Genomic DNA, 53,141 nt, shown 5'->3' with positions numbered 1-53,141 from the left:
GGGCGGGCCCTCGGCGATCCGGCGGCCGAAGTCCAGGCAGACGACCCGGTCGCAGGTCCCCATCACGAACCCCATGTGGTGCTCCACGACGACCACGGTCAGCGACAGCTCCTCGCGGAGGGCGCGCAGCGTGTCGGCGAACGCGTCGACCTCGCCGTGGCTGAGGCCGTTGACCGGCTCGTCCAGCAGCAGCAGGCGGGGACGTCCGGCCAGGGCGCGGGCCAGCTCGACGCGTTTCAGCGTGCCGAACGGCAGCCCCGCCGCCGGGTGGTCGGCGACGGCGGCCAGGTCCAGGCGGGCCAGGACCGCGTCGGCCTCCTCGCGCAACCGGGCCTCCTCGCGGCGCACCCGCGGCAGCCGCAGCGCGGCGGTGAGGAACCCGGCGCGGCCGTGGTGGTGCGCGCCGACCATGACGTTCTCGCGCACCGACATGCGCGGGAACAGGCCGAGGTTCTGGAAGGTGCGGCCGATGCCGAGCCCGGCGATCGCGTGCGGCGGCTCGGCGAGCAGGTCGCGGTCCTCGTAGCGGACCTCGCCGCCGTCGGCGCGGTGGCGGCGGGTCAGGCAGTTGAACAGCGTGGTCTTGCCCGCGCCGTTGGGGCCGATCAGCCCGACCATCGCGCCGCGCGCCACGGTGAAGCCGACCCCGTCCAGGGCCGTGATGCCGCCGAACCGGACGGTGAGCTCGTGGACCTCCAGCATCCGGCCTCCTGCGCGGGGTGGTGGCGGTGGTGCGCCAGCGTAGAATCCGCCTCCGGGCCGCACATTGGGCGCTGTCACCCAAGATGGGAACGGCGAGTTGTCCGCCGAGCACAGCACCGGTCCCGAAGTTGTCACGACACGTTGACGGTCCTCCGGGCGCCATGGATGATCCGCACATGTCCGGTGGTGACGGCACGGGAACGTTCACCGGGACGGACGCTGTCCGGACCGAGCGCACGCGTATCCTCTCCGAACTGCTCGGCCGCGTGGACGAACTGGCCGACCGCGCGGTCGCGGCCATCCGCGCGGAGATCCCCGCCTACGACGCGCAGGGCCCCGCGTTCCACGCCGACGTGCGCGAACAGGTGCTGCGCCACTACCGCAACAAGCTGGCGGCGTTCCTGGAGGAGCGCGAGGTCACCGTCGACGACATCGCCTTCACCCGGCGCGCGTCGATGCGCCGCGCGCGGGCCGGGTTCGCGCTGGCCGACTACATCAACGCCTACCGGGTCGGCCAGCAGGTGTTCTGGGACGCGATCGTCGAGCACGCGGGCGGCACCGACGTCGGCAACGTGGCCGCGCTGTCGCTGGCGTCGGCGCTGATGCGCTACATCGACTTCGTCAGCACGCACGCGGCCAACACCTACGTGGAGTACCAGCGGCAGGCCGCCGCCGAGGTGGCGCGGGAGAGCCGCGACCTGCTGGAGACGCTGCTGGCGGGCGCGCTCCCGGCGGGCGGCCCGCAGCTGGCCACCGCGCACGCGCACGGGCTGGGGCCCGACCCCCGCACCCCGCTGGTGGTGGTGGCGGCCGTGCTGGTCGGCCCCGACGCCGGGCCCGGCCGGGACGCCGCGACCGGCGCGGACTCCTGGCACGAGGCGGCCACGGCGATCGGGCACCTGGTGGTGAACGGGCGGCGCCCCCTGACGGTGCTGCGCGACTCGGAGATCGTCGCGGTGGCCGCGCTGGGGCCCGGCGGCGACCCCGGGCGGTTGTGCGACCGGATCCAGGAGGCGCGCGAGAGGCTGCTCGGCGAGGGCGTCGCGCTGGCGGTGGGCGTCAGCACCGTCGTGCCGGGGATGGCGGACGTCCCCCGCGCGCACCGGGAGGCGCGGACCGCGCTGGAGTTCCTGCCCGAGGAGGGCGGGGTGGCGGCGCTGCCGCGGATGCGGCCGTTCGAGTACCTGGCGCTGCGGGCCGACGGCACCGCGCGGCGGCTGGTCGACCCGTCGGTGGCGGGGCTGCTGGCCGAGGACCGGGCGCGCGGCGGGGTGCTGACCGCGACGATCCGCGCGTTCGCCGCCGCCGACCTGAACCTGCGGGCGGCGGCCGAACGGCTCCAGATCCACCACAACACCGCCCAGTACCGGCTGCGCCGCGTCCAGGAGCGGACCGGCCGGAACCCGCGGCACATCGCCGACCTGGTGGACCTGCTGGTCGCGATCGCGCTCCAGGACGCCGCGCCGCGGCGCACCAATCCGGCGCGGAAAGACTGGTCTCCGTGACCAATGAGAACGGTGGGACCTCCGCCGTAGCGTCGGGTCATGAACCTGGCTGACCGGCTGCGGACCGCCGCCGAACGGCTCGGCGGGCGGACGGTCCTCACCCTGGACCGCACCGACCTCGCCTACCGGGCGCTGGACGTCTGGAGCGCCCGGGTCGCGGCGCTGCTGCGGCGGCGCGGGATCGGGCCCGGCGACCGGGTCGCGGTCATGCTGCCGAACGTCCCCGAGTTCGCGGTCGTGTACTACGGGGCGCTGCGGGCCGGGGCGATCGTCGTCCCGCTGGACCCGCTGCTGAAGCGGCGGGAGATCGCGGCGTTCCTCGGCGACTGCGCGGCCCGGCTGGTGGTCGCCTGGCACGCGTGCGCCGAGGCCGTGGAGTCGGGCACGGCCGGGACCCGCACCGACTACCTGTTCGTGGTGCCCGGGGAGTTCCACCGGCTGCTGCGCGAGGAGCGGCCCGACCGCGCCGTCGCCCCGGCGGCGGCCGGGGACACCGCCGTGATCCTCTACAGCGCGGGAACGACCGGGCGGCCCCGGGGCATCGAGCTGACCCACGGCAACCTGGGGTCCAACGCCGCGGCGGTGGCGCGGGTGCAGGCGCTCGGCGTGGACGACGTGCTGCTGGGGGCGTTGCCGCTGTACCACGCGTTCGGGCTGACCTGCACGCTGAACGCCGCCGTCCACGCCGGGGCCCGGCTGACCCTGATGCCGCGGTTCGAGCCCGAACGCGCCCTGGAGGTGATCCGGCGGGACGGGGTGACGGTGTTCCCGGGCGTCCCGTCGATGTACATCGCGCTGCTGGACCTGCCGGGCGCGGCCGACCTGTCGCTGCTGCGGGTCTGCGTGAGCGGCGGCGCGCCGCTGCCGCTGGACGTGCTGCGCGCCTACCGGACGCGGTTCGGCTGCGTGATCTTCGAGGGGTACGGGCTGAGCGAGACCTCGCCGGTGGCGGCGTCCAACCGGGGCGGCGCGGGGCACCGGCCCGGCTCGATCGGGCGGCCCGTGCCCGGCGTGGCGATGCGGGTGGTGGACGAGCGGGGGCGGGAGGCGCCGCCCGGCGAGATCGGCGAGATCGTCGTGCGCGGGCCCAACGTGATGAAGGGCTACTGGAACGACCCGGAGGGCACCGCCGAGGCGGTCCGCGACGGCTGGTTCCACACCGGCGACCTGGGCCGGGTCGACGCCGACGGCTTCTTCTTCCTCGTCGGCCGCCGCCGCGAAGTGATCATCCGAGGCGGGTACACGGTGTACCCGCGCGAGGTGGAGGAGGTCCTGTACGAGCATCCGGCGGTGCGCCAGGCCGCCGTCGTGGGCGTTCCGCACCCCGAACTGGGCGAGGAGGTCGCCGCCGTGGTGGCGGTGCGCGCGCGGGTCCCGCCGGAGGAGCTGCGGGACTTCGTCCGCGAGCGCGTGGCCGCCTACAAGTTCCCCCGGCTGGTCCGGCTCGTGGACGAGCTGCCGACCGGCCCCACCGGAAAGATCATCAAACGCGCGTTGCGGCTGCCGCCCGCTCCGGCCGCCGCTCCCCCCACCCCGAGGAGGTGACGGCCGTGCGCCGTCGACGACCGGTGACCCTGACCGTCCTGACCGCCCTGTGCGCGGCGGTCCTGACCGCTCCGGCCGAGGCCGCGCGGGTCCCCGACGACCAGCCGCTGCCCGGCTACACGATCAGCAACCCGCCGCTGCCCCCGGCCCTGGTGGACGGGCGCCCCACCCGCGTCCACCAGGGCGTCCGGGGGCACGCCGCCTACATCATCGAGGTGCCGCCGAACTGGAACGGGCGGCTCATGATGTGGGCGCACGGCTACCGCGGCGACACCCGCGTGCTGACGGTGGACCCCCCGGCGTACGGGCTGCGGCAGAAGGTGCTCGACCAGGGGTACGCCTGGGCCGCCTCGTCCTACTACGCCAACGACTACGACGTGCGCGCCGGGGTGCTCAGCACCCGCACGCTGGCACGGCACTTCGCGCGCCAGGTCGGGGAGCCGCGCCGGACGTTCCTGGCCGGGGTGTCGATGGGCGGGCACATCGCGGCGCGGTCGATCGAGGAGTTCCCCGGCTTCTACGACGGGGCGATGCCGATGTGCGGATCGGTCGGCGACCACGCGCTGTTCGACTTCTTCCTGGACTTCCACGTCGTCGCGCAGGACCTGGCGGACCTGCCCGCCTACCCGCCGCCGCCCGACTACCAGACCGCGGTCGTCCCCCGGATCAAGCAGAGGCTCGGCCTCACCGCCCTGACGCCGGGCGGGCCGGACACCACCACCAAGCTCGGCGACCAGTTCCGCTCCATCGTGATCAACCGCAGCGGCGGGCCGCGCCCGGCGGACCGGGCGGCGTTCGCGTACTGGCAGAACTACCTGTTCGGCCTGGCCGCTCCCCCGACCGACGGGTCCCTGGCGCAGAACCCCGACCGCGTCGCGACGAACGTCCGCACGTTCTACACCCCGACCACGCCGGTCGACGTCAACCGGACAGTCCAGCGCGTCCGCCCCGCCGACCCGGCCAGCCGTCACACCCGCCGCCTCACGCAGGTCCCGTCCGTCTCGGGCCGCCTGACGGCGCCCGTCCTGTCCCTGCACAACATCGGGGACGTGTTCGTGCCGTTCTCGATGGAGCAGCGCTACCGCGCCGACGCCGACCGCCACCACCGGGGCCACCTGCTGGTGCAACGGGCGATCCGCGCCCTCGGCCACTGCGAGTTCAGCCCGGCCGAGGCGGGCCGGGCCTGGGACGACCTGGTCCGCTGGGAACGCGGCGGCCCCCGCCCCGAAGGCGACGACGTACGAAACCCGAAGAAGGTCGCCGCCCCCACCTACGGCTGCCGCTTCACCGACCCGACGGCCCACACCACAGGAACCCGCCGCTTCTACACCCCCTGCCCCACCGGCTGACCGTCCCGCGGCCCGCGCCGTCCTAGCGGCGGACGGCGCGGAGGAGGACGAATTTCGGGTTTGAGGCCACTGTGGTGCAGTTGCCGAAGATCCGGCGGAGTTTCACGTGGTAGCCGAGGTGGCGGTTGCCGATCACCCAGAGTTCGCCGCCCCGGTCCAGGGTGCGGCGGGCTCCGGTGAACATCTGCCAGGCCGTCGCGTCGGTGGTGGCCTGGTGGGAGTGGAACGGGGGGTTGTTCAGCACGAGGTCGGCCGAGCGGGGTTCCGCGTCGGTCAGGGCGTTGGCGGCGCGGAACTCCGCCCGGTTGGTCGCGTTGGCGCGGAAGGTCTCCTCGGCGGAGGCGACGGCCTGGTAGGACTCGTCGACGAAGAGGAGTTCGGCGTCGGGGTGCAGGAGGGCCGCCGCCATGCCGACCACGCCGTTGCCGCAGCCCAGGTCGATGACGCGGCCGAAGTCGCCCCGCGGGAGGTGCCGGAGGAGGAAGCGGGTGCCGATGTCCAGGTGGTCGGCGGAGAAGATGCCCGCGTGGTTGACGACGGGGCGGCCCGCGGCGGCGCCGGCGTCGGGGGGCAGGTCGTAGCGCAGCGGCCACGGGCTGGGGACGCGGGGCAGCGACGGGTCGGGCTCGCAGAGGATCAGCCGGGCCTTGCGCACGGCCAGCGAGGTGCGGGTCGGGCCGAGGATCGTCTCGAAGAGGTTCAGGGTCGAGGTGTGGATCTCCTTGACCATGCCGGTGCCGACGATCACCGTGCCCGCGTGCACGGCGGGCGCGAGGCGGCGGAGCTGGTCCTCCAGCAGCGACAGGCTCTTGGGGACGCGGACCAGCAGCGTGTCGATCCGGCCCGGCGGGGTGTCGCGCGTGGTCAGGAGCGTGACGGGCGGGCGGCCGTTGCGTTCCAGGTTCTCGGCGGTGGCGGTGCGGCCCAGGAACGAGTCGGTGATCTGGACGGGGCCGTGCCCGGCCAGGGCCGTGGTCAGCGCGCCCCACCGGTCGCCGAGCACGACCAGCGTGCCCGCGGGGTCCCAGCCGGTCTCGGCCAGGTGGCGCAGCAGGTACTCGTCGGCGGCGTCCCAGGCCCGCAGCCCGGAACGCTCGTCGTGCGGGTGGCGGACGAGCTCGAACTCACCCCACGGCGTCCCCAGATGTTCCATGGTCCGCCCAGGCTACCGGCCCGTTCCCGGCTGTCAGGGTCCAGCCGGCCGCCCGCGGTGTCTTGCCGGGAGATCGGAAAGCGCTTACGTTCGTCTCGTCCGGGGACTCGGAGGCGGTGGGTTGGGCGAGTTCGGTCTGGACGTGCGCGTCCTTGGTGATCTGACCGTCCGCGCGGGCGGGCGACCGGTCCGGCTGCCCGGTCCCGGGGCGCGGGCGCTGTTCGGGGCGCTGCTGCTCACGCCCGGCGAGGTCGTCGGCGAGGAACGGCTGCTGGACCTGGCCTGGGACGAGGAGCGGGGCACCCGCCGGGCGCTCCAGTGCGCCGTGCACCGGCTGCGCACCTGGTTGCAGGGGTTCGCCGGAACGCAGTGCGGTCTGGAGCACAGCGGTTCGGGCTACCGGCTGACGGTGGTGGGCGACGCCGTCGATCTGGTGCGGTTCCGGGAGGGGCTGCGGGCGGGCCTGGCCGCCGACGATCCCGAGGAACGGATGCGGCTGCTGGCGGGGGCGCTCGGCGAGTGGCAGGGACCGGTCCTGGGCGGGCGCCCCGGGTCGTTGGCGGCCGATCCGGCGGTGCGGGCCCTGGAGCACGAACGGGTCCTCTGCGCGGCGGCCCTCGCCGACGTGGCGCTGAACCTCGGGCGCGCCTCCGAGGCGGTGCCGCCGGTGAGCGCGGCGTCGCTGGCCGCGCCCTACGACGAGCCGTTGCAGGCGCGGCTGGTGCGGCTGCTGGCGGCGTGCGGGCGGCACGCCGAGGCGGTGCTCCAGGTGGAGCGGGTGCGGCAGCGGCTGGCCGACGACCTGGGGATCGCGCCGTCGCCGGAGCTGCGGGCCGCGCACGCCGCGGCGCTTCCGGGGGAACGGTCCGCGCCGCCCCGGCAGGTGCCGCCGGACGTGTGCGACTTCACCGGGCGGGACGCGGAGGTCGCGGCGATCGGCGGGCCGCTGCTGGCCGAGCACGACCGGCGGGGGCCGCTGGTGTTCGGGATCGCGGGGGCGCCCGGGGTCGGCAAGTCGGCGCTGGCGGTGCACGTGGCGCACCGGATGGCGGCGCTGTTCCCCGACGGGCAGCTCTACGCGGAGCTGCGGGCGGACGGCGCGCCGGTGGATCCGGCCGAGGTGCTGCGGCGGTTCCTGCGCGACCTGGGGGAGGTCGGGCTTCCGGCGACCCTGGAGGAGCGGGCCGCGCTGTTCCGGTCGCGGACGGCCGGGCGCCGGGTGCTGGTGGTGCTGGACGGCGCGGTGACGGCCGGGCAGGTGCGGCCGCTGGTGCCGGGGGCCGCGGGCTGTGCCGTGCTGGTCACCGGGCGGGCATGCCTGGCGGGGCTGACGGGGGTGCGGCTGGTGCGGCTGGGGCCGTTGGCCGAGGACGACGGGGTCCGGTTGCTGGGGCTGGTCGGGGGTGTCCCGCCGGGGCCGGAGGCCGTCGAGGTCGTGCGGCTGTGCGGGGGGCTGCCGCTGGCGTTGCGGGCCGCCGGGATGCGGCTGGCGTTGCGGCCGGGGCTGGGGGCGGCGGGGCTCGCGGCGGCGCTGCGCGATCCGCGACGGCGGCTCGGCGGCCTGGCCGTGCCCGGTCTGGCGGTGCGCAACGCGCTGGCCGCCGCCTACCACGAGCTGCCCGAACGCGAACGGTCGCTGTTCCTCTCCCTGGCGGTGCTGCCGGACGCGTTCACCGCCGGCGAGGCCGCCGTGGCGGTGGGCGGCGCCCCCGACGCCGTGGTGGAGGGGCTGGAGTCCCTGGTGGACGCGTGCCTGCTGGAGGTTCCGGGCGAGGACGGCGTCTACCGGGCCGCCGCGCTGGTCCGGCTGTACGCCGCCGAGGCCGCCCGGATTTTCTGAGAGCGGTTCGCGAGCGGGCCGAAAGCGGGGCTCGGTCAAGATGCAGCAGTGATCGCAGACAGCGGCCCCGGGCCGCGCCCGGAGGGCACCGTGGCGTCGGTGTTCCTCCGCTTCGATCCGCCGGAGCCACACGAGGGCGTGCTCGTCGTCCGGGCGGTGCCCACGGGCCCGCGCGAGCGCCGCCGTCCCGCCGCCGTCTCCCCGCTCGGCCACCTGGACGAGCGGGTGCCGCCGGGTGAGCCGGAACGCGACCTGGCGTTCGACGCGGGACGGTACGGCCAGGACGCCCTGGTGTGGGACTTCTCCGGAGAGGTGACCGGAATCGCCGGTATCACCGAGCCGTCGTCGCCGGAGACCCCGGCGGGCAAGGAGGAACAGCCGTGTCCGACGTCCTCACCCGAGACCCCCTGCTGACCACCCTGTCGATGGTCGACGGGCACCACGTCGAGCCGCAGCCGCCGGCCGACGAGCGGCTCCAGCCGCTCGCCTACCTCTACTCCGAGTGGGACGGCTCGCTGGCCGCCCCGCAGCCGGGCGACTACGACGAGCAGTCGCAGACCTGGTCGTTCCCCGACGGCATGCCGACCGCCGGGATCGCCACCTACACCAACACCAGTTGCTACATGGGGTCGGACCGCTGCCGCGACGACACGTGCGCCTGAGGACGGGAGCGCGGTGACCGACCCCACCGTCCTGGTCGTCACCCAGGACTTCGATCCGACCGTCGATCCGGTCATCCAGGCCCTCGGAGAGCGGGGCGCGCAGGTCGTGCGGGTGGACCTGAGCTACTTCCCGCGCCGGATGTCGTTCACGACCTCCGACTTCCGGGGGGAGCGGCGGCAGCTGCGGCACCGCGACCGCGTCGTCGACCTCGACGCGCTGTCGGCGGTGTGGTACCGCCGCCCGACCGGGTTCGACTTCGGTCCGGAGATGGGCGAGCCGGAACGACAGTTCGCCCGCAAGGAGGCCATGCAGGCGATCGGTGGCATCATGCGCGCCACCGGCTGCCTGTGGGTCAACCGGCCCGACGTCGACGCGATCGGCGATCTGAAGCCCTACCAGCTCCAGCTGGCCAAGCGCCTGGGGTTCCGGGTCCCGAGGACGCTGCTCACCAACGACCCGGCGGAGGTGCGGGAGCTGCTGGAGGCCGAGGACGAGCCGATCGTCTACAAGTCGCAGACCGGCGGGGTGATCCACTATCCGGGGGCGTTCCCGGGCGGGCTGCTCACCACGGTGGTCGGTGACGAGATCCACGAGCACCTCGACCGCGTGGGCCACACGATGTGCATGTTCCAGGAGTACGTCGAGAAGGCCTACGAGGTCCGGCTGACCGTCATCGGGAACACCTACTTCCCGGTGGTGATCAACTCGCAGGAGATGGACACGACGAAGGTCGACTGGCGGGGCGAGGCGGGCGAGCACTCCGTCCTGCCCTACGGCGACTACCGGCCGCTGCCCGACGACGTGGTCAAGAAGACCCAGGCCCTGCTGTCGGAGCTGAACGCCGTGTACGCCGCGGTCGACTTCATCGTCACCCCCGAGGGCGAGCACATCTTCCTGGAGGTGAACCCGGCCGGGCAGTTCATGTGGATGAAGTACGACCTGGACCTCCCCCTGCACGAGCACATGGCCGACCTGCTGGTGCGGGGCGGGCCGTTCGCGCGGGGCGAGGTGACCCAGGTCGGCTACTGAGATGCCGGCACTCCTGATCGGGTGTCAGGCGGCCGTCGCGGTCGCCTTCGCGGGCTCGGCGCTCGCGAAGGTGGCCGGGCGCGCCGCCTACGCCGACTTCCGGCGCTGGCTCGCGCGGACCGTCCGGGTCCCCGCGTGGGCCGCGCCCCTGGCGGTGGCCGCGGAGGCGGGCACGGCGGTGGCCGTGCTGGTCCCCGCGACCGCCGCGTTCGGGTTCGGGGCGGCGCTGGCGCTGCTGGCGGTGTTCACCGCGGCGCTGGCGTCGATGATCCGGCGGCGGGTGCGGGTGCCGTGCCGGTGCTTCGGCGCGGGCCGGCGTCCGCCGGGGCCGGTGCAGGTCGCCCGGAACGGCGCGCTGGCGCTGGTGGCGGCCGTCGGCGGCGTGTCGGCGGCGGCCGGGGCGGAGATCGTGTGGACGGCGGCGGTGGCGCCGCCGGTGGCGGCCGGGGCGGCGCTGGGCCTGCTGCTGGCCGAGCTGGAGGAGATCGTGGAGCTGGCGCGATGACCGTGCTGCTGAGCGTGGTGTGCCTGGTCAACACCCTGTTGCTGCTGGCGGTGATCCGGCGGCTGAACGAGCAGAACCGGATGCTGCGCGAGGGCGTCCCGGCCGGGGAGCGGCCGCCGCAGGGCTGGCCGCCGCCGATGGCGGTGGAGGCCGGGCAGAGGATCGGGGCGTTCCGCGTGGCCTCGCTGGACGGGGAGGTCGTCGCCAGCGACGAGCTGGAGGGCGAGGTGCTGGTCGGGTTCCTGGCCCCGGGGTGCCAGGCGTGCGACGCCAGCCTGCCGGGGTTCGTGGAGCGCGCCAAGGCGACGCCGGGCGGGCGCGACCGGGTGCTGGCGGTCGTGATGGGCGACGGGGCCGCGGCGGCCGAGGTCCACGAGCGGCTCGCGCCCGTCGCGCGGGTGCTGGCCGAGAACGAGGAGGAGGGGCCGCTCGCGACGGCGTTCGGGGTGGGCGCGCTGCCCGCGTTCGCCGTGCTGTCGGGCTCCACGCTGGTCGCCTCGCACTCGCTGATCGACCGGCTGGAGGCCCCGGCGACATGATCGCCGCGCTGGAGCTGGCGTGGGCGTCGGGCCGGGCACGGCTGCTGCTGCGGATGGTCCTGGCGGTGCTGGGCAGCGCCGTTCCGGTGGCGGCGGCCTGGCTGACCAAGGACGTGCTGGACCGGGTCGCGGCGGACCGCCCGGTGCTGGCGTCGGCGCTGCTGCTGGCGGTGGCGGGCGGGGCGGCGGCGCTGGTCCCCCAGGTGATCCAGTACGTCGAGGCGGAGGCGCAGCGCGCGGTGGACCTGACCGCGCGGGAACGCCTGTACGGGGCGCTGGCGCGGATGCCGGGGCTGCGCCGCCTGGAGGACCCGAGGTTCCACGACCGGTTGTCGCTGGCGGCCGAGACAGGGCCGACCGGGCCGTCGGAGGTGGTCGGCGGCGCGCTGGGGGCGGCGCAGGGGGTGCTGATGCTGGGCGGTTTCCTGGGGACGCTGGTGGTCCTGAACGCCTGGATGCTCGTCCCGGTGCTGCTGGCCGGGGCGGTGGCGCTGCACGGGCAGTTCCGGCTGGGCCGGTTCCGGGCGCGGCTGCACGGCGGCCTCGGGCACGCGCTGCGCCGCGAGTTCTTCTACGCGCAGCTTCTGACCAGCCTCAGCGCGGCCAAGGAGGTCCGGCTGTTCGGGCTGGGCGGGCTGTTCGGGGCGCGGATGCTGACGGAGCTGCGGTGGAGCAACGCCCAGCGCCGCCGCATGGACCGCCGGGAGCTGCTGGTGCAGGCCGGGCACGGGCTGCTGGGCGCGGTGGTGGCCGGGGCGGGCCTGGTGTGGGCGGTGGGCGCGGCCCGCGCGGGACGGCTGACGGTCGGCGACGTGTCGATGTTCGTCGCGGCGGTCGCGGGCGTGCAGGCGGGCCTGACGGTGGTGGTGTCGAGCCTCGGCCGCACCCAGGAGGCGCTGCTGCTGTTCGGCCACTACCGGCACGTGGTGACGGCCGGCCCCGATCTGCCCGCGCCGCCGGAGGGGGAGGTCCCGCCGCTGCGGCACGGGATCGAGCTGCGGGACGTGTGGTTCCGGTACGGCGAGGACCTGCCGTGGGTGCTGCGCGGCGTGAACCTGACGATCCCGGCGGGCGCGGCGACCGCGCTGGTCGGCCCGAACGGCGGCGGCAAGAGCACGCTGGTGAAGCTGCTGTGCCGCTTCTACGACCCGACGCGCGGCGCGATCCTGTGGGACGGGACCGACCTGCGGGACCTGCCGGTGGCGGGGCTGCGCCGCCGCATCGGCACGGTGTTCCAGGACTTCATGGCCTACGAGCTCAGCGCCGCCGAGAACATCGCGGTCGGCGACCCCGACGCCCGCGAGGACCGCGCGCGGATCGTCGCGGCGGCCCGCCGCGCGGGCTGCGATCCGGCGCTGGCGGCGCTGCCGTGGGGGTACGACACGGTGCTGTCGCGGGCGTTCGAGTCGGCGGAGCAGGACGACCCGGGTTCGGGGGTGCTGCTGTCGGGCGGCCAGTGGCAGCGGGTGGCGCTGGCGCGGGCGCTGCTGCGCGACCGCGCCGACCTGCTGATCCTCGACGAGCCGAGCTCCGGCCTGGACGCGGAGGCGGAGGCGGAGGTGCACCGGGGGCTGCGCGAGCACCGCGCGGGCCGCACCAGCCTGCTGATCTCGCACCGGCTGAGCACGGTCCGCGACGCCGACGCGATCGTGGCGCTGGAGGAGGGCGCGGTGGCCGAGCGCGGCACCCACGACGCCCTGCTGCGGGCCGGTGGCCTGTACGCCCGCCTGTTCACCCTCCAGGCCACCGGCTACCGCGACTAGCGCCGGGACTAGCGGGCGGGCAGGATCGTGCCGGTGACCTCGCCGAAGCCGATGCGGGTGCCGTTCGCGCCCGGCGCCACGGCGGTGATGGTCACCTCGTCGCCGTCCTCCAGGAACGTCCGGACCGAGCCGTCGTCCAGCTTCAGCGGCTCCTTGCCGCCCCAGCTCAGCTCCATCAGGCAGCCGCGCTGGTCCCTCTCGGGGCCGGAGACCGTGCCGGAGGCGTACAGGTCGCCGGTGCGGACCGACGCGCCGTTCACCGTCATGTGGGCGAGCATCTGCGCCGGGGTCCAGTACATGGTCGAGAACGGCGGGCGGGAGACGACCTGGTCGTTCACGCGGACCTCCAGGGACAGGTCCAGCGCCCAGTTGTCGGTGTCGGACAGGTAGGGCAGCAGGGTGTGGTCGCGCGGCGGCGGGGCGATGCGGGCCGCCTCCAAGGCCTCCAGCGGCACGACCCACGGGGAGACCGAGGTGGCGAACGACTTGCCGAGGAACGGCCCCAGCGGCACGTACTCCCAGGCCTGGAGGTCGCGCGAGGACCAGTCGTTGACCAGGCAGACGCCGAAGACGTGGTCGGGGAAGGCGTCGATGGAGACCGGCTCGCCCAGCGCGGAAGGTGTGCCGACGACGAAGCCGACCTCGGCCTCGATGTCGAGGCGCCGGGACGGGCCGAACGTCGGGAACGTCTCCTCGGGGGCCTTGCGCTGGCCCCGCGGCCGGACGATCGGGGTGCCGGACGGGACGACGGTGCCGGAGCGGCCGTGGTAGCCGATCGGCAGGTGCTTCCAGTTGGGGGTGAGGGGGTCGGTGTTCGGGCGGAACATCCGGCCGATGTTGGAGGCGTGGTGCTCGCTGGCGTAGAAGTCCACGTAGTCGCCGACCTCGAACGGCAGGTGCGGGGTCACCTCGGCGAGGGGGCGCAGGTGCGGTTCGACGGCGGCGCGGTGGGCCTCGTCGGTGAGCAGCTCCACCAGGCGGGCGCGGACGGCGCTCCAGCGGTCGCGGCCCTGCGCCATGAACGCGTTGAGGGTCGGCGCGGCGAACACCTCCGCGGCCGGGTCGGGGGCCAGGGCGGCGGCGAGGTCGAGCACGTGGCCGCCGATCCGCACGCCGCAGCGCGGGGCCGCCGAGCCGTGGGAGTACACGCCGTACGGCAGGTTGGTGATGCCGAACAGGGTGTCGGCGGGCAGGTCGAGCCAGGTCATCGGGTTCCGTTTCTCGTGATCAGGCCGAGGGCCAGCAGGTCGTCCACCGGGTCGGCGACGCTGCACGTGCCGAACGAGGCGAACGCGCCGCGCGCGGCGGCCAGGCGTTCGCCGGTCAGGTCGAACGCCGGGGAGCGGTCGGCGAGGATCGCGGCCAGGTCGGCGGGGGACGCGCCGTCCAGGGCGGCGCCGGTGGCCAGCAGCACGTTGAGGAAGCCGTGCTGCTCCAGGGATCCGTCGGTGTGCCGGACGGCGTGGTGGAGCCCGGCGGTGCACTTGAACGGCACGCCCCGCGCGACGGCGGCGTGGATGCTCCCGGCCAGCTCCCGTTCGGAGGGGTGGGCGTCGGGCACCAGGCCGCCGGTGCGGAACTTGGCCCGGTGGCGGGTGCCCGCCAGGGCGTCCAGGACGGTTTCGCGGCGGTCGTCGCGCGGCACCTCGACGTAGCCGAGGACCTGGTCGGTGAGGTGCTCGTCCAGGACGGCGAGCAGGTCCGCCAGCTCGGTGCCGGGCGGCACGGCGATCTCCACGGCGGCCAGCGACGCGTGCGGCAGGTCCGCGACGGCCTTCAGCGCCGGGGCGAGCGCGGAGGGTCCCTGCGGGACGGTGACGCTCAGCGCGATCGGGCGCCCGTCGAGGACGTCCGGCAGCTCGTGCAGGCGCGGCGCGGGGAACACCAGCGGGCCGACCAGCTCGGCGTACCAGGCGGCGTGGTGCCGGTGGTGCGCGGGCACGGCGTCGGGCAGCGGCATGTCGCCGGGCGGGAACAGCGCGGCGTCGTCCAGCAGCCCGGCCAGGGCCGGCAGGGGCAGCGGGCTCACCGGGGTCCCCGTCCCGCCCAGGTCCAGGCGTAGCGGTCGTCCTCGGCGGCCTGCCCGCCCTCGCCGATCTCCAGCGGCCGGAACGTGTCGACCATGACGGCCAGCTCGTCGAAGAACTCGGCGCCGATGCTGCGCTCGTAGGCCCCCGGCTGCGGGCCGTGGGCGTGGCCGCCCGGGTGCAGGGAGATGGAGCCCTGGCCGATGCCCGACCCCTTGCGGGCCTCGTAGTCGCCGCCGCAGTAGAACATGACCTCGTCGGAGTCCACGTTCGAGTGGTAGTAGGGCACCGGGATCGACAGCGGGTGGTAGTCCACCTTGCGCGGCACGAAGTTGCAGACGACGAAGTTGTGGCCCTCGAACACCTGGTGGACGGGCGGCGGCTGGTGGACCCGGCCGGTGATCGGCTCGAAGTTCGCGATGTTGAAGGTGTAGGGGTACAGGCAGCCGTCCCAGCCGACCACGTCGAACGGGTGGTGCGGGTACACGTACCGGGTGCCGACGATGCCGCCGCGGCCGCGGTGCTTGACGAGGACCTCGACGTCCTCGCCGTCGGCCAGCAGCGGCTCGGCGGGGCCGGTCAGGTCGCGTTCGCAGTAGGGGGCGTGCTCCAGGAACTGCCCGTACTTGGACAGGTAGCGCTTGGGCGGCGCGATGTGCGACTCGGCCTCGATGATGTAGACGCGCAGCGGCCGGTCGCCCTGCGGCACCCAGCGGTGGGTGGTGGCGCGCGGCAGGATCACGTAGTCGCCCTGCCCGACCCGCAGCTCACCGAACACGGTCTCCACGACGCCCTCGCCGGACTCGACGTAGGCGCACTCGTCGCCGATGCCGTTGCGGTACAGCGGGGAGGCCTCCCCGGCGGCGACGTAGGAGATGCGCACGTCGGAGTTGCCGAGCAGCAGGCGGCGGCTGGTGACCGCGTCGCTGCCCTTCCACTCCTGCTCGGCGAACAGGTCGTGGGTCTTCAGGTGCCGGGGCTTCAGCGGGTGGTTGGGCACGGTGGTCAGGTCCGGCAGCTCCCACGGGGTCGCGTCCACGATCGCCGAGGGGATGTGCCGGTGGTACAGCAGCGAGGAGTCGCTGGAGAAGCCCTCCTCCCCCATCAGCTCCTCGAAGTACAGGCCGCCCTCGGGGGTGCGGTGCTGGGTGTGGCGCTTGGGCGGGACGTCACCGACGCGCTGGTAGAACGCCATCGTCGTCTCCCTTCCTGGCGGGTTCGGTCGGTTCGGGGTCACCGAGTGCGCGGCGCAGGGCCCGCACCAGTCGCGTGCGGTCCGGGTTCGGCAGGACCGCGGCGATGTGGGCGTCCGGACGGACCATCCAGATCTCCCCGGATCGTACGGCGAGGGTCGCGGCGAGCTCCCCGGTGGCGTCGATCTCGGAGATCCGGTGGGTCCGGACGGGAACGCCGCCGCTGTCGGCGGCCGTGACCGGGACGGGATCGCCGTCCCCGGCCACGAGCAGGAGGAACCCGTCGCGGGCGAGCTCGCGGAGCCGGGTCGCGCCGCCCGCCCGCACCGGGACGTCGGGCAGCAGGACGCCGGGGCCGGGCGGGGGCGTCGCGCCGCGCGGCGGGCGGCCCGCGAACGGGCGGTGCGGGTCGGGGGTGGTCAGCGGCGAGTCGACGTACCAGAACGGCTCGTACAGCCGTCCCGAGTCGACCAGCGCGCGGGCGTCCGGGTCGTCGGCGGCGCGGGCGAGCACGTCGCGGCGGTGCCGCCGCTGCTCGTCGGTGTGCGGCACCAGGAAGTCCATGGTGGCGGTGGTGACGGCGAGGTTCTCCAGGGCGGCGGCGTGGCGTTCGGCGTGGTAGGACTCCAGCAGCCCCTCCCCCGCCCAGCCGTTGAGGACGAACGCGAGCTTCCAGGCGGCGTTCTCGGCGTCGGCGACGCCGGAGTTGAGGCCGCGCGCCCCGAAGGGGGCCATCAGGTGCGCGCAGTCGCCCGCCAGCAGCACCCGCCCGACGCGCATCCGGGACGCCACCCGCGACTGGAACCGGTACACCGACCGCCACACCACCTCGTGGGGGCGGTCGCCGACGATGGCGCGGACGCGGGCGTCGAGCGCGCCGCTCGCCTCCTCGGCGGCCAGGTCGAAGTCGGCGGGGACCTGCCAGTCGATGCGGTAGGTGCCGCCCGGGCAGGGGTGGATGAGGACCTGGCGGCCGGGGTTCCAGGCGGGGTCGAAGTAGAAGCGGCGCTCGGTGGCCCAGCCGGGCAGGTCGGCGCGGATGTCGCAGATGAGGAAGCGGTCGTCGAAGGAGTGCCCGGTGAACTCCACGCCGAGCGCCGCCCGCAGCGGCCCGCCGTGCGCCCCGGCGCAGAGGACGGCGTGGGGGGCGCGCAGGGAGCGGCCGCCGTCGCAGGTGACGGTGACGCCGTCGGCGTCCTGGTCGAGGCCGGTGACCCGGTGGTCCCAGCGGACGTCGATCAGGGGCGAGGCGGCGACGCGCTCGTCGAGGATCTGCTCGGTGCGCGCCTGCGACAGGTTCACGAACGGCGGGAACGCCGAGCGGCCCCGCCCGCCGAGGGTGAGGGCGAACAGCTCGCGGTCGCGGTGGAAGGTGCGGGCGGTCGTCCAGGTGACGCCCTCGGCGGCGACGCGGCGGCCCGCGCCGACGCCGTCCCACACGTCCAGCACGTCGCGCTGCTGGCAGATGGACCGGGAGCCGGTCAGGTCGCGGGCGGGGCGGGCGTCCAGCAGCGCGACCGGGACGCCCCGGCGGGCGAGCAGCAGCGCGGTGGTCTGCCCGACCGGCCCGTTGCCGATCACCACGACGCCGACGCCGCCGGCGGCCCCGTCCACGGGCATGGCCTGCGCTCCCCTCACCCCTGCAGCCGCTCCCAGACCTCGCGGTCGCGCGCGGCGGTCCAGATGACCGGGCGTTCGGTCCCCGACAGCTCGTCCCACAGGCGCGCCACGTCGAACGGCAGGCAGTGCTCGAAGATCGGCCACTGGCCGTAGCGGTCGGCGAGGGCGGCGTGGGCGCGGTCGAACGCCTCCTTGAGCGTCCCCCCGGCGGCGTGGACGGCGCCGACCTCGCGCAGCAGCGTGTCCAGGAAGTGGCGGGTCTGGGCGATGGCGGCGTCCACCGCGTCCCGGCCGCGCGCGACCGCGCCGCGCCCGCCGACCAGGGTCTCGGCCCCGAGGGCCGCGACCGCGTCCAGCGTGGTGGTCGCCCACCGCCGGTGGTGGGCGTCGCCGGTGTAGAGCGCGGCCTGCGACTCCACCAGGTCCCCGGCGAACATGATCCTGTGCCGGGGCAGCCAGGCCACGATGTCGCCCTCGGTGTGCCCGGGACCGCAGTACTTCAGCACCAGGTCGCCCCGGTCGCCGCCGAGGGGGATGGTGGCGGTGTCGCCGAACGTCAGCGTCGGCCAGGTGAGCCCGGGGATGGAGTCCGGGTCCTTGAACAGGCGCGGCATCCGCCCGTACTCGCTCTCCCAGTCCTGCCTCCCGCGCTCGGCGATCAGGGCGCGGGTGTTGTCGTGCGCGATGATCACCTGGGCGTCGAAGGCGCTCGCGCCCAGCACCCGCACCGCGTGGTAGTGCGACAGGACCAGGTAGCGGACGGGCTTGTCGGTGTGCTCGCGCAGCCGCTCCAGCCAGGCGCGGGCGGCGGTCGGCGTGGCCATGGCCTCGAAGCAGACGAGGAAGTCCTCGCCCTCGATCGCGCCGACGTTGGGGTCGCCCTCGGCGGTGAGCGCGTAGACGCCGTCGGCGAGCACCTCCAGGGTCTGCTGCTTGTCGGCGAGATCCGCCGACGAGGCGAACGCCTTCCCCATGGACTCCCCCTCGCCGTTTGATAAAAGCTTTGATTATCTGGTGGGATCACTGTAACCCAGGCCACAGCAGAACGGAAGGGTAGGGTGCGGTCATGCCCGACGATCCCGGCGAACTGGACTTCCTGTCGTTCGTCGACTTCGCGGTCGCCCGGACGACCGCCGAACTGCCCTCCGTGGACGCCGACGCGATGCGGCTCAGCCTGACGCTCAGCCGCCTGGCCAGCGCGCTGGTCTACGACTGGGAGTCCACGGTGCACCGGCCGCGCGGGCTGAGCTGGAGCGGGTTCCGGGTGCTGTTCGTGCTGTGGCTGGCCGGGCCGCTGGAGGCCAAGCGGGCGGCGGTGCTGACGGGCATGAGCCGGGCGGCGGTGTCGGCGCTGGTCAACACCCTGGAACGGGCCGGTCTGGTGACGCGGCGGCCCGCCGACCACGACGGGCGCGCGGTGACGCTGGAGCTCACCGACGCCGGGCACGACGCGATCACCGGCGCGTTCCAGGAGCACAACCGGCGCGAACGGGTCCTGGCCGACTCCCTCAGCAAGCAGGAGCGGACCCAGCTGATCGGGTTGCTGGAGAAGCTGATGACGAGCCCGGCCGCCGCCGAGATGAAGCGGCGTTCCTGAGGCCCGCCACCGCTCCTCCCGCCCTCGTCCTCCCTACTTGCCCCGGCCCTTGACCTGCCAGTTGTCGATCGTCTGGGCCATGGCCTGCCACAGCCGTTCCTGGTCGGTCTTGGACAGCCCCTCCTCAGGCCCGTCGTAGTCGCGGCCCATCCGCAGCTTGACCTCGGCCTTGCCGATGGACTGCGCGGCGCGGAGCCCGGCGAAGGCGGCGTACCGGAAGTCGTTCCACGCCCCGCCCAGCGTCTTCTTCAGGTCCGCGGTCCCGAGCCGGTCCCCGATCTCCCGGCACAGGTCGGTGAAGCACCGCGCGACCTCGAACGGCTCGAACCGGTGCTCGGCCGGGACGACGCCGCGGCAGGCGATCTTCTGCACGAGGACCTTCAGGTCGGCCTTCGGCAGCTTCAGCAGGCCCTCCAGGTACCCGGCCGCGGCGTCGAGCTCCCGCTCGCCGCGTTTCACGCCGACCTCCAGCAGCCCCTTCAGGATCCGCTTGCCGGACGCGGTCGGGACGTGGCCGAGCTCGATGCGCGTGTAGCCGGGCACCCGGCCCTGCCACTGCTCCATGCGCCCCTCCTGGAGGTTGTACCTCTCCTCCAGGTAGACGGTCCGGGCGCCCAGCAGCGCCGGTCCCTCCAGCGCGCCGCTGCGCATCCCGACGTTCATGAAGTTCATCTTCTTCTCGACCAGGTAGGCGAACAGCGCCAGCTGGGCGCGGCGGTCGCCGCCGACGAACGGCGAGCCCTGCTCGGTCCAGTACTCGGTGAGGTCGATGTCGACGTCGGGGTGGGCCAGCCCGTGCCCGGAGTCGCCGATCATCACGACGGTGGCGTTCTGGATGAGCCTGCCCTCCCGCAGCACCCCGATGAGGTCGCGGATGGCCGCCACGCTGGTGTCCAGCTCCTGGTGCGCGCCACCCTTGGCGCCGCTGCGCCGGAACCACACGAAGCAGTACGCCCGGTCGCCCCGGTCGAACTTCTCCGTCACCCACTGGGCGATCGTCTTGCCGCCGCCGGGCGCGGTCACCTGGCCGGTCCGCCATCCGGCGGGCAGCCACTCCCGGGCGAGCGCGTCGCGGGCCCGGGCGGCCGTCTCGGCGGTGGTCCCGAACGCCTCGGCGACGGCGGCGGTGCCCCGGCCGATCGCCACGCACCGCTGGACGTTCGCCAGGATCGGCGGCCGCCCGAGGGGGAAGACGCGGGCCGGGAAGTTGCCGTCCTGGGCGAGCCGGTAGGCCGCCTCGCAGTCGGTGGTGGGGACCAGGGCGACCCGGGGATGCTGCGCGCCGCCCGCGCCGTCGTAGAACCGCAGCAGGTGCGCGCGCACGTCGCGGTCGGCGTTGGCGGCCGGGTCGTAGAACAGTGCCAGGCCCATGCCGGGGTTGAGCGTCAGGGCGGCCGAGACGCCGAACATGTCGCCGCTCATGTAGGCGGCCTGCGCCAGGACGGTGTCCAGGCCGTCCGGCGGGACGTCGCGCCGGGGCAGCGCGTTGAAGCCGACCCCGTGGTGTTTCCAGTCGATCGCCGCGACCATCACGTCCCGCGCCGGGCCGAGGTAGGTGTGGTAGAGCCGGGCGAGGTCGCGGGCGTGCCCGTCCTGGCCGCCGATGTGCGGGTGGAGCTGTTCCAGCAGGTCCCCGACGAGCTTGTAGGTCTGGTCGTAGGCCCCCACCCGCTCCTCGTCGGTGGGGTCGGCGGCGATGGTGCGCACGTGGCGCAGGAGCCGCCGCAGGAGCTTCTCGTACTCGTCGGCCTCCTGGGGCGTCGGCCCGCCCACGACCGTCGCCGTGAGGGGGACCACCTCCCTCCGGATGTCCAGGAAGTCGTCGATCAGCCATTGCGGGAAGGGGGTGGTCATGGGGGACGCCTTCCGTCCGGGCCGCCGCGCTGCGGCCTGCCCCGCCACCGCATCCCCGCCGTGACCGGTTGTCAATGGAAGATCGCGCAGAGTGGATCTCGCCGGGGACGTTCCCGCAGGCAGCGCGTCCGCCCGGACGGACGGCTGGCCCGACATGGCCAGGCGGCCGCCCGGCGCGGGGTCAGCTCAGCAGGATCCGCGGGGCGGCCTGCCTGATGTGGGCGGCGGCCCAGCTCCTCTGGCGCAGCGTCTCGGGGTGGCAGCGCCGGACGGTGGCCAGCAGGTCCTCGTCGCGGGCCGCCTCGGCGGTCCGGTCGAGCATCTCCCACTCGACGGAGATCTCGGCGGCGCGGGTGTGGACGCGGCGCAGGTCGTGCAGCAGCGCCAGGCCGGACGCCGGGTGCAGTCCGGCCAGTTCGGCCCCCTTGTCGCGGAGCCGCTCGACCAGGCCGGGTTCGACGGGCGGATCGGGGTCCAGGTCGGCGCCGAAGCGGCGGGCCGCCTCGGCGATGCCGGCCAGATGGCCGCGCGACCGCTCCGCCAGCTCCCGGGCCGTCCGGTGGACCTCGTGCTCGGCCTTGTGGACGTCGGAGACGTGCAGCAGGTCGCGGGCCATGTCGTGTTCGTGGTGGTACAGGTCGCGCAGAACGCTGGCGATGGTCATCTGCGGTCTCCAGGAGCGGCGAGACGTGCGGCGGTCTTGCGGATCGGCTGTTCGGAGAGGAGATCCCGGTCGGCGCGCGGGAGCCGGGGCGCACCGGGGCCGCGGGGAACGCGGTCGCCCCAAGCCCCGGCGATGCGGTCGTCGGATGCCACGGTGGCCTCCCGTGCGGAACACTCTGCACGTGGTCACCTCCCTCCGCGCGCGTCCTTCAAACGTCGCGGGGCAACGCCGGGCGGCGCACCGCCGATCGCCGACCGTGGCATCCGGCGATCGGCGGTGCGGCCGGACCCCTCTGGAATATCCTGGACGCGCCCCCGCACATGGTCGACGACATGCGCCACCGCACCGTGGGATCAGCAGCGCGCGGAGGGAACGGTGTCCGAGGAGTCGCCCCACCGGCCCGGTGACGGGCCCGAGTCCCTGGCGGTCCGGCTGACCGAACGGCTGTCCCACCTGATCGCCGAGCGGGAGCGCAGGCTGGGGCGCGACCTGAGCCGGGGCGAGCTGGCCAGGCGGATCAACGTCTCCAGGAGCAGCCTGTACGCCTACCTCAACGGCACGACGCTGCCCCGCGCCCAGGTGTTCGACCGGCTGCTCACGGCGCTGGAGGTCGACGCCGCCGAGAGACGCGGCCTCAGCGCGCTGCGCGACGCGGTCGAGACGGCGAGGCAGCGGGTGGACGGTCGCGGCGTGTACGCGGCGTTCCGGAGCACCGCCGGGGCGGGGGCGCGCGAGCGGCCCGGTTCCGACCCGCGGGTCGCGCCGGCCACGACGCCCCCGCCCCGGCAACTGCCCCCGGTCACCGCGCGTTTCACCGGACGGGTCGCCGAGCTGGCCGAACTCGACCGGCTCCGGGCCGAGGTCGACGGGTCGGCGACGTTCATCGTCACCGTCGACGGCACCGCGGGCGTCGGCAAGACGGCGCTGGCGCTGCGGTGGGCGCACCGGGTGAAGGACCGCCACCCGGACGGGCAGCTCCACGTGGACCTGCGCGGGTTCGACCCGGAGGGCCCGATGGACCCCGGGGAGGCCCTGCACCGGTTCCTCCAGGCGCTGGGCGTCGCGCCCGAGCTCATCCCGTCCGGCCTGGCGGTCAAGACCGCGCTCTACCGCAGCCTCCTGGACGGCCGGCGCGTGCTGGTCGTGCTGGACAACGCCCGGTCCGCCGAGCAGGTCCGCCCCCTGCTGCCCGGCTCGCCGGCCTGCTCGACCATCGTGACCAGCCGGAACCGGTTGAACGGCCTGGCGGTTCACGAGGGCGCCCACCGGGTGACCCTGGAGGTGCTGCCGTGGCACGACGCACACGCCCTGCTGGAACGGTGGCTCGGGCCGCACCGGCTGGCCGGGCACACGGCCGCGGCCGACGACCTGGTACGGCTGTGCGCCCGCCTGCCGCTGGCCCTGAGCGTCGTGGCGGCCCGCGCCGCCAACGGTCCTCCCGGCGGCTCGCTGGCGGCGCTGGCGGCCAGGCTGCGCGAGGTGCCCGACCGGCTGGAGGCCCTCGGCGGGGGAAGCGACGCCGACCTGGACCTGACCAAGGTGTTCCAGGGGTCCCACGCGCTGCTGCCCGCCCCGGCCGCCCGGCTGTTCCGGATGCTGGGCGCGCATGCCGGTCCCGACATCGACGCCCACGCCTGCGCGGCGCTGCTGGACGTCCCGGCGCCTCCGCGCGCCGCGCTGGACGCGTTGACCGGGGCCCACATGCTGACCGAGCACACCGACGGCCGGTTCGCCGCGCACGACCTGCTGCGCGCCTTCGCCCGGCGGCTGACCGCCCGGCAGGACGCGCGCGAGCGCGACGCGGCGATCGGGCGGGTGCTGGACTACTACCTGTGCACGGCGATCAGGGCCGCCCGGCAGATCGAGCCCTGCCGCGCCGCCGAACTGCCCCCGTGCGACAGGACGTGGCCCGGGCCTCCGCTCGACGGCTACACCGAGGCGATGGCCTGGTTCACGGCCGAGCTGCCGAACCTGCGGGCCGCGATGGAGGAGGTCGGCGCGCGGAACCTCGACGAGCACGTGTGGCGGCTCGCCCGGGCCGCGAACGTCTTCCTGCGCCGTTCGGGACGGCGCAACGAGCGCGTCGCGTTCCACCGCGCCGCGCTCGCCGCCGCGACCCGCGCCGGGGACCGCGGGGCACGGGCGGTCTCCATGCGCCTGCTCGCCGACGGCCTGACCCGGCTGGGCGAGCACGCCGAGGCGCTGCGTCTGCTGCGCGCGTCACTGGCGGAGTGCCGGGACCTCGGCGACGCGCACGGAGCGTTCCAGGCGCGTCTGTCCCTCAGCCGTCTGCACGACTCGACCGGCGAGCACGAGCGGGCCCTCGCGCACGCGGAGGAGGCGTTGCGGACGTCGGCCGACGCCGGCGACCCGCTGGCGCACGCCGACGCGCTGGCCGCCGTCATCGAGCAGAAGATCCACCTCGGCCGCCACGCCGAGGCGCTGCCGCCGGCCCGGCGCGCGCTCGCCCTGTACCGGCGGCTCGGTTACGCCGAGGGCGAGGCGAACGCGCTGCGCACGATCGGGCGCATCGAGCAGCGGCTGCGGCGGCCCCGCCAGGCGATCAGCAGCTACGAGCGGTCGTTGGAGCTCGACCTGCGGCTGGGCGACCGGTTCTGGGCGGCGCACGTGCTCGACCATCTGGCCGACGCCCACCAGGAGGCGGGCGACGCCGCGCGGGCGCGCACGCGGCGCGAGGAGGCGCTGGCGCTGTTCGAGGCGATGCGCCACCCCGCCGCCGAGACGGTCAGGGGGAAGCTCGGCGGGAGCCGCTGAGCCACGGGTCGGGCAGCCGGAGCGGTTCCGCCGTCCAGAGCCGTCCAGCGTTTTCCGGGCGGGCCGCAGTACCGGCGGCCGTCGTGCTCCCATGTGGAAACGGCGGAGCGGATGCGCCACGGGGGCGCGCCACCGGCCGCCGCCACCGGGTCCGCGATCCGACGACCGACGAGGTGAGCCGTGCCGGAATCCGGACGAACAGAGGTCGGGACGAACAAGGCGCGGCGGCGCCGGAACGCGGCCCCCGGGAGCTCCGTCCGAGGAGACACCACGGCCTCACAGCAGGTCCAGCAGCTCGCGGACCGCGACCGCCCAGGGGTGACGGGCGGCCAGTGTCCGCCGCGCGTCCGCCGCCCGGGAGAAGGCGGCGGCGCGGTCGGCCATGACGGCCGCTATCCGGTGGCCCCACATCGACACGTCGAGCTCCTCGGCGCGCTGGGCCGGCACGACGATCCCCCGCGCGTCCCCGGCGCGGAGCAGGTCTTCGACGAGCATGCCCAGCCCGCTGCGCTCGCTGATCAGGGCGGGTGTCCCGGCGACGAGGGCCTCGTGCCCGACCAGCCCGTAGCCCTCCACCCGGGACGGCATCAGCATCAGGCTGGCCCGGCGCAGGTCCTCCTGGATCGCCGCGGTGTCGGACGAGTACCGGCGCACCGTCACGTTCGCCGTCCGGTCCCCGATCCACTCCAGCACCCGGCCGCGCATCGCGTGTTCCTGCCCGGCGGGCGCGCCGCGCACCAACAGCTCCCACTCGACGCCCGGATGCAGGGCGCGGGCGTGGCCGAACGCCCTGGCCGCCAGGTCGACGCCCTTGAGCACCGCGTCCTCCATCCGGCCCATGACCATGACCAGCGGGCGGCCCTCCGGGACGGGGCGCGGGGCCGGGTCGACGGGGTCGAAGCCCGGGTCGAGCCGGATCAGCCTGGCCCGCCCGCCGTCCGCGCCGGGCGGAAGGTCGCGCCGCAGCCACTCGCGCAGCCTCGGGCCGACGGGCGCGACGGCCGTCGCGTCCCGCGCCAGTTCGAGTTCGACGCGGCTGCGTTCCTCGGCGCGCAGGCCCGCGTCGTCCTGATGGTCGAGCTTGTCCCACTCGATGTCGTCGGGGGCCATGTGCACCAGGTGCACGCGCGCCGCGCGCGGGAAGTGGTCCTCGACCAGGGCCCGGGCGGCCGGGCCGGTCACGCGGCCGTGCCCGATGACCAGGTCCGGTTCGGCCCCGCCGGGCAGGGGCGGGCGGCGCATCAGCGCCTCACGTTCGGTCATGCCGCGCACCCCGCGCGCGGCGACCAGATGAACGCCGCCGCGCGCCGCGTCGGCCTGCTCGTCGGGCGAGTAGCCGGGCACCAGGCAGTCCACCGTCGCCCCGGCGGAGGCCAGGGCGAAGCACAGGTAGCGGTTCAGCGAGCTCAGCCCCCCGCGCGCGGGGAACCACTCGTCGGCGACCGTGAGCACACGGGGGCCGCCGCGGCGCCGGGAGGCACCCGTGCCGGAGGGGACGGCCCGTGGGACGTCGGGGGACGGGCCGTCCCCTCCGCCGGTGTCGTACCGCACGTTCCAGGACCGGTCGCCGGACGCGGTTCCGGCGGCCGGTCCCGGCCGCCCCGCCGTGTCGCCGTTCATGTCGCGGCTCGCTTCCCGGCCGACGTCGGCCGTGCCCTCGGGCGGTGCGGGAGAGTCGCGCACCGCGGTGGCCCGGATCGTAGCCGCGCTCCCGGCGGCGGTGCACCGGTTCCGGGCAGCGCCCGTCCCGGTGGAGGGGGACGGTGCGGCCGATGACGACCTCCCGTCCGGAGTCCGGGCGTCCGGGAACGCCTCCGTTCCTCTCCCTCCTGCAGAATCCCGAGCGGTACGCGCTGCTCGAAGCCGGGACCGTTCGCACGGTGCCCACCGGAACCGTCCTGTACACCGAGGGCCGCCGCTCCGCGAAGATCGTGCTTCTGCTGACCGCGCACGCGCGGGTCCTGCGGCGGCTGGGCGGCCGGGAACGGTGCGTCGCCTACCGCGGGCCCGGCGACATCCTCGGCGAGCTGTCCCTGGTCGACGGCCTGCCGCACGCGGCGACCGTGCGCGTCACGCGGTCGGGCCGCGTCGCCGTGCTCACCCACGAGGCGTTCGACCGGGTGATGCGACGGCACGACGGCATCCGCACCGCCCTGCTGCGCGTGGTGGTGCAGCGGCTGCGCGGCGCCGAACGGCTCAGAGACCTCGGCCGGGAACCGGTGCGGGTGGCGGTGGCCCGGCTGCTGCACCACGCCGGGCACGGCGTGGACGGCGCGGGAGTGGACGGCGCGGGGGCGGACGGCCCGCCGGTCCGCTTCCAGCACCAGATCGCCGAACTGCTGGGAGTGTCCCGCAGCTCGGTGGTCAGGGCGCTGACGGAGCTGCGGCGGCAGGGCCTGCTGACCACCGGGCACGGCGTCATCGAGGTCGTCGACCGCGACCGGCTCGGCGCGCTGCTGGCCGACCACGACCGAGGTACGGCGACGGAGGACGAAAAATGATCTTTCGTGAATGGCGCACGCGCGCCATTTCCGGTTCCGCACCCATATCGGATGGAAGCGGTTCCACCGCCTTCATGAAGTCCCGCCGTGTTTCCATTCCACCTCCTTGACCAGCGGAAGAGAAGATCGGTTCCGCCCGCGAAGGAATTTCTCCCACAAACCGATGATCTGTCGGCTCACCGAACGCGTTGACCACACCATTCCCGCCCACCAGGGTGAGACCACTTCGACACAGAAGGGAGAAGTGCGGATTTCATGATCGGTAATTCGGTGCCCGCGCCCGCGCCCGCGTCCGCGACGACCCGTCGCAGCGAACACGACCTCCGTTCGGACGGGCCGGGCCTTGCGCACGGAGCGCTCAGGGAGGTCGGAACGCATGCGGGGCGATGACACGGTGGACGGCGCGGTGAAGGTGCTCTCCCGGAGCCTGCCCGCCATCGCCGACGCCGGTCTCCGGGCCCGCATGGACGCCGACCGCGTCCGCGTGTACGAGCTGGTCAGGGGACAGCTGGTGGCCTGCGGCGGACTCGGGGCCTTCGAGTCCTTCGCGCGGCGGCCCGACGACGACTCGGCGGTGCGCGCGCTACTGCGCCAGGCGGTCGTCCGCGACCGGGCCTTCGCCGAGGCGCTGGCGGACGCGGTCGCGAAGGCCGGCTCCGCCCGCCCCCACGCGACGTACAGCTCCGCGCACGCGTCGGGGAAACGGGCCACCGCCGTGGGCCGCGACCAGTACAACCAGCGGCACATGCGGATCAACACCGGCGGGCTCGTGCTGCTGGCGGCCCTCGGGATCGCGGCACTGGTCCTGGTCTTCGTCGTGCTGCCCCGGCTCACCGGCGCGGCGACCCGGCTCACCGGGGACACGACCTGCGCGGAGTTCCTCCAGGCCGACCCCGCCGAACAGCAGCGGGCGATCGTCCGGATCGCCCAGGAGAGGGGCGTCGGCGGCTCCGGCAGCCCGCTGGCGCGTCCGGCGGTCAGCTACAGCTGTAGCAGCCGCCCCAAGGCCAAGCTCGGGGAGGTCATCGCCGACTTCCGCGGCCAGTTCTGACACCACCGGGCCGAGACCCGGAGGAAGGGATGCCCACCATGAGGAACACGCGGAGAGCCGCCACGGCGCGCACCGCCCGGACGCCCGCGGCCCTCCTGTCGGCCGCCGTCGTCGCCCTGGGAGCCGTCGCCGGATGCGGCGGCGGGCCGACGTCCCGGGAGGAGCTCTGCGACGCCTACCGGGAGTACCAGAAGCAGGTCTCGCGGCCTCACATCCTGTCCAACGAGAAGGTCTTCGACTCGCTGCGGGAGCTCGGTGAGGCCGCCGAGCGCTACGAGGGTGACGACTCGGTCCGCGCGGCGGGGCCCGCGTTGCGGAAGATGGGCGAGTCGGACTCCTACCGGCCCGCGGAAGCGCAGATGCGCCTCCGTCCCGTACGGGCCGAGTGCCGTACCGGCTGAGCAGGGCGGTGGCCGGGCCCTCCGGAGGGCCCGGCCACCGCCCCTAGCGCAGCGCGAGCACCAGGACCACGACCAGGATCAGGATCAGGATCGCCGCGACGGCCGGGACGAGCCCGCCCAGGTCGATGTCGACGTTCCGGCGCATGTCGCGCCCTGCCGTCTGGTACCGCCCGCCGGTCGCCCCGCTGACGTTGACGTGCGCGCTGCTGCTCGCGGCCTGCGGTGCGGTGCGCGCCTCGTGGACCGCGGCGGCCAGGGACCGGGCGAACGTCTCGTCCCGTTCGACGGCCTGCCGGAGCAGGGCGCGCACCAGCGAGTCGTCCGCCGGGTTCTCGGTGAACAGCTCGTACACCGGGAACCGTCCGTTCGCCAGGAACCAGTGCCGGACCAGGTCGTGGAGTCCGGCGGCGCGCTCGTCGGCCACCGGGTCCGTGACGGCCGTGGCGAGCACCGCGACGGCCTCGGAGGCGAGTCTCTCCGATCGCATGATGGACCTTCCTCTGGTTCTAGCCGGGAGCCGCGCAGCCGCCGACCTGCCCGTTCACCGGCAGGAACTGCGCGTCCCCCCAGACCGCCCGGTAGTCGCCGGCGTACACGGGACCGTTCTCGGAGGTGATCAGGGTGGTTCTCAGGTAGAGGGTCGTGTAGGCCGACACGTCCCGGTCGAACTCGACCGGTGCGCCGGGTGTCGCCCTGCCGCTCTGGATCCCCTGCTGCTTGTCACCGAGCAGGGCGAACTCGACGCTCACGCCCTGGTCCGTGTCGTCGGGCAGCCCGGCCAGCGCCCTGAAGCGCTCGAACCTCCGGCCGGGGGTGATGGTGACCAGGCGGCCCCTGCCGATCGAGGACACCGACAGGTGGACGCTGCGGGAGCACTGCCTGCCCTTGATGCGGGCGCCGCTCTTGGGCACGCTGCCGCTCTCGGCCCTCAGCTCCGTGTGGGGAAGGTCGCGCAGGAACGTCGGCGTGACACCGGTGGCGAGGGCGGCCGACCGGCCGGACGGATGGTAGAACCGGCCGCCGGGCACCTCGGTGGAGACGTGCCTGACCATCAGCCCGTTGACCACCAGGATGAGCGCCGTGGCCGCCAGCGCGCTGAACCCGCCGCCCTTCAGCGTGAAGCTGCGGACGATGTTGAGGTCCCTTCCGGCCGTCTGGACGGTGGGACGCCACATGCTCTGCAGGACGAGCACGGCCGCCAGCGTCAGACCGGCGGCGAAGGCCGCCCAGACCGGGTCGCCGCCGAGCAGCCATCCCGCCGTGCCGGTCGCCGCGACGACCAGCGCCACCGGCACCGTCCGCAGCAGCACGCGGCGCACCCGGCGGCGCGGCGGGGTCACCGACGCCTCGGCCGCCGACCCGGCGGCGCCGTCGCTTGCGCGGGCCCTGATCGTCACCGGTACATGTCCCCTCCCGCGGTGTTGATCTCGTTGGAGTCCCCGTCGACCCTCACGTAGGCGCTGCTGGTCGACGGCGGCTCGGCGGCCGGCCGCTCCGCCCCGGGCGGCGTCCTGGCCGTGAGCCGCGCCGCGACCCCGTCCTCGCCCGGCACGTGCAGCCACGCGGATGACGTCGACTCCCTCGTCACCACGGTGACGGGATGGAACGCCGACCGGTCGAACTCCTGGTAGCCGTACTCGATCACGGCCTCGTGGAGGACGTCGGACAGCAGGTAGGCGACCGGGCCCCGGGCCCGGGCCAGCGCCGTCCTCAGGACGTCGGCCTCGTTGAGCCGGAAGGTCCGGTCGAGGCTGCGCCCGACGAATCCGCGCTCGTCCCGGAACACCGGACCGATGTGCAGCGCGACGCGCAGCCTCGGCCGCTCCGGGGTTCCCGACGCCGTGGCGGGCAGCCCGAGCAACGCGGCCGTGACGACCTTCGGGGGCACCGGGCCGTCCATCGACTGGGGCCACAGCATGAGCACCCCGTCGCCGCGGTCTTCATGGTCGCAGGCCGACCAGACCGGTCCCAGCGTCCGCTCCAGCCAGTCGTACATCTCCCTGCGCGCCTCGCGCTTGCCCATGTCGGTGCGCGAGGAGCTGTCTTCCATGTCGACGACCGCGATGACCGCGGTCTGTGGGTAATCGGTCATTCCCGGGGCACCTGTGTCCTTTTCCTGAGCAGAGCTTGTCCGCGTGGACGCGGGGCTTGTCCCGCCGCGTTCCCGGCGCGTCCTACCAGCCCCATCTTGCTCAGTTCCGCCCGGTTCGGTCGCGGCGACGGCGGCGAACGGTGATGTCCGGAACCGGACGAAGATCGACAATTTCCGGCACGCCCCGAGAAGGCACTGGTCAATTCATGATCGGAAATCATGATGGGCGCGGTACGGCAAACCTCCCCACCGCGCCGGGCATCGGATTTCTTCTCCGAGAAGGCGCAATTGCGCCAAATCACGAGCGGTGCCGCAGAGGTTCGGGAGCAGGCCGGCGCGCTCGGCCGCGACCCCGGCGTGCGCGCAGAGCGCGCCGCACGTGATCGCCCGCCTCCGCGCGCCGTCTTCAAACGTCGCCGGGGCGGGGCGGGCCGCCCGCGTCCCGGTGCCGGTCGGCGCCCTGTTCGAGGGCGGCCTCGTAGGCGCGCAGGGCGTTGATCACCGTCGCGCGTCCGGCGGGGTCGAGGCCGCGCATGACGCGTTCCCAGGCGGAGGCGCTGCCCGACAGCCACTCGCTGATCGGCGCGGTGTAGGCGGGGGCGATCGCGATGATGCGGCGGCGGCGGTCGGCGGGATCGGCGGTGCGCTCCAGGACGCCCGGCCGCGCCAGCTCGCTCACCATGAGGCTGACGGTCGTCGGGGCGACCTCCAGCCGGGCGGCGAGCTCGTTGACGCTGGCGGGGCCGTCGTACTCCAGGTGGGCCAGCAGCGCCAGATGGCGCGGCGCCAGGTCCAGGCCCCTGAGGGCCGGGGGGATGGGCAGGCGCTTGGCGCGGCCGACCAGGCGCGGCATGAGCAGCAGCAGGGTGCGGACGGCCTCGTCGACGGCCGGACCGTCCGATGCGGTGGACATCGGCGACCTCCCCATTTATCTTTGAATACAAAGCCTTTAGAGACAAAGGAAACGAGGCCCACTGTGCCGCATCTGACCGTCCACCTTCCAGAGAACAGGCTGGCGGGCCGGGAACCCGAGCTCGTCGCCGCCCTGACCGAGGCGATCGTCGGCGTCTACGGCGAATGGGCCCGCGACCTCGTGAACATCCGGCTGGCCGGGGTGCCCGCGGGCCGCTTCGCGCAGGGCGGCGAGGCCGTGGACACCATCGCCTCGGTGGCCCTGGGCATCCGCGCCGGGGTCTTCGACCGCCCCGACGCCGCCCAGATCACCGAACGCCTCGGCACCGCCCTCACCGACGCGATCACCCTGGTCCTCGGCGAGGAGCTCCGCGCCGGGACCACGGTCGAGCTCGTGGCGTCCCCGCAGGAGCGGACGTTCGTCGGCGGCGCCCTCGCGGTGTGACGGGGCCGATCCGCCGGTCATGAGGTGATGGGCGAGGCGATGACCACGGTGACGTCCGCCGCGTCGTCGCCGGTGCGGTAGGCGTGGGGGGCGTCCCCGGCGAAGGCCAGCAGGTCGCCGGGGCGCAGCAGGCGGGGGTCGTCGACGGGGCCCGCGGTGAGGGTCCCGGCCGCGACCAGGAGGTGTTCGATCGTTCCGGGGGCGTGCGGGACGCCGTCGAACGCGGTGCGCGGCGGCATCCGCAGCCGCCACAGCTCCAGGCCGTGGCCGCCGCTGACCCGGCGCAGCAGCTCGCGGGTCGGGCCGTCGGCGAGGGCCTCGGTCGCCGTGACGTGCACGGTGCCGGGGCCGGCCGCGCGGGTGAGCAGGTCGGTGAGCGGGATACTGAGCGCGACGGCGATGGCGTCCAGGGTGTCGATGGTGGGGTTGCCGTTCCCCGCCTCGAGCTGGGACAGCGTCGCCTTGCTCAGGCCGGTGCGGCGGGCCAGCTCCGCCTGGGTCATGCCGCGCTGCCGGCGGCGGCGCCGGATCTGGGCTCCGGCCGCCGCCGCGGCGCTGCTGGGGCGGGCGTTCACCCGGCCGTCCGGTGGGAGGCGGAGTAGGAGGCGCGCAGGCGGCCCTTCTTCAGCTTCACCGCGGTGATCGCGACGTCGGCGAGGTCGGCGAGACCGCGCACGTGGGTGCCGCCGCACGGCGCGGTGTGCAGGTCGCCGATGCTGACCAGGCGCAGCCCGTCGGGGCCGGGGGCGGCGGTGACGGGCAGGCCGTCCGCGACGGCGGCGGCCACGAACGCGCGCAGCCGTTCGGCGGCCTCCTCGCGCCGCCCCGCGTCCGACAGCGGGCCGGGGTCGTCGGGGGTGAACTCGATGCGGGCCTGGCCCGGGAAGTGATTGCTGCCGGTGTAGGTCCAGTCCTGGTCGCGCCCAGCGGCCTCGACGAGGTGCCCGGCGGTGTGCAGGGCGGCGTGCAGCAGGCGCAGGTCGGCGTCGACGCGGGCCTTCACCTCGTCGCCCACGGCCAGGCCGTCGAGGTCCCGGACGTCGGTGTCCGCGGCGCGCAGCACCACCAGCCCGGTGGCGGCGTCCCGGACCGGGACGACCTCGCGCCCGTCCAGCCAGCCACGGTCGGCGGGCTGCCCGCCGCCCTGCGGGTGGAACAGGTTGTCCCGGACCGCCACCCACGCGGCCCCGTCGTCCTGACGGCCCGCCGCGACCACGCGGGTGACGATCTCGGTGAGGTGGGTGTCATCGAGATAGGAGGGGGTTTGTTCAGTTTGGTGAACCACACGTTCAATTTACCAAACGATTGGTCACCGTTCGCCGGGTTCCTTCCCTTCGCGCCCGGTGAGGGCGGCGACGCCCCAGGGGGTCAGCAGCAGGCTGACGCGTTCGGCCGCGAACTCGGCGTGCGCGCAGGGCCCGACCAGCACGCCGGTCCCCGAGCGGAACCATCAGCCGTCCAGGTGCCGCACGGCCAGGACGCTGTCCCCGATGGTGGGGGCCTCCCGCGCGTACACCCGCAGCAGGGGCGGGAGGTCGGCGTAACGGGGCTCGGCCACCCAGCCCCGAGCCCGGAGCGCGCGGGCCAGCCGGTCGAGGCGGCGGCGGGCCCGCCAGGCGTCGAGGACCGGGGAGGCGGGGAGCGTTCTCACCGCGCCGACGCGGACGCGACCGCGCGGGCCGCCTCCAGCGCGTCGTCGGGGCCGGTGACGTCCTCCGCGTCGGCGATGAGCCGTTCCCCGGGTTCGCGGCGGAACTGCCAGCGCGGGTCCGCGCCGGTCGACCGCTCACACGTCACCGAGATCGTCCGGCCCATCTCGGCGGGGTTCCAGCAGCGGAGGACGGTCGGGCGGAGGGTGTACTCGACGATGCGGGCGCGCAACCCCAGATCGTCGAGGGCCGCCAGGGCCAGAAGTTTGTTCCTCCTGGTGATGCGGGCTTTCTCGCGCTCCTCGCAGAGGTCGGGTTGCGTGATTCCAAGGATCCCGAGGGGCCGCAGCTTCGGGTCGCCCGTGGTGCGTTCGCCGATCTGGTCGGGCGGTTGAAGGAACGCCGGTAACCGTCGCCGTTCGGCGGAGTGCGTCTACATCCTTCGAGGGATCTCGAAAGTCGTACCGCAGGAGGGCGACCGTCGTACACCGGGGTTCGTAACGTTCAAAGACCCGTTGAGACGGGGTGGTGGCCTTACGTTCCCCGGGAGATCCCATGCGTCGGTTCGGAGTCGTCGTGTTGTTCGCGCTCGGTGCGAGTGCGCTCGGCGCGTGCGGGCTGGTCCCCGACCGGTCGTTCGAGGACGACCCCGCGCTGACCGGGCGGATCACCTCGGTCCGGCTGGAGAACCGTTCCGGTGATGTCACGGTGCGCGGCGCCGACGACGGCACGGTCTCGTTGCACCGCAGGGTCGCGTACACGACCTCGCCTCCGGAGGGTCCGACGCATCGGGTGGAGAACGGCGTGCTGGTCCTCGGCGACTGCGGCGTCAACTGCGAGGTGGACTACACCGTCGTCCTTCCGAAGGGCACACCCGTCAGCGGCTCGACCTCCAACGGCGAGATCGCCCTGACCGCCGTGGGAGCGGTGGACGTCGCCACCGGCAGCGGCGACGTCACCGTCACGACCGCCGTCCCGCAGAACGTCCGGGTCAAGACCTCCAACGGCGAGATCGCGTTGACGGTTCCGCGCGGCTCCTACCAGGTGCGGGCCCAGAGCAAGAACGGCGACCGGAACCTCCGGGTCCCGCACACGCCCGGCGCGGGCCGCCGGATCGACCTCACCACCGGCAACGGCGACATCACCGTCTCCCCCGCCTGAGTCATCCACGTCGCGGTGCTGGCAGACCTCGGTGCCGAAGACCGGTGGCCGTCCACCACATGATCGCGGCGCGTCCGGGTCCGCCCGAGCCCCGGATGCGGCGCCCGGCTGGTTCAGCACCACGGCGAACAGGGGTGCGGCTCGTTCTGAGTGACGCGTCCGGCCGGACCGTTCAGAGGACCGTCCAGCCGGACGAGGTGGCTACTGGGTGCGCAAGGTGGTGATGTGCGCTCGGAGGTGGTCGGTCATCTGCCGCAGGCAGTCGTTCAGCAGCGCCAGTTCCCGGTCGTCGTAGCGGGCGTACATGGCCTGGAACTGCTGGGCGAGCGGCCGGAAGGCCTCCTCGATCTCGGCCGACCGCAGCGGGACGAGGATGACCTTGCGGCGGTCGCGCGGGTCGGGCTCGCGGCGCAGGAGGCCGCCGCGTTCCAACCGGTCGACCACACCGGTGACCGAGCTGGGGGTCAGACCGGCCATCTCCGCCAGGCGGCCCACGCTCATCGGGCCGGTCTGGTTCAGCAGCCCGGCGCACTGCTGGTCGATCACCTGCAGCCCGAACCGGGAGGCCGCGGCGGTCGACAGCCCCATCATCGCCAGGTGCAGCAACCGGCCCTGCACCGCCAGCTGGGCGAGCACCTCGTCCCTGTCGGGCCGCTCTTGGAAGTCGCCAGACGTCATGGGAGCGAATCCTACCGACTTCGAATATCACGACTTCCGTATATTACGGATCTCGTGATATCAATGATCTTGGTTCGACCGGCCCCTCTCCCATGCGGCGCGTCGGAAGGACCAATACCTCCCGAAGCAACGAAAGGCTTCCTATGCGTTCACCCAAGTCGGCCCGCGCGACGTTCACCGCCCTGGCCGCCGGTGCGGCGGCGGTCGCCGCCGTCGGCCTGGCCGGACCGGCCCAGGCCACCGCGACCACCTCGGGCGCCACCGACGTCTCCGCGCGCGCCGCCACGCCGTGGAAGACCTGGACCCTGCAGCCGGGCGCGGCCGGCGTGGCCACCCACGGCAAGAGCCGCACCAACAACGGCAGGGCCGAGGTGCACGTCACCGCCCGCGACACCGCCGCCGACCAGAAGGGCGCCTACGTCTGGGTCATCCGGTACTTCACCACCCCCGGCCACAACAAGGTCAAGATCGATGTGCCGTCGGACGGCCGCGAGCGCACCTGGGACAACATGGGCGGCCCGGGCTACAGCAAGATCACCGTCCAGGAGTGCGTGGACAACACCTGGACCAGCGAGGTGTGCAGCCCCGTCAAGACCGTCTGGACGCGCTAGCGACCGTCCCCGCGGGCTGTTGAGGGCCGCTCGGCCGACATCCCGCGGACGGCCGCGTTCCCGGCGGGCACGAGCAGCGCCGAGAACAGCCGCGACACCAGCGTCCCCGCCGGAGACCGATCCGGCGGGGACGTCCGCGTTCCAGGTGCGGTCGTTGACGTCGCGGCGCCCCTTTCGCCACCGGCCGGTCGAGGTCTCCTGCGACACCCGTCCTGGCTCGCCGTCACGTCAACGCCGCGATCGACTGCCCCATCCATGATGGCCAAGCACGCCTCAGGTGCCGTTGTGGACGCTGGGGGCCGGGCCGTTGATCACGATGGCCTGGCCGTCGCGCAGCGTTCGGTGGGCGGTGCCCCGCGAGCGGTAGTGGTCGGCGACGGCGCCGAGGATCCCGGTCTCGGGATGACCAGGGGAGTCGATGTGCGGCACCACGACGAAGTCGAGGACGCCGAGGCCGTCGAAGCGGGCCGGAGCGCCGTAGGCGGTGCGCACCGCACGGGGATCGTCGCACCGCTCCAGCCCGTCCAGGTCAGGGGCCAGGACACAGACGCCGGCACTGTAACCGGCATAGACGACGGCGTCCTGCCGCAGCAGCTCGGTGATGGCGCGGTCGGCTCCGCTCCTGGCCAGGGCGTGCCGTAGGACGAACACGTTGCCTCCCCTGACCCAGAGCAGCGGGAATTCGCGGAGCGCGGCCGCGACCCGGCCCGGCTCCTGGTCGAAGAACGCGCGCAGGTCGACTTCGACCGGCCGCAGGCCGAGGGCGGCGAGCGCGTGGATCTCGCGCTCGACCGCGGCCCGGCGCTCGGCGTCGGGCAGGGCGTCGACAGCGTTGGCGATCACAGCGGTGCGAGTCCCGGCGGGATTCTCCAGCAGGCTCAACAGCCGTTCGGGATGGTCTCCGATCCGCCAGGAGGACAGATACATGCGCACCCGAGAACCCTAGGACACCGCCGACCGGCGACAGATCCCCGCCAGGCTCTGCGGGGATCACCGAAGGCGGGACCTAGACGGCTGATCGGCCTGCCGGTCGCCCGGGGTGCGGCCCTGGCCTCCGCGCTGGCCGCCTACGACCGGGCCCGCCGCCCCCGGTGCCGGAGGATCGCCCGTCAGGCGGGAATGATCGGGCGCTTCGGCGTCCATCTGGGAGACGGCTGGCGGCGCCCCGTACGCGACACCCTCCTGCGGCTCACACCGGCCAGGCTGCTCGTCAACGACGCCTTCCTCAAGGAGCTGGTCGGGTGGACGCCTCCGCCCGCGCCGGGTCGGCAGGCGGGACCGCCGGCACGCTGACGGCGGCGGGGCCACGCGATCGCGTGGCCCCGGAACACGGCGGCAGAAGATCCTTTAGCCTTGGCGGGTGACGGACGCCCCGGAGAACCTCGCGCTCCCCACCGCGCTCGCCGAAGTCGCCGCGATCGGCTTCACCTGGGAATGGGACGACGAGACCGACGAAGCCCGCGGCTGCGACTTCGAGCTCTACGACCACCTTGAGGACCCCGCCCGGACCGCGTGGTGGTTCCGGCTGTGGACCGGCAATCCCGATGTCGACGGCAGCCAGTTCCGTTTCTTCGGCACGACCGGCTCCGGTGACTACACCGGCTTCTGGCTCGCCCGCCCCACGGCCCGGCTCACCGACCAGCCCATCGTCCACCTCGGCTCCGAAGGGGAACACGAGGTGCTGGCGGGCGACCTCGGTGACCTGCTCTGGCTGTTCGCCGCGGGCCTCGGACCGGCCGAGGCCTCCACCGAACCCAGGCCCAACGCCGAGCCCGACCCCGCCTTCCGCGCCATCGCCGAACGCCACGCGCCCGGCCGCCAACGTCCACCCGAGCAGATCGTCGCCGCGGCGCAGGCCGAGTTCCCCCACTTCCAGGACCACATCGCCGCCCTCATCCGCTGACCTCGCCGGGGTCGCCCGCCGGCCCGAACCGGCCGGCCTGCGGGCCTTGAACCGGTGGGGCGTGATCCAGCCGGTCAGCGCTGTGGTGAAGCCACCTGGACCTGGAGGGGCCCGTCTCCGGCGCGCCCGCCACCCGTTCGCCCGAAGAACCGGACCAGGGCCCACAGCCGGAGCGCCACCGTGACCAGCCCGGCGAGCGCCGCGGCGGCCAGGGCGACCGTCAACGGTGCCGCGAAGTAGGTGAGCTGCGCCCAGGTGACCGCACGGCCTCCGATGATCAGCGACACCAGCGGCGGGTAGGCGGCGAACACCGCGACCGGCAGCAGCGCCGGGACCAGCCGCGGCACGGTCCGCCACCGGGGCGCCGCCGCGCGTCGCCGGGCCCACCGGCGGGCGCGGAACCCGGCCAGCGCCCCCAGCCCGACGGACACGAGCACGATCAGGCCGAGAGCCAGCTCCGCCAGGTGCCCGCCGCGCCCGGGCGCGGGCGGGGTACGCCCGTCGGTCAGCGTCAGCAGGCCCTCCAGCGTCGACCAGCTCACGTCGGTCAGCCCGGCGCCGTTGACCATGACGGCGACGCCGTACCCGGTGGACGGCACGATCGCCTGGGCGGCGTTGTAGGTGAAGAGGTTCCCCGAGTGCACCAGCCGCGCCGGGCCGGTGCCGCCTTCTTCCCCGGCCCAGCCCATGCCGTACCGGCGGTCGCCGGTGGCCGGGCCGGGCGTGTGCATGGTGCGCAGCGCGGCGCGGTCCAGCGCGCGCGGCGCCTGCCCGGACTGGGCGATCAGCCATCGTCCCATGTCGTGGGCGTTGGTGATCACGCCGCCCGAGCCGCTGCCGTCGAGGAAACCGGGCGCTTCCGGGCGCGCGATCCACAGGCCGAACAGGGAGTGGTGGCCGTCGGCCGGGCGCACGTCCCGGTCGCTGACGGCGCTGCCGTCCATGCCGAGCGGGGCGAACACGCGGCGCCGCAGGTACTCACCGAACGGCTGGCCACTGGCGACCTCGACGAGCCGGGCGGCCAGGTTGTAGTTGACGTTGCAGTACGCCCAGCGGGTGCCCGGGTCGGTGGTCAACCGCGCGGTGCGCAGCCGCGCCACGTACTCGCGCAGCGACCCGGCGTCCTGCGTCGCGCCGATGTCGACGGTGCGGTCGGACAGGCCGGAGGTCTGGTTGAGCAACTGCCGTACGGTGATGCGCGCGGCGCGCGGGTCGGCGGTCCGGAACTCCGGCATCTGCGCGGCGACCGGCCGGTCCAACGCGATCCGCCCCTCGTCGACGAGGGTCATCACCGCGGCGGCGGTGAACGACTTGCTGAGCGAGGCCACCCGCATCGGTGTGCGGGCGGTGACCGGGCGTCCGGTGGAGTCGCGGCCGTATCCCGCGGCGTGGACGACGCGGCGGCCGTGGGTCACCACCAGCGACATTCCCGGCATGCCGGACGTCTTCATCGCCCGGTGGGCGTACGCGTCGATCATCTCCGGCCCGACCCGGCTCTCCGCCGGGGGCCCGGTCACGGCGTGGGCCGGGGGCGCCGGGGTCATCGCCACGGCGAGCCCGATCGCGATGATCGCCGCCGAGAGCCTGGTTCTCATTCCGTCTCCTTCGCGCGGGTCGGAAGAGAATCTAGGAACCGGGGTCGCCTCAGGGCATCGGACGATCGTCCCCCACCGACCCCGACTTTCGTCAGAGGTCTCCATGAGGGGTCCGGGGCGTCGGCGTCCCGGTCATCCATGAGGCGCGGACCGGCGCGGCCAGGCGCCAGGCCGGCCCTGCGGGACGACGCCACGACGGAACGCGCCGAGACGTCGGCGACCGCGCGGTCAGCGCGCCTGGAGCACGAGCTTGAATCCCTCGTGGCTGCGCGCGAAGCCCAGCCCGGTGTAGAAGCGGTGCGCATCCTCGCGCCGTTTATCACTGGTCAGCTGGACGAGCGCGCAGCCGCGCGCGTGTGCCCGTTCGATCGCGTGCTCCATCAGGGTCCGGCCGAGCCCGCCGCCGCGACGGTCCGCACGGATCCGCACCGCCTCGATCAGGGCCCGTTCGGCGCCGCCCTTGCCGAGCCCCGGGATGTACGTCGCTTGCAGGCAGCCCACCACCGTGCCGCCCTCGCCCCGGTCGTCGACCTCTTCGAGCAGGACCAGCATCTCGTTCCGCGGGTCGGCGTCGATCGCCGCGAAGGCGCGCTCATGGGCCCGCGTGACCATGACCGTCGCCGGGTCCACCACGTCGTCCTCGTCCGCGAGCAGGGCGAGCACCGCCGGAAGGTCGGCGCGGGTCGCGGGACGCAGCGCGAGACCGGGCACAACGGACATGGCACAGACCCTAACCAACGCCCCGGAAGGCGGCCGAACCGCGAACGCCAGGTTGCATCCCGACCTTGATCTTGCAGGAGGAGAACGGCGCTCCGACGCGGCGGATGGAGCTCGTCGCGGCCCGGACGCCGCATGCGGCGGATATCCGCAGGTGCTCGGCGGCCACTGCCACCCGATGAGCGTCGACCCGCTGGAATTCGAGGAGGGCGAGGACCACCACCGCGAGCCTCGGCCGGCAAGCCCGACGACGCGTCCGCGCAGGTGACCGACCCGCTCATGGCCGCGTTCGAGACCCGGCCCGGGCCGCTCGACCCGCGCGCTATCCGATCCGGCCGGGTCCCGCGGAGGCCGACGAGGGGCCGCCCAACGCCCGTTCCGCCCGGGACAGGAGGCGGTAGACGCCCACGGCGGCGATCATCGCCACGGCGTCGCCGCCTGCGATCAGCCACTGCTTGCCCAGCAGGCTGAAGGCGAAGATGACACCCACCACGAACACGATGTGGAAGGTGTGCATCGCGCTGGCCACGCCGTAGACCTGGTACTTCGCCATCCGTACCGCCGCCGTCAGCAGGCTCACGCTCATCATGGCGGGAAGGATCGCGATGATGAGGAGCCATTCCAGACCGCCGCTCCCGGCGGCGAACATCACGAGCAGCAGGGTCAGGACTGCCACGCACACGCCGAACGCGCCGGAGGCCACCGCGGCGTGATGTGCCGCGCGCCGCACCCGGGGGTCGGCCGCGTACGGTGAGGCGGCGGTCCCGCCCATCTCCTCCTGCCACCTTCGCCGCGCCGCGATGGCCGAGACGACCATGTGCGCGAGCGCGGCCGCCGCCACCAGCGCGCACAGCACGCCCAGCGGCACCCGGCCCTTCTGGAAGGAGACCACGGCGAACGCCGCGCCGCCGAGGATCAGCGTGCCCATGATCCGCGCGTAGGGGCCCTGTCCGCTCATCGGAACCTCACCGCCGGCGGTCCGGCGTCGAACGTCATCGTCCGCGGCACGGGTCCTCCCAGCACTGGTCGGTGATCGCCGCAGGACCACCCTAGACACAGATAAACGACATTGTCTGTATGGCCTGGATTACGGCGATGACCGACGGCCCGGCCGTCCTGGGGTCGGCCGGGCCGCGGAGGCGGGGTCAGATCAGGCGGCTGACGACGATGTCGTCCACGTAGTAGGCGGCGTTGACGCCCGCGGTGAGGCGGGTGTCGTCGAGCTTGATGCCGGTCGCCTGGTTCCGGGTCGACACGAAGATCGCCAGCTGGTGCCCGGCCTGGTACGTCTTGAACGACGGGATCCGCGCGTGCAGGAGCTTCCACGAAGGCACGGCGGTGTAGTCCTGCCAGTTCTCCGGATTCGAGGTGCCGGTGACGGCGATGTGCTCGACCCGGGTCTCCACCGGGACCGCGTCCGCCCACGAGTTGTAGAACTCGATCTGCACCGACTGGGTCAGCGACACGTCGCAGGCCGAGGAGCCCGGCTCGTTGTCGGTGTCGATGAAGAACTTGCTGATCTGGCAGGCCAGGTCGATGTCGACGACGACGCCGCCCGTCACGCTCGGCGTGTACAGCACCATGTAGCCGTTCCGCCAGCTCATCGAGCAGGTGGTCTTGTCGCCGGTCTCCCGCTGCCGGTAGCGGATGTGGCTGCCCGTCCGGTTGGTGACGGTGTCGAAGTAGGTGTCGGCGTTCCAGATCGCGAAGTCGCCGGGCCGGCTCGACGACCACGAGTACCCCGGGTCCCACCAGCCGTCGTAGTTGCGCTTGGCCGAGGTCCGCTCGGCGTCCTCCGCCTGCCCCTTCCACGTCAGCTCGACACCGCCGGTGCGCCCGAGCTCGTTGAGGGCCCTGGCCCGCGTCGCGAAGTCCGCGCGCATCCGGTCCAGGGCGACCAGGTCCACGCCGAGCTCCGTGGCGTAGGCGCGCATGGACGCCGCCCGCCGGTTCTTGGCATCGAGGCCGGCGTTCTCGGGCAACCGCAGCTCGCTGCCGCGCCGCCGGAGCCTCTCCTGCGCCTCCGGCGTCACGATCTTGCGCTGCTCGGCCGCGAACCGGGCGGCGACCTGCTCGCCCTCCGCCACGAAGCGCTCGTTCTGTGCGGCGTCCCGCGCGGCCTGGACCGCCCGCAGATGCTCGATCGCCTCCGCCGGAATCCCCGTATCGGTTGTCGTCATTCCCGTTCCTCTGGTTCTCTCCGTCCCGCGTCTTTCGCGGACACACCTCACTTTCCGTCTCCGTCGCCCTTCCGACATCGGTGACCGCTACCGACTTTCCGCGTCCACCCGCTACCGAGCCGCTCACACAGCGCGCCGGGGCGCATCGTCGGTGGCGAGCTCGGCGCCGGGCTTGTGATCGCGAGGAGTGTGGCTACTCTGGCGAAGAGTGATCGTGGACCCCCGGACGATCAAGGGCGCTGCGCATGGCTGAGCGGAAGTCCAGAAAGCCTGGTGACTACACCTTCGTCAACGGCAGGTGGATCCCGAAACCCACGTCCGACGAACCCGAGACCACGCCCCCTTCCGTCACGACCCCCAAGAGCGCCTCCCCCTTCGGCCGGCGGCCCGACGTCCGAGAGACCGACGCACGACTCACCGCCGCCAGACTCGACGAGCTGCTGAGCAACCTGCCGGAGAAGGACGCGCTGCGCCTGGCGCAACTCATCCAGCGGAACGCGGAACACAGGACGTTCAGGTCGCCACCCGTCGTCCTACCGCCTCCACGCCTCTCCTCCCCCATCCCCGTGTGGATCTATGCGGGGCTCGCCCTCGGTGGCATCGGCGGCTTGATCGCCTATCTGGCGACCAGCGGACCCGGGGACCGCATCCTCGATTCCGTGGCGAAGGTCGGTGCCGCCTTCGCCATGATCACCGTTCCGTTCTTCCTGATCTTCGGCACGGTCGTACTGGCGCAGTTCCTCATACGGCGGCCCGAGGACGACGATCCAGGCGAGGAACGCGTCCACCTGACCGACCCGAAGACGGACGAGAACCCCGACAGATACTGGTCACCGGACTGACGCGGGCGGCGACCACGTTCAGGCCGTGCGCCTTCGTGCGGCGGGTCCCGCGTAGTCGGTGAGCTGTATCTTGGCGCCGTGGATTACCTGGTCGCACTTCGGCGTGAACTGGACGCGTTCGGCGCCTTGCTGGATGGGGACCTGTCGGCTCCGGTCGAGCACTGCGGCGACTGGAGGCTGGTGGATCTGGCCGTGCACCTGGGGGCGGGGAACCTGTGGGTCGTCGCGGCGGTGAGGGAGGGGCACGGCGACAGCAATGACGAGAGCGCCGCACCCCGTGACCGGGCCGCTCTCAAGGCCTGGTACGCCGCGACGGCTGACGCGCTCGTGCAGGCCCTGTCGGTCGATCCCTCGACCGAGGCGTGGACGTTCTTCCCGCCCCATACGGTCGGATTCTGGCGTCGGCGCCGCAGCCAGGAGACGCTGATACACCGGTGGGACGGCGAGCACGCGCTCGGCTCGACGACGCCGATGGACCCGGCGCTCGCCGCCGACGGCGTCGCCGAGGTCTTCGACACCATGACGCCCCGCATGATCGCCAAGGGGGCCGCCACCCATCCCGAGCAGGCCGTGCGGATCACCGCCACCGACACCGGCCGCTCCTGGACGTACGGGCCCGGTGAGCCGGTCGCGGAGGTCTCGGGCACCGCCGAGGACCTGCTGCTCATGCTGTGGGGGCGCAAGTCCTGGGGTGCCGAATCGGTGACCTGGGATGGGAGCCGCGAGGCGGGGTTGGAAGTACTGGCCGGGCCGCTGGTCCCCTGACGCGGCACGGGGAAACCCCCTGCCAGGAGTCATGGCGCGGGCGGGCGCAGGGGCACGCCGGGCTCGACGGGACGCGTGACCGACGGCGAAGACGACCCCACCGGCCACCGGGGGCCCTGGCCGTCAGCCCTGGCGGCTCACCGGCACGAACGCGACCGAGACCGCCCCGGCCGGGTGGACTTCGACCCACGCGCGCCCGAGCTGCACAACGGCGTCACCATGGTCGCCCCGAGCCGGTGGGAGTGGCTGTGGGCCGACGGCGAAGACCGCGACGTCGAGACCGCGCCCATCCGCTGACGCGTGCGTCGGGGCCGTTCGTCGCGGTGGGCGTGGTGTCGTCCCTGGTCGGCGGGCTCAGGTGAGGGTGCGGAGTGCGGCGTCGATCGCGGTGGTCAGGCGGGCGGGGTCGTGGCCGGCGCGTTCCCGTACCCGCAGGCCGAGGACGGTGGTGAACAGCAGTTCCACGGCGGCGTCGAGGTCGAGGTCGGACGGCAGTTCACCGTTGCGGCGGCCCTGGTCCAGCAGGGACCGGACGGCCTGCCGGGTCACCTCGAAGGCGGCCTCGGTCCGCTGGCGGACCTGGTCGTCGGCGGTGCCGAGTTCGGTGGCGGTGTTGACCACGAAGCAGCCCCGGCCGGACTCCCCGCCGGACGGGCAGGAGACCAGCCACAGCATCCAGTCCCGCAGGACCTGGCGGACCGGACGGCCCGCGGTGTCCAGCCGTCGTTCGGCCTCGGCGGAGTCGGTGGCCCGGTAGTGGTCGAGCGCGCGGAGGAACAGCGTGTGCTTGTCGGTGAACGTCCGGTACAGGCTGCTTGGGGTGAGCTTGAGCTCGGCGCCCAGGTCGCGCACCGAGGTGGCGTTGTAGCCGCGGCGCCAGAACAGGTCGGTCGCCCTGACGACAGCGTCCCGCTCGTCGAACTGTCGGGGTCGGGCCATGCCCCTCACCCTATCCCACTTGTGGAGCGATCGTTCCCATACTAGGGTCCCCCGACATATGGGAGCGATCGCTCCCAAATGAGTGAGGAGGTATCCGGTGACGTCCACCGAACAGGCCGCGGTCCCGGCGGCCGGGTCCCGGGACCCGCGACGGAGCCGCCGGCCGGCGGTCGCCGCCGTGGCCCTGGGAACGTTCCTGCTGGTGACCGCCGAGCAACTGCCGATCGGGCTGCTGACCGCCGTCGGGTCGTCGCTGTCGGTCTCCGAGGGGACGGCCGGGCTGATGGTGACGGTGCCCAGCCTGGTCGCCGCGGTCGCGGCGCCGCTGGTCCCGGTGCTCGTCGGCGCGCTGGACCGGCGCCTGTTGCTGCTCGGCCTGATGGGGTTGATGACGCTCGCCAACGTGGTCTCGGCCCTGGCGCCGGGCTTCGCCGTCCTGGTGGCCTCCCGGGTGCTGGTCGGGGTGGCGGTCGGAGGTTTCTGGGCCGTCGCCGGCGGCCTGGCCGTCCGGCTCGTGGCGCCCGCGGACGTGCCGCGGGCCACGGCGGTCATCTTCGGCGGGGTCGGGGCCGCGAACGTGTTCGGCGTGCCGCTCGGCACGCTGCTCGGCGAGTTCACCGGCTGGCGCGTCGCCTTCGCCACGCTGAGCGCCCTCGCGCTGCTGGTGCTGCTCGCCCTGCTGGCCGTGCTGCCGCCGCTGACCGCCTCCCGGGCCGTCCGGCCGCGGCTGCTGGCCGCGCAGCTGCGCAACAGGGGCGTGCGCGTCGGCATCCTGGCGACGTTCCTCATCGTGACCGGCCACTTCTCGGCCTACACCTTCGTGAGCCCGGCGCTCCAGGAACTGTCGGGGATCGACGAACGGCTCGTCGGCCCGCTGCTGTTCGGGTTCGGCCTGGCGGGCATGGTCGGCAACTTCGCCGCCGGAGCCGCGCTGTCGCGTGCCCCGCACCGGACCGTGCTGGCGATCGCCGTGGTCCTGGCGGCCGCGATGCCGCTCTACCCGCTGCTGGGCCGGGGGCCGGTCAGCGGGGCCGTCCTGCTGGTCGTCTGGGGTCTGGCCTTCGGCGGTGTGTCGGTCGGACTGCAGACCTGGATGATCAGGACCGCGCCGGACGCCGTGGAGGCGGCCTCCTCCCTGTGGGTGGCGGTGTTCAACCTGTCGATCGGCCTCGGCGCGCTGACCGGTGGCGTCGTCGTCGACTCGCTCGCTCTGCGAGGTGTCCTGTGGCTCGGCGGGGCCTGCGCCCTGGCAGCCGCGCTGGTGGTGTGGAGCGCGCGTGCCGACGAGGTCCCACGGTGACCGTCATCGCGCCGCGGCGTCGGCGAACGGCTCGGGGTGGAGCGCGGCGGGACGGTCCCCGGCGCGGCCGCCGTCGTCGCGGTACTCGGTCGGGGTCACGCCCCGCAGGCGTTTGAACGCGACGCTCAGCGCGAACGCGTTGGCGTAGCCGACGCGGCGGGCGATCGCCCCGACCGTGGCGTCGGTGCCCCGGAGCAGCTCGGCCGCCAGGGTGATGCGCCAGTCGGTCAGGTAGCCCATCGGGGGTTCGCCGACCATGGCGGTGAAGCGGCGGGCCAGCGCGGCGCGCGACACCCCGCACCCGGCCGCCAGCGACGCCACCGTCCAGGAACGGGCCGGGTCGTCGTGCATCAGCCGCAGCGCCCGGCCCACGACCGGGTCGCTCATCGCCGCGTACCAGGCGGGCGGCCGGGCGTCGGGGCGGTCGAACCAGTGCCGCAGGGTCGAGATGAGCACCAGGTCGAGCAGCCGGTCCAGCACCACCTGCTGGCCCGGCGCGTCCCTGGCGATCTCCTCGGTCACCAGGTCCATCGCCGAGGAGCGGTACTCGGCCGCCGGGACGCGCAGCACCTCCGGGAGCGCGGCCAGCAGACGGCGGCTGACCTCGGACCCGACCTCGTACATCCCGCTCAGCAGCAGGTCCGTCTCGTTCCGGCCCATGCCGCACAGGCGGGGGCCGATCCGGATCTCGTCGCGGAGCTCCGAGCCGTCGGGCATGGTGCAGGTCTCGGCGTCGTGGACGACGAAGCACGGCGGCGTGCCGGGCCGGTCGGCGACGGTGAACGGCCGGGGCCCCCGGACGATCGCGACGTCGCCGGTTTCGAGGCGGACCGGCTCCCCGGCGTCCGGCACGACCCAGCCCGTCCCGCGGAGCATCGCGACCAGGTGGAGCGGGGCGCGGGTCGCGAACCGCAGCCCCCACGGGGGGTCGAACAGGGTCTGGCTGAACAGGGCACCCCGTGCCCGAACGCCGTCGAGGAGGTCGGTGAGCGCGTCCATGATCCCGAGCGTAGACGCACGGACATGCGGGTGAGCCTCTCAGCCATGGCCCGTCTCGGCCGCGCCCGGTTGACTTCCTCACATGACGACGACGAACCGTGAGGTGACCATGGATGACAGGCCCATCGCCGTGCTCGGCGCGACCGGCAAGACCGGGCGGCGCGTGGTGCGGCGGCTGCGGGAGGCGGGGCGGCCGGTGCGCGCCCTGTCGCGTTCCGCCGAGACGCGTTTCGACTGGACCGACGAGTCCACCTGGGACGCCGCCGTGCGGGGCGCGGGCGCCCTCTACCTAGTGTGCCCGACGGATCCGGCGCCGGTCGCGGCGTTCGTGCGGCGCGCGGCGGACGCGGGCGTGGAACGGTTCGTGGCGCTGTCGGCGCGCGGGTCGGAGCACTTCGGCGTGGGCGGGGTGACGTTCGGCACGGACATGGTGGCCGGTGAGGCGGCGGTGCGCGACAGCGGCGCGTCCTGGGCGGTGGTCCGGCCCAACAACTTCTCCCAGAACTTCAGCGAGGACATCTTCCACGCGCCCCTGGTGGCGGGGCGGCTGGCGCTGCCGTTCGACGACACGCCCGAGCCGTTCGTGGACGTGGAGGACGTCGCCGCGGTCGCGGTGGCGCTGCTGACCGACCCGGAGCGCGACGGGGAGGTCGTCGACGTGACCGGGCCGCGCGGGATCACGTTCCGGGAGGCCGTGGCGACCATCGCGGAGGCGGCCGGGCGGGAGATCCGGTACGTCGAGCTGAGCCGGGAGGAGTACATCAAGGAACTCGTCGGCGAGGGCTGGGACGAGGCGGACGCCGAGACGCTCACGCAGATGTTCGACCTGATGCGCCGCGGCGCCCTCGTCGGGCCGACCGACGGCGTCGAGCGGGTCCTCGGCCGCCCCGCCGCCGGCTTCGAGTCCTATGTGGCCCGAACCGCCCCCACCGGCGTCTGGGCGGGCGCCTAGGGTCTGTTTCAAAGTGGGCCTCAGCCGCGCACGCGAGCGCGTTACCTGACCTGCGGGCCCGAGGCCGGAGGCGAGGGCCCGCAGGCCAGATCGCGAAGCGATGTCGCGCTCGCCAAGACCTGGTGAGGTGTGAGCCCCCCCGGGGCGAGCGCCGTAGGCCAGGGCTTTGAAACACGGCCTAGGTCGTCGACGGGGTGACGACGGAGAAGTCGACCTTGAGCGCGTAGCGGTCGGCCACGTAGGAGCTCACGGAGTACTCCAGGGGCCTGCCGTCCTGGTCGAGGACGGACCGGGTCTCCACGAGCATCGGCGTGGTGGGGTCGACGCCGAGGTGGGCGGCGTCATCGTCGGCCGTGCGCGCGCCGAGGACCGAGGAGCCGAGCGTGGGATGCAGCCCGAGCCGGCGCAGCGCGTGGTGCAGCGAGCCGGTCTCCAGGTCGGCGGTGAGCAGCGCGTCGAGGGCGGCGGGGAACCTGGCGTGCTCGATGGCCACGGGCAGGTCGTCGAAGAACCGGACGCGGTTGATGGCGATCACGGAGGCGGCCCCCGGCGTCCCGTCGGGGTACAGGGCGGCGGCCTCGTCCGGGGAGGCGGGGCGCACGCCGGCCTCCAGGACGCGCGAACGCGGCGTCCTGCCCATGGCGAGGACCTGGTCGTAGAAGCTCAGCAGGGTGCCGACGGGCCGGGTGGCCGCGGTCTTGCGCACGAAGCTGCCCCGGCCGGGGACGCGCTCCAGCAGGCCGTCGCGCTGCAACCCGGCCAGGGCGGCGCGCACCGTCATGCGGGCGACGCCGAACTCCTGCGCCAGCTGCGTCTCCGAGGGGAACGGGTCGCCGTCGGCGGCGGCGTCGAGGCGTCGGCGCAACTGCTCGGCGATGCGGGCGTGCAGCGGTCGAGGTGCGGCCATGGGGCGGTTCCTTCGCGGTGGTCGGACGGTCGGCTTCCAGTGTGACGGCGGTCGACACCGGCTCTCTATTTGTATAGATTGTCTAGACAGCTCACCGCGTCGCCGGTTCCGTCCACCCGAAGGGAAACCCGCCATGTCCGTCGCCCCCACCGAGGTCCTCCGCTGGGACGGCCCCCTGCCCTCCCGCGACGAGGTCGCCGGGATGATCGACCACTCGCTGCTGCGTCCCGAACTGACCCGGGCCGAGGTCGAGGCCGGCCTGGCGGTCGCGCGGGAGTACGGCACCGCCTCGGTGTGCGTGCGCCCCGCCGACGTCACCGCGGCCGTCGCGGCGCTGCGCGGCACCCGGGTCGCCGTCGGCACGGTCGTCGGCTTCCCGCACGGCGGTTGCACCACCCGGACCAAGGTCGCGGAGACCGCCGAGCTGGTCGGCCTGGGCGCCCGGGAGATCGACATGGTGATCGACATCGGTCGGCTCCGCGCCGGTGACGCCGCGTTCGTCCAGCACGAGATCGCCGCCGTGGTCCAGGCCGCCCAGGGACGCCCCGTGAAGGTGATCCTGGAGAACCACTTCCTGACCGACGATCAGAAGGTCGCCGGCTGCCGGGCGGCCGAGGCCGCGGGCGCGGCCTTCGTCAAGACCAGCACCGGATTCGCCGCCGGCGGGGCCACCCTCGCCGACATCGCCCTGATGCGCCAGACGGTCTCGCCCGCCGTCCAGGTCAAGGCGGCCGGGGGCGTCCGCACCCTGGACGCGCTGCTGCGCTTCCACCGGCTCGGCGCCACGCGGTTCGGGGCGACGGCCACCGCCGCAATCCTCGGCGAACTGGAACGGCGCCACAACGGCGGAGCACCCCTCGCCGAGACGGCGGATTCCGACCCGGCGGGCTACTGAGTCCCGTGGCTCGCCGCGTCCGGGAGATCCGGTGAACGCCTACGATGATCAAATGCACGGGACCGCCCCGAACCCCTACTGGAACACCAATGTCGCCCGGCACCCGGACATCCTGCGCGCCGTCCCCGAGGGGTGCGGCGACGCGCTGGACGTCGGCTGCGGGGACGGCCTGCTCGCGCGGAAGCTGACCGGGCGGGCCGAGCGCGTCACCGGCGTCGACAGCTCACCGGAGATGATCGCCCGCGCCCGCGGGCACGCCGCCGGTCACCCGGACCTCACCTTCGTCGAAGGCGACTTCCTCACCGCCGACCTGCCCGCCGGGGGCTACGACTTCGTCTGCTCGGTGTCCACGATCCACCACATGGACTTCGAGGCCGCCCTCACCCGCATGCGCGACCTGCTGCGCCCCGGCGGGAGGCTGGTGGTGGTCGGCCTCGCCCGCTCGGCGACCCCGGCGGAACGGGCGGCGACGGTCGCGGCGGCCCCGGTCGTCCGGATCACCAAGGTGCTGCGCCGCGCGACCGGCCCCGGAGGGATGCCGACCGCCGACCCGCGGATGAGCTACGGGCAGGTGCGCTCGGCGGCCCGGCGGCTGCTGCCCGGCGTCCGCTACCACCGGCACGTGCTCTGCCGGTACTCGCTGACCTGGGAGAAGCCCGCCCGCTGACCGGCTAGGGGCGGTCAATGCGGTAGACGTAGTGGAGGCGGTCGTCGATCGGGTTGTCCGGTTCCAGGTCGCCTTCCGCGACGCGGCGCAGGCCCGCCTTCTCCAGGGCCCGCCAGGAGGCCCGGTTGGCCGCCACGACCGGGATGATGACGCAACCGGCCTCGGGATGGTCGGTCCAGGTGCGCTCCACCAGGGCGCGGATCATCGCCGGGCCCAGGCCCCGGCCGACGCTGCCGGGATCGCCGATCAGGTAGTCCAGGCTGACGGCGTTCTCGGGGACCTCGGTGAGGGGGGCCAGCTCGTCGCGGTACTCGGGGTGGTCGCGGTAGCGGGAGCGCTGGACCAGGCCGAGCGGGCGGCCGTCCAGGAACACCAGCAGGTCCTCGTTCGGCTCCTCGCCGCGCGCGCTGGGGCCGAAGTCGCGCCGGACCGCCTCCGGCGAGGTCTCGTGGTTCCACCAGCGGGCCACGTGCGGCTGCTCCAGCCAGGCCCGCAGCAGGGGGAAGTCCTCCTCGGTGACCCGCCGCCAGGTGAACGACGGGGCCGTGTCCGTTGTCATGCCGTCGAACGTAACAACCCCGCTCCCCCGCCGCCACGGAGATTACGGCCGGTCAGCCGGAGCAGGGGCGGCCGTTCAGGGAGCAGGAGGAGGGGGCGGCCGCGCCGCCGTTGGCCTGGAAGCCGATCTGGATGCTCTGGCCGGGCCCCAGCGAGCGGCCCGTGGTCGCCAGGCGGTTGCCCGAGTGGCTGGCGCTGGTCGAGCCGCTGTTGGTCCACGTCGACAGGATGGTCCGGCCGGAGAACACCGCCGAAAGCTGCCAGGACGAGATGGTGGTGGCGCCCCGGTTGACGACGGTGACGGTGCCGATGAAGCCCGAGCCCCAGCTGTTGGAGGTGGTGTAGGAGGCGGCCAGGCCGCCGACCGGCGCCGAGGGACGGGACGAGGACCCGCTCGGGGACGGGGAGGCCGACGCCGAGGCCGAGGCCGAGGCCGACGGAGACGCCGAGGCCGACCGCGAGGGCTTGGTGGTGACGGCGGCCGACGCGCTCGACTTCGGCGGCACGTCCTCGCCGAAGGTCTCCTCCGGGACGGGGCCGCCCTCCGGCGTCGGCGCGGCGGGCGGGGCCGCCAGGGTGCGGCGGGGCCCGTCGTCCCCGGCGGCGGCGGTCAGGGCGAACGCCGCCGTCCCGCAGACCACCAGACCGGCCGCGCCCGCCAGGACCGGCCTTCCGAGCAGCCGTCCGGACGCGGCCCGGTGCCTGCCCGGACCACGGTCGGCCTTCTCGCTCAACGTTCCCCCCAGTTCATCCCGCAACGCTCGAGGAAGCAGGCGTCACCTGCCCTGTCATGGGAGCGTCGTGAATGTACCAGGAGAAGATCGTCAAAGGCGCCCGTTCCGGCGCAGGAGGTCCACGGCGCGGACCGTGGCGTGGCCGCGCCAGTCCAGGGCGCCCGCCGGGGAGATCCGCGCGTAGTCGACGGACCACCCGCCGTCGTCGTGCTGGCCCGCCTCCAGCCGGTCCAGATCGGCGTCGATCACCTCGGGGGCGAACAGCGCGCGGGCCGGGCGGCCGGGGAACGGCGCGAAGTCCAGCGGGGTCAGGTACTCGTCGTCGGTGCCGCCCTCGACGTGGACGCGCCCGTCGGCGGGCACGTGCTTGCCGAGGCGGCGCAGCAGGTCGGCGGCCTCGGGGCGGCTGTCATGGACGGCGTCCAGGAACCGCACCGCGAACGCCAGCACGTACGCGAACGGGGCCTCGTCGAGCGCGTCGATGGCGGCCAGGCAGTAGCGGGTGGCGCGGTCCAGCCAGGGGTGGGCGGCGACGGCCGGGGCGTGGGCGGCGACCTGGTGGGCGACGGCGGCGGTCACGGCGGTGATCTGGAGCGCGGACGCGTTCGGGTCGGCCCCCTGCCACCACGGGGCGGTCGCGGCGGTGACGGTCAGCGGCAGCGCGAACGGCAGGCCGCCGTCGGGCAGCGTCACCGACTCCAGCCAGTCGCACAGCTCGACGGCGCGCGGGGTGGTGGCCGGGGCCACGTCCACCAGGACCTCGAAGGCGTGCAGGGCGGCGCCGGGCTGGCTCTCCGGGGAGCGCAGGTCGGCCTCCAGGCCCCAGCCGTAGCCGCCGTCGGCGTTGCGGTAGCCGTCCAGCGCGGCCAGCACGGCGGCGGGGTCGGCGCGTTCGGTCAGCAGTTCGAAGCGGCGGCGGTCCAGGACGCGGGCGTGCCCGGCCATGAACGCGGCGGCCGCGGAGAGGTCAGCGGTCATGGGACCAGCCTCGACCACCGGGGGCGGCCCCGTCTTGCAGGAAACGGCCATGTCGGAGACCGGACAGCGGTCCGGCTGCGACCGGCCCGCGACCGGCCCCGGCGGAGATCCGCGGCGAGGAGGCCCGATGCCCGAGACTCCCCCGATCGACGCCTACGGGGCCGTGGCGCGCACAACCGTGAGCCGTGGCCGGGACAGGCGTGCCGAACGCGGAGTGACATGATCATCAATTTTCGCTGAACCGCCCGGCGGGACATTGACCCGGATGGGGGCGCTATGTCCACACTCTGCGTCATGCACACCCCCCGCCTTTCCCGTCTGCGCCGCGCGCTGCTGGTGGTGCCGCTGCTGGCCGCCGGGCTGGTCGCCCCCACCGTGTCCGCCGT

59 protein-coding genes (2 of these 59 only partly in view) are annotated in these 53,141 nt (G+C 74.0%); 29 read left to right on the top strand and 30 right to left on the bottom strand.

Annotation, left to right across the window (positions count from 1 at the left end; all coding sequences use genetic code 11):
* Positions 1 to 702 carry the 5' portion of an ABC transporter ATP-binding protein gene (locus tag AKI01S_RS02890; RefSeq protein ID WP_067811966.1) on the bottom strand. The gene continues 57 nt to the left of window position 1, outside the view, so 702 of the gene's 759 nt are visible here — the first part of the coding sequence; it begins with the start codon at positions 700 to 702; the stop codon falls past the left edge of the window.
* 176 nt (positions 703 to 878) lie between these two features.
* On the opposite strand from AKI01S_RS02890, the gene AKI01S_RS02885 reads away from it, so the two are divergent.
* The 3 genes from AKI01S_RS02885 to AKI01S_RS02875 are packed head-to-tail and all read left to right on the top strand — an operon-like array spanning position 879 to position 5,101.
* Positions 879 to 2,207 carry a PucR family transcriptional regulator gene (locus tag AKI01S_RS02885; RefSeq protein ID WP_067811964.1) on the top strand — a complete coding sequence of 443 codons (1,329 nt, stop codon included), beginning with the start codon at positions 879 to 881 and terminating at the stop codon, positions 2,205 to 2,207.
* A 39-nt stretch (positions 2,208 to 2,246) separates the two neighbouring features.
* Complete coding sequence (locus AKI01S_RS02880) at positions 2,247 to 3,752, top strand: long-chain-fatty-acid--CoA ligase (protein ID WP_067811960.1); 1,506 nt, start codon at positions 2,247 to 2,249, stop codon at positions 3,750 to 3,752.
* A 5-nt stretch (positions 3,753 to 3,757) separates the two neighbouring features.
* Positions 3,758 to 5,101 (top strand): DUF6351 family protein, encoded by a 1,344-nt coding sequence (locus tag AKI01S_RS02875; protein WP_157419627.1) that lies wholly within the window; start codon positions 3,758 to 3,760, stop codon positions 5,099 to 5,101.
* A 22-nt stretch (positions 5,102 to 5,123) separates the two neighbouring features.
* Here AKI01S_RS02875 and AKI01S_RS02870 read toward each other — a convergent pair whose 3' ends face one another.
* Positions 5,124 to 6,254: a methyltransferase gene (locus tag AKI01S_RS02870; protein WP_218009535.1), complete on the bottom strand. Its 1,131-nt coding sequence runs from the start codon at positions 6,252 to 6,254 to the stop codon at positions 5,124 to 5,126.
* A 121-nt stretch (positions 6,255 to 6,375) separates the two neighbouring features.
* Between AKI01S_RS02870 and AKI01S_RS02865 the strand changes: the two genes are divergently transcribed.
* Genes AKI01S_RS02865 through AKI01S_RS02835 form a run of 7 tightly spaced genes read left to right on the top strand, consistent with a single transcriptional unit; the run spans position 6,376 to position 12,593 of the window.
* Positions 6,376 to 8,094: an AfsR/SARP family transcriptional regulator gene (locus AKI01S_RS02865; RefSeq protein WP_067811956.1), complete on the top strand. Its 1,719-nt coding sequence runs from the start codon at positions 6,376 to 6,378 to the stop codon at positions 8,092 to 8,094.
* A gap of 48 nt (positions 8,095 to 8,142) precedes the next feature.
* Positions 8,143 to 8,508, top strand: coding sequence for a hypothetical protein (locus AKI01S_RS02860; protein WP_067811954.1), 366 nt, complete (start codon positions 8,143 to 8,145; stop codon positions 8,506 to 8,508).
* Positions 8,475 to 8,756 (top strand): hypothetical protein, encoded by a 282-nt coding sequence (locus tag AKI01S_RS02855; protein WP_067811952.1) that lies wholly within the window; start codon positions 8,475 to 8,477, stop codon positions 8,754 to 8,756. The genes AKI01S_RS02860 and AKI01S_RS02855 overlap by 34 nt, the downstream gene beginning before the upstream one ends.
* A gap of 13 nt (positions 8,757 to 8,769) precedes the next feature.
* Positions 8,770 to 9,786, top strand: coding sequence for an MvdC/MvdD family ATP grasp protein (locus tag AKI01S_RS02850; RefSeq protein ID WP_067811951.1), 1,017 nt, complete (start codon positions 8,770 to 8,772; stop codon positions 9,784 to 9,786).
* A 1-nt stretch (position 9,787) separates the two neighbouring features.
* A complete protein-coding gene (locus AKI01S_RS02845; protein WP_067811949.1) occupies positions 9,788 to 10,291 on the top strand; it encodes a MauE/DoxX family redox-associated membrane protein in 504 nt (167 codons plus the stop codon).
* Positions 10,288 to 10,830: a TlpA family protein disulfide reductase gene (locus AKI01S_RS02840; RefSeq protein ID WP_067811947.1), complete on the top strand. Its 543-nt coding sequence runs from the start codon at positions 10,288 to 10,290 to the stop codon at positions 10,828 to 10,830. The genes AKI01S_RS02845 and AKI01S_RS02840 overlap by 4 nt, the downstream gene beginning before the upstream one ends.
* Complete coding sequence (locus AKI01S_RS02835; protein WP_067811946.1) at positions 10,827 to 12,593, top strand: ABC transporter ATP-binding protein; 1,767 nt, start codon at positions 10,827 to 10,829, stop codon at positions 12,591 to 12,593. Before AKI01S_RS02840 ends, AKI01S_RS02835 begins: the two co-directional genes overlap by 4 nt.
* Positions 12,594 to 12,601: 8 nt before the next feature.
* On the opposite strand, the gene fahA is transcribed toward AKI01S_RS02835, so the two are convergent.
* The 5 genes from fahA to AKI01S_RS02810 are packed head-to-tail and all read right to left on the bottom strand — an operon-like array spanning position 12,602 to position 18,407.
* Positions 12,602 to 13,801, bottom strand: coding sequence for a fumarylacetoacetase (gene fahA, locus AKI01S_RS02830; protein ID WP_067811945.1), 1,200 nt, complete (start codon positions 13,799 to 13,801; stop codon positions 12,602 to 12,604).
* Positions 13,798 to 14,622 carry a hypothetical protein gene (locus AKI01S_RS02825; protein WP_369688696.1) on the bottom strand — a complete coding sequence of 275 codons (825 nt, stop codon included), beginning with the start codon at positions 14,620 to 14,622 and terminating at the stop codon, positions 13,798 to 13,800. The genes fahA and AKI01S_RS02825 overlap by 4 nt, the downstream gene beginning before the upstream one ends.
* Positions 14,619 to 15,815, bottom strand: a complete 1,197-nt coding sequence (locus AKI01S_RS02820) for a homogentisate 1,2-dioxygenase (RefSeq protein WP_067811944.1) — start codon at positions 15,813 to 15,815, stop codon at positions 14,619 to 14,621. Before AKI01S_RS02820 ends, AKI01S_RS02825 begins: the two co-directional genes overlap by 4 nt.
* Entirely contained in the window at positions 15,790 to 17,433 is a 1,644-nt protein-coding gene (locus AKI01S_RS02815; RefSeq protein ID WP_067811943.1) for an FAD-dependent monooxygenase, read from the bottom strand. The genes AKI01S_RS02820 and AKI01S_RS02815 overlap by 26 nt, the downstream gene beginning before the upstream one ends.
* Before the next feature lie 14 nt (positions 17,434 to 17,447).
* Positions 17,448 to 18,407, bottom strand: coding sequence for an MBL fold metallo-hydrolase (locus AKI01S_RS02810; protein WP_067811941.1), 960 nt, complete (start codon positions 18,405 to 18,407; stop codon positions 17,448 to 17,450).
* 92 nt (positions 18,408 to 18,499) lie between these two features.
* Between AKI01S_RS02810 and AKI01S_RS02805 the strand changes: the two genes are divergently transcribed.
* Positions 18,500 to 19,030: a MarR family winged helix-turn-helix transcriptional regulator gene (locus AKI01S_RS02805; protein ID WP_067811940.1), complete on the top strand. Its 531-nt coding sequence runs from the start codon at positions 18,500 to 18,502 to the stop codon at positions 19,028 to 19,030.
* A gap of 33 nt (positions 19,031 to 19,063) precedes the next feature.
* On the opposite strand, the gene AKI01S_RS02800 is transcribed toward AKI01S_RS02805, so the two are convergent.
* Positions 19,064 to 20,884 carry a hypothetical protein gene (locus tag AKI01S_RS02800; protein WP_067811939.1) on the bottom strand — a complete coding sequence of 607 codons (1,821 nt, stop codon included), beginning with the start codon at positions 20,882 to 20,884 and terminating at the stop codon, positions 19,064 to 19,066.
* Between the two features lie 181 nt (positions 20,885 to 21,065).
* The gene (locus tag AKI01S_RS02795) at positions 21,066 to 21,548 is read right to left on the bottom strand and encodes a hypothetical protein (RefSeq protein ID WP_067811937.1); all 483 of its coding nucleotides are present in this window, start codon (positions 21,546 to 21,548) and stop codon (positions 21,066 to 21,068) included.
* Positions 21,549 to 21,923: 375 nt separating this feature from the next.
* Here AKI01S_RS02795 and AKI01S_RS02790 point away from each other — a divergent pair, with 375 nt between their 5' ends.
* Positions 21,924 to 24,323, top strand: coding sequence for an ATP-binding protein (locus tag AKI01S_RS02790; RefSeq protein WP_218009534.1), 2,400 nt, complete (start codon positions 21,924 to 21,926; stop codon positions 24,321 to 24,323).
* A 276-nt stretch (positions 24,324 to 24,599) separates the two neighbouring features.
* On the opposite strand, the gene AKI01S_RS02785 is transcribed toward AKI01S_RS02790, so the two are convergent.
* Positions 24,600 to 26,006, bottom strand: coding sequence for a glycosyltransferase family 4 protein (locus AKI01S_RS02785; protein ID WP_157419626.1), 1,407 nt, complete (start codon positions 26,004 to 26,006; stop codon positions 24,600 to 24,602).
* 89 nt (positions 26,007 to 26,095) lie between these two features.
* On the opposite strand from AKI01S_RS02785, the gene AKI01S_RS02780 reads away from it, so the two are divergent.
* The 3 genes from AKI01S_RS02780 to AKI01S_RS02770 all read left to right on the top strand — a co-directional run bounded on the left by AKI01S_RS02780 (position 26,096) and on the right by AKI01S_RS02770 (position 28,276).
* A complete protein-coding gene (locus AKI01S_RS02780; protein ID WP_157419625.1) occupies positions 26,096 to 26,824 on the top strand; it encodes a Crp/Fnr family transcriptional regulator in 729 nt (242 codons plus the stop codon).
* Between the two features lie 376 nt (positions 26,825 to 27,200).
* Entirely contained in the window at positions 27,201 to 27,875 is a 675-nt protein-coding gene (locus AKI01S_RS02775) for a hypothetical protein (RefSeq protein ID WP_067811931.1), read from the top strand.
* 38 nt (positions 27,876 to 27,913) lie between these two features.
* Positions 27,914 to 28,276: a hypothetical protein gene (locus AKI01S_RS02770; protein WP_157419624.1), complete on the top strand. Its 363-nt coding sequence runs from the start codon at positions 27,914 to 27,916 to the stop codon at positions 28,274 to 28,276.
* A gap of 43 nt (positions 28,277 to 28,319) precedes the next feature.
* Here AKI01S_RS02770 and AKI01S_RS02765 read toward each other — a convergent pair whose 3' ends face one another.
* From AKI01S_RS02765 to AKI01S_RS02750, 4 genes are all read right to left on the bottom strand, one after another.
* The gene (locus AKI01S_RS02765; protein ID WP_067811927.1) at positions 28,320 to 28,763 is read right to left on the bottom strand and encodes a hypothetical protein; all 444 of its coding nucleotides are present in this window, start codon (positions 28,761 to 28,763) and stop codon (positions 28,320 to 28,322) included.
* Between the two features lie 19 nt (positions 28,764 to 28,782).
* The gene (locus AKI01S_RS02760) at positions 28,783 to 29,673 is read right to left on the bottom strand and encodes an NPCBM/NEW2 domain-containing protein (protein WP_067811925.1); all 891 of its coding nucleotides are present in this window, start codon (positions 29,671 to 29,673) and stop codon (positions 28,783 to 28,785) included.
* Complete coding sequence (locus AKI01S_RS02755; RefSeq protein WP_067811923.1) at positions 29,670 to 30,368, bottom strand: hypothetical protein; 699 nt, start codon at positions 30,366 to 30,368, stop codon at positions 29,670 to 29,672. The genes AKI01S_RS02760 and AKI01S_RS02755 overlap by 4 nt, the downstream gene beginning before the upstream one ends.
* 406 nt (positions 30,369 to 30,774) lie before the next feature.
* Positions 30,775 to 31,281 (bottom strand): MarR family winged helix-turn-helix transcriptional regulator, encoded by a 507-nt coding sequence (locus tag AKI01S_RS02750; RefSeq protein WP_067811922.1) that lies wholly within the window; start codon positions 31,279 to 31,281, stop codon positions 30,775 to 30,777.
* A gap of 63 nt (positions 31,282 to 31,344) precedes the next feature.
* Between AKI01S_RS02750 and AKI01S_RS02745 the strand changes: the two genes are divergently transcribed.
* Positions 31,345 to 31,725 carry a tautomerase family protein gene (locus AKI01S_RS02745; RefSeq protein ID WP_067811921.1) on the top strand — a complete coding sequence of 127 codons (381 nt, stop codon included), beginning with the start codon at positions 31,345 to 31,347 and terminating at the stop codon, positions 31,723 to 31,725.
* Positions 31,726 to 31,742: 17 nt separating this feature from the next.
* Here the strand turns inward: AKI01S_RS02745 and AKI01S_RS02740 are convergent, their stop codons facing one another.
* The 4 genes from AKI01S_RS02740 to AKI01S_RS51550 all read right to left on the bottom strand — a co-directional run bounded on the left by AKI01S_RS02740 (position 31,743) and on the right by AKI01S_RS51550 (position 33,606).
* Positions 31,743 to 32,300 (bottom strand): helix-turn-helix domain-containing protein, encoded by a 558-nt coding sequence (locus AKI01S_RS02740; protein ID WP_067811920.1) that lies wholly within the window; start codon positions 32,298 to 32,300, stop codon positions 31,743 to 31,745.
* Entirely contained in the window at positions 32,297 to 33,010 is a 714-nt protein-coding gene (locus AKI01S_RS02735; RefSeq protein WP_067811919.1) for an alanyl-tRNA editing protein, read from the bottom strand. The genes AKI01S_RS02740 and AKI01S_RS02735 overlap by 4 nt, the downstream gene beginning before the upstream one ends.
* Positions 33,011 to 33,175: 165 nt before the next feature.
* Positions 33,176 to 33,376, bottom strand: coding sequence for a hypothetical protein (locus AKI01S_RS02730; RefSeq protein WP_067811918.1), 201 nt, complete (start codon positions 33,374 to 33,376; stop codon positions 33,176 to 33,178).
* On the bottom strand, positions 33,373 to 33,606 hold the full coding sequence (locus AKI01S_RS51550) for a hypothetical protein (RefSeq protein WP_067811916.1): 234 nt from the start codon (positions 33,604 to 33,606) through the stop codon (positions 33,373 to 33,375). The genes AKI01S_RS02730 and AKI01S_RS51550 overlap by 4 nt, the downstream gene beginning before the upstream one ends.
* Positions 33,607 to 33,612: 6 nt before the next feature.
* Between AKI01S_RS51550 and AKI01S_RS54565 the strand changes: the two genes are divergently transcribed.
* Both AKI01S_RS54565 and AKI01S_RS02720 read left to right on the top strand, forming a co-directional pair.
* Positions 33,613 to 33,783 carry a DUF397 domain-containing protein gene (locus AKI01S_RS54565; RefSeq protein WP_369688697.1) on the top strand — a complete coding sequence of 57 codons (171 nt, stop codon included), beginning with the start codon at positions 33,613 to 33,615 and terminating at the stop codon, positions 33,781 to 33,783.
* Positions 33,784 to 33,929: 146 nt separating this feature from the next.
* Positions 33,930 to 34,535, top strand: coding sequence for a DUF4097 family beta strand repeat-containing protein (locus AKI01S_RS02720; RefSeq protein ID WP_067811914.1), 606 nt, complete (start codon positions 33,930 to 33,932; stop codon positions 34,533 to 34,535).
* 201 nt (positions 34,536 to 34,736) lie between these two features.
* Here AKI01S_RS02720 and AKI01S_RS02715 read toward each other — a convergent pair whose 3' ends face one another.
* Entirely contained in the window at positions 34,737 to 35,213 is a 477-nt protein-coding gene (locus tag AKI01S_RS02715) for a MarR family winged helix-turn-helix transcriptional regulator (RefSeq protein ID WP_083998787.1), read from the bottom strand.
* A 143-nt stretch (positions 35,214 to 35,356) separates the two neighbouring features.
* Between AKI01S_RS02715 and AKI01S_RS02710 the strand changes: the two genes are divergently transcribed.
* Positions 35,357 to 35,824 carry a hypothetical protein gene (locus AKI01S_RS02710; protein ID WP_067811912.1) on the top strand — a complete coding sequence of 156 codons (468 nt, stop codon included), beginning with the start codon at positions 35,357 to 35,359 and terminating at the stop codon, positions 35,822 to 35,824.
* Between the two features lie 273 nt (positions 35,825 to 36,097).
* Here AKI01S_RS02710 and AKI01S_RS02705 read toward each other — a convergent pair whose 3' ends face one another.
* Complete coding sequence (locus AKI01S_RS02705; protein WP_245681452.1) at positions 36,098 to 36,751, bottom strand: Type 1 glutamine amidotransferase-like domain-containing protein; 654 nt, start codon at positions 36,749 to 36,751, stop codon at positions 36,098 to 36,100.
* A 192-nt stretch (positions 36,752 to 36,943) separates the two neighbouring features.
* On the opposite strand from AKI01S_RS02705, the gene AKI01S_RS50145 reads away from it, so the two are divergent.
* Positions 36,944 to 37,117 carry a hypothetical protein gene (locus tag AKI01S_RS50145; protein ID WP_157419621.1) on the top strand — a complete coding sequence of 58 codons (174 nt, stop codon included), beginning with the start codon at positions 36,944 to 36,946 and terminating at the stop codon, positions 37,115 to 37,117.
* Between the two features lie 67 nt (positions 37,118 to 37,184).
* Positions 37,185 to 37,727, top strand: coding sequence for an SMI1/KNR4 family protein (locus tag AKI01S_RS02700; protein ID WP_245681450.1), 543 nt, complete (start codon positions 37,185 to 37,187; stop codon positions 37,725 to 37,727).
* Between the two features lie 74 nt (positions 37,728 to 37,801).
* Here AKI01S_RS02700 and AKI01S_RS02695 read toward each other — a convergent pair whose 3' ends face one another.
* From AKI01S_RS02695 to AKI01S_RS02675, 4 genes are all read right to left on the bottom strand, one after another.
* Complete coding sequence (locus AKI01S_RS02695; RefSeq protein ID WP_067811908.1) at positions 37,802 to 39,322, bottom strand: serine hydrolase domain-containing protein; 1,521 nt, start codon at positions 39,320 to 39,322, stop codon at positions 37,802 to 37,804.
* Positions 39,323 to 39,550: 228 nt separating this feature from the next.
* Positions 39,551 to 40,042: a GNAT family N-acetyltransferase gene (locus tag AKI01S_RS02690; RefSeq protein ID WP_067811906.1), complete on the bottom strand. Its 492-nt coding sequence runs from the start codon at positions 40,040 to 40,042 to the stop codon at positions 39,551 to 39,553.
* A 319-nt stretch (positions 40,043 to 40,361) separates the two neighbouring features.
* Positions 40,362 to 40,997 (bottom strand): hypothetical protein, encoded by a 636-nt coding sequence (locus AKI01S_RS02680; RefSeq protein ID WP_067811903.1) that lies wholly within the window; start codon positions 40,995 to 40,997, stop codon positions 40,362 to 40,364.
* 187 nt (positions 40,998 to 41,184) lie between these two features.
* On the bottom strand, positions 41,185 to 42,219 hold the full coding sequence (locus tag AKI01S_RS02675; protein WP_067811901.1) for a hypothetical protein: 1,035 nt from the start codon (positions 42,217 to 42,219) through the stop codon (positions 41,185 to 41,187).
* Positions 42,220 to 42,464: 245 nt separating this feature from the next.
* On the opposite strand from AKI01S_RS02675, the gene AKI01S_RS02670 reads away from it, so the two are divergent.
* From AKI01S_RS02670 to AKI01S_RS02660, 3 genes are all read left to right on the top strand, one after another.
* Positions 42,465 to 43,061, top strand: a complete 597-nt coding sequence (locus tag AKI01S_RS02670; protein ID WP_067811900.1) for a hypothetical protein — start codon at positions 42,465 to 42,467, stop codon at positions 43,059 to 43,061.
* A gap of 78 nt (positions 43,062 to 43,139) precedes the next feature.
* Positions 43,140 to 43,826, top strand: a complete 687-nt coding sequence (locus AKI01S_RS02665) for a maleylpyruvate isomerase family mycothiol-dependent enzyme (protein ID WP_067811899.1) — start codon at positions 43,140 to 43,142, stop codon at positions 43,824 to 43,826.
* A 75-nt stretch (positions 43,827 to 43,901) separates the two neighbouring features.
* Entirely contained in the window at positions 43,902 to 44,123 is a 222-nt protein-coding gene (locus AKI01S_RS02660) for a hypothetical protein (protein ID WP_067811898.1), read from the top strand.
* A gap of 57 nt (positions 44,124 to 44,180) precedes the next feature.
* Here the strand turns inward: AKI01S_RS02660 and AKI01S_RS02655 are convergent, their stop codons facing one another.
* Positions 44,181 to 44,765: a TetR/AcrR family transcriptional regulator gene (locus AKI01S_RS02655; RefSeq protein ID WP_067811897.1), complete on the bottom strand. Its 585-nt coding sequence runs from the start codon at positions 44,763 to 44,765 to the stop codon at positions 44,181 to 44,183.
* Positions 44,766 to 44,862: 97 nt separating this feature from the next.
* Here AKI01S_RS02655 and AKI01S_RS02650 point away from each other — a divergent pair, with 97 nt between their 5' ends.
* Entirely contained in the window at positions 44,863 to 46,065 is a 1,203-nt protein-coding gene (locus tag AKI01S_RS02650; RefSeq protein WP_067811896.1) for an MFS transporter, read from the top strand.
* A 3-nt stretch (positions 46,066 to 46,068) separates the two neighbouring features.
* On the opposite strand, the gene AKI01S_RS02645 is transcribed toward AKI01S_RS02650, so the two are convergent.
* Complete coding sequence (locus AKI01S_RS02645; protein WP_067811894.1) at positions 46,069 to 47,064, bottom strand: AraC family transcriptional regulator; 996 nt, start codon at positions 47,062 to 47,064, stop codon at positions 46,069 to 46,071.
* Positions 47,065 to 47,173: 109 nt separating this feature from the next.
* On the opposite strand from AKI01S_RS02645, the gene AKI01S_RS02640 reads away from it, so the two are divergent.
* The gene (locus AKI01S_RS02640; RefSeq protein ID WP_157419619.1) at positions 47,174 to 48,016 is read left to right on the top strand and encodes an NmrA family NAD(P)-binding protein; all 843 of its coding nucleotides are present in this window, start codon (positions 47,174 to 47,176) and stop codon (positions 48,014 to 48,016) included.
* 178 nt (positions 48,017 to 48,194) lie between these two features.
* On the opposite strand, the gene AKI01S_RS02635 is transcribed toward AKI01S_RS02640, so the two are convergent.
* Positions 48,195 to 48,923, bottom strand: a complete 729-nt coding sequence (locus tag AKI01S_RS02635; protein WP_067811890.1) for a GntR family transcriptional regulator — start codon at positions 48,921 to 48,923, stop codon at positions 48,195 to 48,197.
* 133 nt (positions 48,924 to 49,056) lie between these two features.
* Here AKI01S_RS02635 and deoC point away from each other — a divergent pair, with 133 nt between their 5' ends.
* Complete coding sequence (gene deoC, locus AKI01S_RS02630) at positions 49,057 to 49,818, top strand: deoxyribose-phosphate aldolase (protein ID WP_067811886.1); 762 nt, start codon at positions 49,057 to 49,059, stop codon at positions 49,816 to 49,818.
* 52 nt (positions 49,819 to 49,870) lie between these two features.
* A complete protein-coding gene (locus tag AKI01S_RS02625) occupies positions 49,871 to 50,485 on the top strand; it encodes a class I SAM-dependent methyltransferase (protein WP_067811884.1) in 615 nt (204 codons plus the stop codon).
* A gap of 4 nt (positions 50,486 to 50,489) precedes the next feature.
* Here the strand turns inward: AKI01S_RS02625 and AKI01S_RS02620 are convergent, their stop codons facing one another.
* The 3 genes from AKI01S_RS02620 to AKI01S_RS02610 form a co-directional block, all read right to left on the bottom strand.
* Positions 50,490 to 51,044: a GNAT family N-acetyltransferase gene (locus tag AKI01S_RS02620; RefSeq protein WP_067811883.1), complete on the bottom strand. Its 555-nt coding sequence runs from the start codon at positions 51,042 to 51,044 to the stop codon at positions 50,490 to 50,492.
* A gap of 52 nt (positions 51,045 to 51,096) precedes the next feature.
* Complete coding sequence (locus AKI01S_RS02615) at positions 51,097 to 51,777, bottom strand: cellulose binding domain-containing protein (protein ID WP_067811881.1); 681 nt, start codon at positions 51,775 to 51,777, stop codon at positions 51,097 to 51,099.
* A 90-nt stretch (positions 51,778 to 51,867) separates the two neighbouring features.
* Entirely contained in the window at positions 51,868 to 52,755 is an 888-nt protein-coding gene (locus AKI01S_RS02610; RefSeq protein WP_067811879.1) for a hypothetical protein, read from the bottom strand.
* Between the two features lie 294 nt (positions 52,756 to 53,049).
* Here AKI01S_RS02610 and AKI01S_RS02605 point away from each other — a divergent pair, with 294 nt between their 5' ends.
* Positions 53,050 to 53,141, top strand: partial view of a guanyl-specific ribonuclease gene (locus AKI01S_RS02605; protein WP_067811876.1) — the start only. 373 nt of this gene lie beyond the right edge of the window; 92 of the gene's 465 nt are visible here — the first part of the coding sequence; its start codon is at positions 53,050 to 53,052; the stop codon falls past the right edge of the window.

Source organism: Actinomadura kijaniata NBRC 14229 (assembly GCF_001552175.1).
Taxonomy (GTDB): Bacteria; Actinomycetota; Actinomycetes; order Streptosporangiales; family Streptosporangiaceae; genus Spirillospora; species Spirillospora kijaniata.
This window is presented reverse-complemented; position numbering and strand designations above follow the sequence as displayed.

Excerpts from the sequence above, each read along its gene's own strand:
- AKI01S_RS02690 (WP_067811906.1), bottom strand. The coding sequence starts at position 40,042 with ATGTCCGTTGTGCCCGGTCTCGCGCTGCGTCCCGCGACCCGCGCCGAC.
- AKI01S_RS02695 (WP_067811908.1), bottom strand. The coding sequence starts at position 39,322 with ATGAGAACCAGGCTCTCGGCGGCGATCATCGCGATCGGGCTCGCCGTG.
- AKI01S_RS02670 (WP_067811900.1), top strand. The coding sequence starts at position 42,465 with ATGGCTGAGCGGAAGTCCAGAAAGCCTGGTGACTACACCTTCGTCAAC.
- AKI01S_RS02625 (WP_067811884.1), top strand. The coding sequence starts at position 49,871 with ATGCACGGGACCGCCCCGAACCCCTACTGGAACACCAATGTCGCCCGG.
- AKI01S_RS02705 (WP_245681452.1), bottom strand. The coding sequence starts at position 36,751 with ATGTATCTGTCCTCCTGGCGGATCGGAGACCATCCCGAACGGCTGTTG.
- AKI01S_RS02810 (WP_067811941.1), bottom strand. The coding sequence starts at position 18,407 with ATGGGGAAGGCGTTCGCCTCGTCGGCGGATCTCGCCGACAAGCAGCAG.
- AKI01S_RS02800 (WP_067811939.1), bottom strand. The coding sequence starts at position 20,884 with ATGACCACCCCCTTCCCGCAATGGCTGATCGACGACTTCCTGGACATC.
- AKI01S_RS02655 (WP_067811897.1), bottom strand. The coding sequence starts at position 44,765 with ATGGCCCGACCCCGACAGTTCGACGAGCGGGACGCTGTCGTCAGGGCG.
- deoC (WP_067811886.1), top strand. The coding sequence starts at position 49,057 with ATGTCCGTCGCCCCCACCGAGGTCCTCCGCTGGGACGGCCCCCTGCCC.
- AKI01S_RS02840 (WP_067811947.1), top strand. The coding sequence starts at position 10,288 with ATGACCGTGCTGCTGAGCGTGGTGTGCCTGGTCAACACCCTGTTGCTG.
- AKI01S_RS02805 (WP_067811940.1), top strand. The coding sequence starts at position 18,500 with ATGCCCGACGATCCCGGCGAACTGGACTTCCTGTCGTTCGTCGACTTC.
- AKI01S_RS02610 (WP_067811879.1), bottom strand. The coding sequence starts at position 52,755 with ATGACCGCTGACCTCTCCGCGGCCGCCGCGTTCATGGCCGGGCACGCC.
- AKI01S_RS02770 (WP_157419624.1), top strand. The coding sequence starts at position 27,914 with ATGAGGAACACGCGGAGAGCCGCCACGGCGCGCACCGCCCGGACGCCC.
- AKI01S_RS02640 (WP_157419619.1), top strand. The coding sequence starts at position 47,174 with ATGGATGACAGGCCCATCGCCGTGCTCGGCGCGACCGGCAAGACCGGG.
- AKI01S_RS02795 (WP_067811937.1), bottom strand. The coding sequence starts at position 21,548 with ATGACCATCGCCAGCGTTCTGCGCGACCTGTACCACCACGAACACGAC.
- AKI01S_RS02620 (WP_067811883.1), bottom strand. The coding sequence starts at position 51,044 with ATGACAACGGACACGGCCCCGTCGTTCACCTGGCGGCGGGTCACCGAG.
- AKI01S_RS02715 (WP_083998787.1), bottom strand. The coding sequence starts at position 35,213 with ATGACGTCTGGCGACTTCCAAGAGCGGCCCGACAGGGACGAGGTGCTC.
- fahA (WP_067811945.1), bottom strand. The coding sequence starts at position 13,801 with ATGACCTGGCTCGACCTGCCCGCCGACACCCTGTTCGGCATCACCAAC.
- AKI01S_RS02870 (WP_218009535.1), bottom strand. The coding sequence starts at position 6,254 with ATGGAACATCTGGGGACGCCGTGGGGTGAGTTCGAGCTCGTCCGCCAC.
- AKI01S_RS02755 (WP_067811923.1), bottom strand. The coding sequence starts at position 30,368 with ATGACCGATTACCCACAGACCGCGGTCATCGCGGTCGTCGACATGGAA.
- AKI01S_RS02885 (WP_067811964.1), top strand. The coding sequence starts at position 879 with ATGTCCGGTGGTGACGGCACGGGAACGTTCACCGGGACGGACGCTGTC.
- AKI01S_RS50145 (WP_157419621.1), top strand. The coding sequence starts at position 36,944 with ATGATCGGGCGCTTCGGCGTCCATCTGGGAGACGGCTGGCGGCGCCCC.
- AKI01S_RS02780 (WP_157419625.1), top strand. The coding sequence starts at position 26,096 with ATGACGACCTCCCGTCCGGAGTCCGGGCGTCCGGGAACGCCTCCGTTC.
- AKI01S_RS02710 (WP_067811912.1), top strand. The coding sequence starts at position 35,357 with ATGCGTTCACCCAAGTCGGCCCGCGCGACGTTCACCGCCCTGGCCGCC.
- AKI01S_RS02815 (WP_067811943.1), bottom strand. The coding sequence starts at position 17,433 with ATGCCCGTGGACGGGGCCGCCGGCGGCGTCGGCGTCGTGGTGATCGGC.
- AKI01S_RS02635 (WP_067811890.1), bottom strand. The coding sequence starts at position 48,923 with ATGGCCGCACCTCGACCGCTGCACGCCCGCATCGCCGAGCAGTTGCGC.
- AKI01S_RS02775 (WP_067811931.1), top strand. The coding sequence starts at position 27,201 with ATGCGGGGCGATGACACGGTGGACGGCGCGGTGAAGGTGCTCTCCCGG.
- AKI01S_RS02680 (WP_067811903.1), bottom strand. The coding sequence starts at position 40,997 with ATGAGCGGACAGGGCCCCTACGCGCGGATCATGGGCACGCTGATCCTC.
- AKI01S_RS02765 (WP_067811927.1), bottom strand. The coding sequence starts at position 28,763 with ATGCGATCGGAGAGACTCGCCTCCGAGGCCGTCGCGGTGCTCGCCACG.
- AKI01S_RS02845 (WP_067811949.1), top strand. The coding sequence starts at position 9,788 with ATGCCGGCACTCCTGATCGGGTGTCAGGCGGCCGTCGCGGTCGCCTTC.
- AKI01S_RS02820 (WP_067811944.1), bottom strand. The coding sequence starts at position 15,815 with ATGGCGTTCTACCAGCGCGTCGGTGACGTCCCGCCCAAGCGCCACACC.
- AKI01S_RS02750 (WP_067811922.1), bottom strand. The coding sequence starts at position 31,281 with ATGTCCACCGCATCGGACGGTCCGGCCGTCGACGAGGCCGTCCGCACC.
- AKI01S_RS02645 (WP_067811894.1), bottom strand. The coding sequence starts at position 47,064 with ATGGACGCGCTCACCGACCTCCTCGACGGCGTTCGGGCACGGGGTGCC.
- AKI01S_RS02835 (WP_067811946.1), top strand. The coding sequence starts at position 10,827 with ATGATCGCCGCGCTGGAGCTGGCGTGGGCGTCGGGCCGGGCACGGCTG.
- AKI01S_RS02720 (WP_067811914.1), top strand. The coding sequence starts at position 33,930 with ATGCGTCGGTTCGGAGTCGTCGTGTTGTTCGCGCTCGGTGCGAGTGCG.
- AKI01S_RS02880 (WP_067811960.1), top strand. The coding sequence starts at position 2,247 with ATGAACCTGGCTGACCGGCTGCGGACCGCCGCCGAACGGCTCGGCGGG.
- AKI01S_RS02675 (WP_067811901.1), bottom strand. The coding sequence starts at position 42,219 with ATGACGACAACCGATACGGGGATTCCGGCGGAGGCGATCGAGCATCTG.